The sequence below is a fragment of the Modestobacter sp. SYSU DS0904 genome (assembly GCF_054051115.1).
Genome location: NZ_JBJHAQ010000020.1, coordinates 1 through 57,671 on the forward strand (window position 1 = coordinate 1; position 57,671 = coordinate 57,671).

50 protein-coding genes and 3 tRNA genes (1 of these 53 running past the window's edge) are annotated in these 57,671 nt (G+C 74.6%); 21 read left to right on the forward strand and 32 right to left on the reverse strand.

Features of this window, described 5'->3' with window-relative positions; all coding sequences use genetic code 11:
• Positions 1 to 279: 279 nt before the first annotated feature.
• Both ACI79U_RS13600 and ACI79U_RS13605 read right to left on the reverse strand, forming a co-directional pair.
• Positions 280 to 1,533 carry a metallophosphoesterase gene (locus tag ACI79U_RS13600; protein WP_457068810.1) on the reverse strand — a complete coding sequence of 418 codons (1,254 nt, stop codon included), beginning with the start codon at positions 1,531 to 1,533 and terminating at the stop codon, positions 280 to 282.
• A 67-nt stretch (positions 1,534 to 1,600) separates the two neighbouring features.
• On the reverse strand, positions 1,601 to 3,196 hold the full coding sequence (locus tag ACI79U_RS13605) for a CYTH and CHAD domain-containing protein (protein WP_457068812.1): 1,596 nt from the start codon (positions 3,194 to 3,196) through the stop codon (positions 1,601 to 1,603).
• 129 nt (positions 3,197 to 3,325) lie between these two features.
• On the opposite strand from ACI79U_RS13605, the gene ACI79U_RS13610 reads away from it, so the two are divergent.
• Positions 3,326 to 4,300, forward strand: a complete 975-nt coding sequence (locus ACI79U_RS13610; protein ID WP_457068814.1) for an endonuclease/exonuclease/phosphatase family protein — start codon at positions 3,326 to 3,328, stop codon at positions 4,298 to 4,300.
• Positions 4,301 to 4,491: 191 nt separating this feature from the next.
• On the opposite strand, the gene ACI79U_RS13615 is transcribed toward ACI79U_RS13610, so the two are convergent.
• Together ACI79U_RS13615 and ACI79U_RS13620 are read right to left on the reverse strand one after the other, a co-directional pair.
• Complete coding sequence (locus ACI79U_RS13615; protein WP_457068816.1) at positions 4,492 to 4,707, reverse strand: RNA-binding S4 domain-containing protein; 216 nt, start codon at positions 4,705 to 4,707, stop codon at positions 4,492 to 4,494.
• 67 nt (positions 4,708 to 4,774) lie between these two features.
• The gene (locus ACI79U_RS13620) at positions 4,775 to 5,716 is read right to left on the reverse strand and encodes an aldose epimerase family protein (protein WP_457068818.1); all 942 of its coding nucleotides are present in this window, start codon (positions 5,714 to 5,716) and stop codon (positions 4,775 to 4,777) included.
• 153 nt (positions 5,717 to 5,869) lie between these two features.
• Here ACI79U_RS13620 and ACI79U_RS13625 point away from each other — a divergent pair, with 153 nt between their 5' ends.
• The 3 genes from ACI79U_RS13625 (at position 5,870) to ACI79U_RS13635 (ending at position 7,322) form a co-directional block, all read left to right on the forward strand.
• On the forward strand, positions 5,870 to 6,406 hold the full coding sequence (locus ACI79U_RS13625; protein ID WP_457068820.1) for a DUF1707 SHOCT-like domain-containing protein: 537 nt from the start codon (positions 5,870 to 5,872) through the stop codon (positions 6,404 to 6,406).
• Between the two features lie 95 nt (positions 6,407 to 6,501).
• Positions 6,502 to 6,879 (forward strand): nuclear transport factor 2 family protein, encoded by a 378-nt coding sequence (locus ACI79U_RS13630; protein ID WP_457068822.1) that lies wholly within the window; start codon positions 6,502 to 6,504, stop codon positions 6,877 to 6,879.
• 26 nt (positions 6,880 to 6,905) lie between these two features.
• Entirely contained in the window at positions 6,906 to 7,322 is a 417-nt protein-coding gene (locus ACI79U_RS13635) for a hypothetical protein (RefSeq protein WP_457068824.1), read from the forward strand.
• Between the two features lie 74 nt (positions 7,323 to 7,396).
• Here ACI79U_RS13635 and ACI79U_RS13640 read toward each other — a convergent pair.
• Positions 7,397 to 7,479: transfer RNA gene (locus tag ACI79U_RS13640), tRNA-Leu, on the reverse strand.
• A 246-nt stretch (positions 7,480 to 7,725) separates the two neighbouring features.
• Here ACI79U_RS13640 and ACI79U_RS13645 point away from each other — a divergent pair.
• The 7 genes from ACI79U_RS13645 (at position 7,726) to pknB (ending at position 16,961) form a co-directional block, all read left to right on the forward strand.
• Positions 7,726 to 8,526, forward strand: a complete 801-nt coding sequence (locus ACI79U_RS13645) for an FhaA domain-containing protein (RefSeq protein WP_457068826.1) — start codon at positions 7,726 to 7,728, stop codon at positions 8,524 to 8,526.
• 21 nt (positions 8,527 to 8,547) lie between these two features.
• Positions 8,548 to 9,006, forward strand: a complete 459-nt coding sequence (locus ACI79U_RS13650; protein WP_457068828.1) for an FHA domain-containing protein — start codon at positions 8,548 to 8,550, stop codon at positions 9,004 to 9,006.
• Positions 9,003 to 10,442: a PP2C family protein-serine/threonine phosphatase gene (locus tag ACI79U_RS13655; protein ID WP_457068830.1), complete on the forward strand. Its 1,440-nt coding sequence runs from the start codon at positions 9,003 to 9,005 to the stop codon at positions 10,440 to 10,442. Before ACI79U_RS13650 ends, ACI79U_RS13655 begins: the two co-directional genes overlap by 4 nt.
• Positions 10,442 to 11,860, forward strand: coding sequence for an FtsW/RodA/SpoVE family cell cycle protein (locus tag ACI79U_RS13660; RefSeq protein ID WP_457068832.1), 1,419 nt, complete (start codon positions 10,442 to 10,444; stop codon positions 11,858 to 11,860). The genes ACI79U_RS13655 and ACI79U_RS13660 overlap by 1 nt, the downstream gene beginning before the upstream one ends.
• The gene (locus tag ACI79U_RS13665) at positions 11,857 to 13,305 is read left to right on the forward strand and encodes a peptidoglycan D,D-transpeptidase FtsI family protein (RefSeq protein ID WP_457068834.1); all 1,449 of its coding nucleotides are present in this window, start codon (positions 11,857 to 11,859) and stop codon (positions 13,303 to 13,305) included. The genes ACI79U_RS13660 and ACI79U_RS13665 overlap by 4 nt, the downstream gene beginning before the upstream one ends.
• Positions 13,305 to 15,020 carry a serine/threonine-protein kinase gene (locus ACI79U_RS13670; protein ID WP_457068836.1) on the forward strand — a complete coding sequence of 572 codons (1,716 nt, stop codon included), beginning with the start codon at positions 13,305 to 13,307 and terminating at the stop codon, positions 15,018 to 15,020. Before ACI79U_RS13665 ends, ACI79U_RS13670 begins: the two co-directional genes overlap by 1 nt.
• A gap of 156 nt (positions 15,021 to 15,176) precedes the next feature.
• On the forward strand, positions 15,177 to 16,961 hold the full coding sequence (pknB, locus tag ACI79U_RS13675) for a Stk1 family PASTA domain-containing Ser/Thr kinase (RefSeq protein ID WP_457068838.1): 1,785 nt from the start codon (positions 15,177 to 15,179) through the stop codon (positions 16,959 to 16,961).
• A gap of 82 nt (positions 16,962 to 17,043) precedes the next feature.
• Here pknB and ACI79U_RS13680 read toward each other — a convergent pair whose 3' ends face one another.
• The gene (locus ACI79U_RS13680) at positions 17,044 to 17,715 is read right to left on the reverse strand and encodes an aminodeoxychorismate/anthranilate synthase component II (protein WP_457068840.1); all 672 of its coding nucleotides are present in this window, start codon (positions 17,713 to 17,715) and stop codon (positions 17,044 to 17,046) included.
• 120 nt (positions 17,716 to 17,835) lie between these two features.
• Entirely contained in the window at positions 17,836 to 18,579 is a 744-nt protein-coding gene (locus ACI79U_RS13685) for a DUF881 domain-containing protein (protein WP_457068842.1), read from the reverse strand.
• A 146-nt stretch (positions 18,580 to 18,725) separates the two neighbouring features.
• Between ACI79U_RS13685 and crgA the strand changes: the two genes are divergently transcribed.
• A complete protein-coding gene (crgA, locus tag ACI79U_RS13690; protein WP_457068844.1) occupies positions 18,726 to 18,998 on the forward strand; it encodes a cell division protein CrgA in 273 nt (90 codons plus the stop codon).
• 557 nt (positions 18,999 to 19,555) lie between these two features.
• On the opposite strand, the gene ACI79U_RS13695 is transcribed toward crgA, so the two are convergent.
• Complete coding sequence (locus ACI79U_RS13695) at positions 19,556 to 20,716, reverse strand: thiolase family protein (protein WP_457068846.1); 1,161 nt, start codon at positions 20,714 to 20,716, stop codon at positions 19,556 to 19,558.
• A gap of 103 nt (positions 20,717 to 20,819) precedes the next feature.
• Between ACI79U_RS13695 and ACI79U_RS13700 the strand changes: the two genes are divergently transcribed.
• Positions 20,820 to 21,221: a PH domain-containing protein gene (locus ACI79U_RS13700; RefSeq protein ID WP_457068848.1), complete on the forward strand. Its 402-nt coding sequence runs from the start codon at positions 20,820 to 20,822 to the stop codon at positions 21,219 to 21,221.
• On the opposite strand, the gene ACI79U_RS13705 is transcribed toward ACI79U_RS13700, so the two are convergent.
• The 15 genes from ACI79U_RS13705 to dnaA all read right to left on the reverse strand — a co-directional run bounded on the left by ACI79U_RS13705 (position 21,218) and on the right by dnaA (position 38,806).
• On the reverse strand, positions 21,218 to 22,051 hold the full coding sequence (locus ACI79U_RS13705) for a rhomboid family intramembrane serine protease (protein ID WP_457068850.1): 834 nt from the start codon (positions 22,049 to 22,051) through the stop codon (positions 21,218 to 21,220). The genes ACI79U_RS13700 and ACI79U_RS13705 overlap by 4 nt on opposite strands.
• A 47-nt stretch (positions 22,052 to 22,098) precedes the next feature.
• Positions 22,099 to 22,635 carry a peptidylprolyl isomerase gene (locus ACI79U_RS13710; protein ID WP_457068852.1) on the reverse strand — a complete coding sequence of 179 codons (537 nt, stop codon included), beginning with the start codon at positions 22,633 to 22,635 and terminating at the stop codon, positions 22,099 to 22,101.
• A gap of 91 nt (positions 22,636 to 22,726) precedes the next feature.
• A tRNA-Ala gene (locus ACI79U_RS13715) sits at positions 22,727 to 22,799 on the reverse strand.
• A 28-nt stretch (positions 22,800 to 22,827) separates the two neighbouring features.
• Positions 22,828 to 22,971, reverse strand: coding sequence for a DLW-39 family protein (locus tag ACI79U_RS13720; protein WP_457068854.1), 144 nt, complete (start codon positions 22,969 to 22,971; stop codon positions 22,828 to 22,830).
• 103 nt (positions 22,972 to 23,074) lie between these two features.
• A tRNA-Ile gene (locus tag ACI79U_RS13725) sits at positions 23,075 to 23,148 on the reverse strand.
• Positions 23,149 to 23,265: 117 nt separating this feature from the next.
• Entirely contained in the window at positions 23,266 to 24,153 is an 888-nt protein-coding gene (locus ACI79U_RS13730) for a DUF3566 domain-containing protein (RefSeq protein ID WP_457068856.1), read from the reverse strand.
• A 153-nt stretch (positions 24,154 to 24,306) separates the two neighbouring features.
• On the reverse strand, positions 24,307 to 26,775 hold the full coding sequence (gyrA, locus tag ACI79U_RS13735; protein ID WP_457068858.1) for a DNA gyrase subunit A: 2,469 nt from the start codon (positions 26,773 to 26,775) through the stop codon (positions 24,307 to 24,309).
• Positions 26,776 to 26,907: 132 nt separating this feature from the next.
• Positions 26,908 to 28,941, reverse strand: coding sequence for a DNA topoisomerase (ATP-hydrolyzing) subunit B (gyrB, locus tag ACI79U_RS13740; protein ID WP_457068860.1), 2,034 nt, complete (start codon positions 28,939 to 28,941; stop codon positions 26,908 to 26,910).
• Between the two features lie 278 nt (positions 28,942 to 29,219).
• Positions 29,220 to 30,989, reverse strand: a complete 1,770-nt coding sequence (locus tag ACI79U_RS13745; RefSeq protein ID WP_457068862.1) for an ABC transporter ATP-binding protein — start codon at positions 30,987 to 30,989, stop codon at positions 29,220 to 29,222.
• A 35-nt stretch (positions 30,990 to 31,024) separates the two neighbouring features.
• A complete protein-coding gene (locus ACI79U_RS13750) occupies positions 31,025 to 32,044 on the reverse strand; it encodes a hypothetical protein (RefSeq protein ID WP_457068864.1) in 1,020 nt (339 codons plus the stop codon).
• Positions 32,045 to 32,088: 44 nt separating this feature from the next.
• Entirely contained in the window at positions 32,089 to 32,601 is a 513-nt protein-coding gene (locus ACI79U_RS13755; protein ID WP_457068866.1) for a DUF721 domain-containing protein, read from the reverse strand.
• Positions 32,594 to 33,778: a DNA replication/repair protein RecF gene (gene recF / locus ACI79U_RS13760; protein ID WP_457068868.1), complete on the reverse strand. Its 1,185-nt coding sequence runs from the start codon at positions 33,776 to 33,778 to the stop codon at positions 32,594 to 32,596. The genes ACI79U_RS13755 and recF overlap by 8 nt, the downstream gene beginning before the upstream one ends.
• Positions 33,779 to 33,930: 152 nt before the next feature.
• Positions 33,931 to 34,863, reverse strand: coding sequence for a phosphogluconate dehydrogenase (NAD(+)-dependent, decarboxylating) (gene gnd / locus ACI79U_RS13765; protein WP_457068870.1), 933 nt, complete (start codon positions 34,861 to 34,863; stop codon positions 33,931 to 33,933).
• 199 nt (positions 34,864 to 35,062) lie between these two features.
• Entirely contained in the window at positions 35,063 to 36,223 is a 1,161-nt protein-coding gene (gene dnaN, locus ACI79U_RS13770) for a DNA polymerase III subunit beta (RefSeq protein WP_457068872.1), read from the reverse strand.
• A gap of 726 nt (positions 36,224 to 36,949) precedes the next feature.
• Positions 36,950 to 38,806, reverse strand: a complete 1,857-nt coding sequence (gene dnaA, locus ACI79U_RS13775) for a chromosomal replication initiator protein DnaA (RefSeq protein ID WP_457068874.1) — start codon at positions 38,804 to 38,806, stop codon at positions 36,950 to 36,952.
• 732 nt (positions 38,807 to 39,538) lie between these two features.
• On the opposite strand from dnaA, the gene rpmH reads away from it, so the two are divergent.
• From rpmH to ACI79U_RS13815, 8 genes are all read left to right on the forward strand, one after another.
• Complete coding sequence (gene rpmH, locus ACI79U_RS13780; protein ID WP_056296149.1) at positions 39,539 to 39,676, forward strand: 50S ribosomal protein L34; 138 nt, start codon at positions 39,539 to 39,541, stop codon at positions 39,674 to 39,676.
• 1 nt (position 39,677) lies between these two features.
• Positions 39,678 to 40,055, forward strand: coding sequence for a ribonuclease P protein component (rnpA, locus tag ACI79U_RS13785; RefSeq protein WP_457068877.1), 378 nt, complete (start codon positions 39,678 to 39,680; stop codon positions 40,053 to 40,055).
• Positions 40,052 to 40,453 carry a membrane protein insertion efficiency factor YidD gene (gene yidD, locus ACI79U_RS13790; RefSeq protein ID WP_457068879.1) on the forward strand — a complete coding sequence of 134 codons (402 nt, stop codon included), beginning with the start codon at positions 40,052 to 40,054 and terminating at the stop codon, positions 40,451 to 40,453. The genes rnpA and yidD overlap by 4 nt, the downstream gene beginning before the upstream one ends.
• Positions 40,446 to 41,594, forward strand: a complete 1,149-nt coding sequence (gene yidC, locus ACI79U_RS13795) for a membrane protein insertase YidC (protein ID WP_457068881.1) — start codon at positions 40,446 to 40,448, stop codon at positions 41,592 to 41,594. Before yidD ends, yidC begins: the two co-directional genes overlap by 8 nt.
• Before the next feature lie 94 nt (positions 41,595 to 41,688).
• Positions 41,689 to 42,366, forward strand: a complete 678-nt coding sequence (locus ACI79U_RS13800; protein ID WP_457068883.1) for a Jag family protein — start codon at positions 41,689 to 41,691, stop codon at positions 42,364 to 42,366.
• Positions 42,367 to 42,428: 62 nt separating this feature from the next.
• Positions 42,429 to 43,058 carry a 16S rRNA (guanine(527)-N(7))-methyltransferase RsmG gene (rsmG, locus tag ACI79U_RS13805; protein WP_457068885.1) on the forward strand — a complete coding sequence of 210 codons (630 nt, stop codon included), beginning with the start codon at positions 42,429 to 42,431 and terminating at the stop codon, positions 43,056 to 43,058.
• A 76-nt stretch (positions 43,059 to 43,134) separates the two neighbouring features.
• Positions 43,135 to 44,253 (forward strand): ParA family protein, encoded by a 1,119-nt coding sequence (locus tag ACI79U_RS13810; protein WP_457068887.1) that lies wholly within the window; start codon positions 43,135 to 43,137, stop codon positions 44,251 to 44,253.
• Positions 44,254 to 44,362: 109 nt separating this feature from the next.
• Positions 44,363 to 45,403, forward strand: a complete 1,041-nt coding sequence (locus ACI79U_RS13815) for a ParB/RepB/Spo0J family partition protein (protein ID WP_457068889.1) — start codon at positions 44,363 to 44,365, stop codon at positions 45,401 to 45,403.
• A gap of 92 nt (positions 45,404 to 45,495) precedes the next feature.
• Here the strand turns inward: ACI79U_RS13815 and ACI79U_RS13820 are convergent, their stop codons facing one another.
• From ACI79U_RS13820 to ACI79U_RS13860, 9 genes are all read right to left on the reverse strand, one after another.
• Positions 45,496 to 46,494, reverse strand: a complete 999-nt coding sequence (locus tag ACI79U_RS13820) for an IS481 family transposase (protein WP_457068891.1) — start codon at positions 46,492 to 46,494, stop codon at positions 45,496 to 45,498.
• A gap of 120 nt (positions 46,495 to 46,614) precedes the next feature.
• Positions 46,615 to 47,610 carry a D-alanine--D-alanine ligase family protein gene (locus ACI79U_RS13825; protein WP_457068893.1) on the reverse strand — a complete coding sequence of 332 codons (996 nt, stop codon included), beginning with the start codon at positions 47,608 to 47,610 and terminating at the stop codon, positions 46,615 to 46,617.
• Positions 47,607 to 49,007 carry an aminotransferase-like domain-containing protein gene (locus ACI79U_RS13830; RefSeq protein WP_457068895.1) on the reverse strand — a complete coding sequence of 467 codons (1,401 nt, stop codon included), beginning with the start codon at positions 49,005 to 49,007 and terminating at the stop codon, positions 47,607 to 47,609. Before ACI79U_RS13830 ends, ACI79U_RS13825 begins: the two co-directional genes overlap by 4 nt.
• Before the next feature lie 75 nt (positions 49,008 to 49,082).
• Positions 49,083 to 50,195 (reverse strand): N-acetylmuramoyl-L-alanine amidase, encoded by a 1,113-nt coding sequence (locus tag ACI79U_RS13835; protein ID WP_457068897.1) that lies wholly within the window; start codon positions 50,193 to 50,195, stop codon positions 49,083 to 49,085.
• 266 nt (positions 50,196 to 50,461) lie between these two features.
• Entirely contained in the window at positions 50,462 to 50,788 is a 327-nt protein-coding gene (gene trxA, locus ACI79U_RS13840; RefSeq protein WP_369140189.1) for a thioredoxin, read from the reverse strand.
• Positions 50,789 to 50,921: 133 nt separating this feature from the next.
• Positions 50,922 to 51,941 carry a thioredoxin-disulfide reductase gene (gene trxB, locus ACI79U_RS13845; protein WP_457068900.1) on the reverse strand — a complete coding sequence of 340 codons (1,020 nt, stop codon included), beginning with the start codon at positions 51,939 to 51,941 and terminating at the stop codon, positions 50,922 to 50,924.
• 75 nt (positions 51,942 to 52,016) lie between these two features.
• Positions 52,017 to 53,681, reverse strand: a complete 1,665-nt coding sequence (locus tag ACI79U_RS13850) for a hypothetical protein (protein WP_457068902.1) — start codon at positions 53,679 to 53,681, stop codon at positions 52,017 to 52,019.
• A gap of 51 nt (positions 53,682 to 53,732) precedes the next feature.
• Positions 53,733 to 55,841: a murein biosynthesis integral membrane protein MurJ gene (gene murJ / locus ACI79U_RS13855; RefSeq protein WP_457068904.1), complete on the reverse strand. Its 2,109-nt coding sequence runs from the start codon at positions 55,839 to 55,841 to the stop codon at positions 53,733 to 53,735.
• Positions 55,838 to 57,671, reverse strand: the 3' portion of a protein-coding gene (locus ACI79U_RS13860; RefSeq protein WP_457068906.1) for a DUF6049 family protein. Its footprint extends 542 nt past the window's final position; only the last 1,834 of its 2,376 coding nucleotides appear in the window; its start codon lies beyond the right edge, outside the window; the stop codon is at positions 55,838 to 55,840. The genes murJ and ACI79U_RS13860 overlap by 4 nt, the downstream gene beginning before the upstream one ends.

Consider the following 57,671-nt stretch of genomic DNA (forward strand, 5'->3'; position numbering starts at 1 on the left):
GTTAGGCTCACCCCCCCCCCCCCGACGCCGCCCTCCCCGCCCCCCAGAACACAAAAGTGTCGGCCGCGGGGGGGGGGGGGGGGCGGGGGGGGCCCCCCCCCCCCCCCCAACGCACCGGCCATTCGCAACGCACCGGAGCGGGTCGGGCACCGCCTTGACCCCGTGGTGCCCGGCCTCCCTCCGATCGCGAGCGACGTCAGAGTCCGCGCATCCGGGCAGCGCGCCGCTCGCTCACCCGCGCACCCCGCCGCTCCGTCACCCGCCCTCCCTGCCGCTCCGTCACCCGCCCACCCCGCCGGGCTGCAGCTCGATGACGGTGACCTCCGGCCGGGCGCCCACCCGCATCGGCGGCCCCCAGTAGCCGGCGCCGGCGGTGACGTAGAGCTGGGTGTCCCCCTGCCGCGACAGGCCCTCCACCGCCGGCTGGTCCAGCAGCACGGCGTAGTCGAAGGGCCACAGCTGGCCGCCGTGGGTGTGCCCGGACAGCTGGAGGTCCACCCCGGCCGCCCGGGCCTGCTCGACCTGCACCGGCTGGTGGGCCAGCAGCACGACCGGGCGGTCGTCGTCCCGGCCGTCCAGCGCCGCGTCCAGGTCCGCCCCGTGGCCGGGCACCCCGGAGGCGGCCGCGGTGCGGTCGTCGATCCCGGCGAGGTCCAGCGCCGCGCCGCCGCGGCGCAGCTCCACCCGCTCGTTGCGCAGCACCTCCACGCCCAGGGTGGGCAGGTGGCGCAGCCAGGCGGTGGTGTCGACGAAGTACTCGTGGTTGCCGGTGACGAAGAAGACGCCCTGGTCGCTGACCAGGTCGGCCAGCGGGGCGACGTCCTCGCGCAGCTCGGTGACCTCGCCGTCGACCAGGTCCCCGACGATCGCCACGACGTCGGGCCGCTGGGCGTTGACCGTCTCGACCACCCGCTCGAACCGGCGTCCGCCGTAGGTCGAGGACAGGTGCCCGTCGGAGAAGGTGACGATCCGCAGCCCGGCCAGCGCCGGGTCCAGCCCCGGGATCCGGACGGGCACCCGCCGGACGACGGGTGCGGAGTTCGCCACCACCACCCCGGTGCCCGCCGTGCCCAGCGCGACCGCGCCGGCCCCGACGGCCAGCGTGCGGGCCAGGAACAGCCGTCGGCTCACCGGGTCCGGCGCGCCGACCGGCACCGGCTCCTCGGCGGCCACCGGCGCATCGGCCACCGGGGCCGTGACCTCCGCCGGCTGGTCGGTGGCCTGATCCCGCAGCCGGTCCCGCCGGCGGCCCAGCAGCCGGGCTGCCAGCCGGATCGGCTCGGTCGCCAGCACCGCCAGGAAGCCGTAGAAGGCCAGGCCCAGCCAGGTGTAGCCGACCCAGTCCAGCGGGGTGGCCACCGCCTGCGGCAACGGCGAGCGGCGCAGCAGCACCGCCGCGAGCGGCAGCACCGCCAGCACGACCGTGAGCAGGGTCAGCCACCGACGCACCCGGCCCGGGCGCGTCGTGCCCCGCACCAGCCGCACCCACAGGTAGCCGTGCAGCAGCACCACGGCCAGCAGGACGACCGACACGAAGCCCAGGACCGAGATCAGGGACAGCGGAGGGCTCCTCGCCGGGGACCGGCCGCGGCCGGGGAGTTCACCGGGTGGCGCTCTTGAGCACCGGACGCAGCGCCGGCCAGCGGAGCCAGAACTCCCGCTCGGCCTGGTCCGAACGGGCCTGCTCCAGCCCGTGCAGCCGTCCCCAGGTCCAGGCGTTCTCCCCCGCAGCGGCCGCCTGCAGCCCCAGCTGGTGGCACAGCGGCCGGGTGACGAAGGTGTCCTGCCGGTCGCCGAGCACCGTCTGCACGCCCTTGAGCACGCTCACCAGGTCCGCCACCGGGCGCCCGAGCACCGGCACGGCCGCGTCGGCGGTGTAGCGCAGCCGCTTGGCGGCCTTGCGGACGTCGTGCAGCGCCTCGTCGTCGTCGGAGTCCTGCGCCGCCTCCACGGTCCGCCGCAGCCGGCGGGCGGTGCGGGCCAGCACCTCGCGCAGCACCTCGTCGGCGGGCCGGGCGGCGTCCTCGGTCAGCGGCGGCTCGGCGACCAGGGCCGCGAGGTCGTCCCGCAGCTGCAGGTAGGCCGGGCTGCGCAGCACCTTGCGGGCGCCCGCGTCGCCGGCCTGCTCGTCCTTGATCGCCGCCTGCTGCAGCCGGGCGGACACCGGGCCGATCACCAGCTCCTCCGGCTGCTCGTCGACCAGCGCCCGCAGGTGGGCCAGGGCCACCTCGGCGTCCCGGGCCGGGGAGAGTGCCGAGCCGACCTCGGCCAGCTCCTGGCGCAGCGGGTCCGTCTGGGTCCGGTCGAGCACCGGGCGGAAGGCCGCCAGCGTGCTGCGCAGCCGCCGGCAGGCCACCCGCACCTGGTGGACGCCGTCGGGCTGCCCGGTGCGCACCATCAGGTCGGCGTCCTGCAGCGCCTGCACCTGCAGGTCCAGCGAGGCCCGGACCACCTCGCCGGCCGGCGCGGAGGAGGTCTGACCGATCTCCTTCGCCTTCTTCGCCTTCTTGCCCTTCTTCTGCTTCTTCCCGGTGGCCGGCTCGGCGGCGGGCAGCGCGGGCGAGGGCCCGGTCAGCGCCGTCAGCCGGTCGCCCAGCACCCGGTGGAGCTTCGCCGGGGACGTCGCCGGGCGGGCGCCGGCGGCGATCAGCGCCTCGGCGACCTCGGCGAGCACCGACTCGTCGCCGTCGACCAGCTCGACCTCGACCTCGCGCCAGGTGGTGACGACCGCGGCCGCGCCGGGCTCGGCCGGCAGCGCGGTGCCGGTCACGTGGTCGTCGGCGACCTCGGCGAGCACCCGGCCCTCGGCGTCCTGCAGGGCGGTGACCACCCGGCGGGTGCGCAGCACCGCGACCTGGCCGACCGGGGCGCGGCGGACGATGCCCAGCACCGGCTCGAGCACGGCCTTCGGCGGGGTCTTCGCCGCACGGCCGAGCGGGGAGTGCAGTTCGCGGCGGGCGCCGGCCACGGCGGGCAGCTTGACGTGCCAGCCGGCGTCGGTGCCACCGGTGCGACGGCGCAGCGTCACCCGGCTGCGGGCCAGCCGCAGGTCCGCCGTGTCGTGGTAGGCGGCCTCGAGGTCGTGCTCGACCGGATCGGCGACCGCGGCGATCCCGGGGACGCCGCCCAGGTCGGGCAGGACGAACGTCTCCGCGACGTCGAACTTGCGCTCGATCTCCAGGTGCTCGACAGCCACGCTCCGCCTCTCCGCCCCGGCAGCCGTCCTCGTCCCGGACGGCGCCATGAGCCCCCCGTCCTACCGCACCGAGGTGAACTGCGCACCCGGCGCTGATCACCGTGGCCCGCGCTGGGCACCATGGACGCCGTGTCCCGACGACCCCCGACCCGCCGCCGCTGGGCTCCCACCGTGTTCGCCGTCCCCTGGGCCGCGGCGGCCGTGCTCCGGCTGACCGGCAGCGAACGGGGCTTCCCCCTGGTGCCGGCGCTGGCCTTCACGCCCTACGCGGCCGCCACCAGCGCGCTGCCGCTGACCGCGGCGCTGGCGGCCCGTTCGCGCGGTGCCGCGGTGGTGGCGGCCGCCTCGGCCGCGGTGCTGACGGCCGCGGTGCTCCGGCGGACGGCGCCCACCGGCCCCGCGGTGCGACCGCAGGGGCCGCCGCTGCGGGTCGTCTCGGCGAACATGCTGCACGGGCGCGCCGACCCGGCCGCCCTGGTCGCCCTCGCGGCCGACCGGGACGCCGACGTGCTGGCGCTGATGGAGGTCACCGCCGAGGCGGTGACCGGACTGCTCGCGGCCGGGGTGGCCGACCTGCTGCCGACGGGCCACGTGGTGCCCGCCGGGGAGGGTCAGCCCCCCGGCGCCGGTGGGGCGATCTGGACCCGGCTGGAGGTCCGGGCGCGCACCGTGGCTCCCGGGCGCTTCGGGCAGCCCACGGCCCTGCTGGCCGTGCCGGGTGCTCCCGACGTCGAGCTGACCGCGGTGCACACGGATCCGCCGGCCAGCTCTCCCGCGCAGGTCGCCAGCTGGCTGGCGGACCTGCGGCTGCTGCCCGACCCGACGTCGGAGGTGCTCCGGGTGCTGGCCGGTGACTTCAACGCGACACCGGACCACGCCGCCTTCCGCCGGCTGCTGCGCCGGGGCTGGGTGGACGCCGCGGCGGCGACCGGCCAGGCCTGGCGGGCCACCTGGTGGCCGATGCGGCTCCCGCACCCGCGGCTCACCCTGGACCACGTCCTGGTCGATCCGCGGATCGCGGTGGAGGCCCTGCGCGTGGTGCACGTGCCCGGGACCGACCACCGGGCACTCGTCGCCGACCTGCGGCTCCCCGCGGCCGGCTGACCGGCGGCGGTCCGGGGGCAGGGCCCCGGGCGGCGGGTCCGCGCCACCGCCGCCCGGGCGGGGACCTCATGCCCGCGGATCGCTCGCCTGCACCCGGGTTGTGTGACATCTGGGTTAACTCGTGGTGCTCCCCGCGCGGGAGGACGCTCCGGAGGGGGCCGCACACGGGCGAGACACCCGCGGCGGGCGGCTCAGCCGATCCGGACGTCCTCCTGGCCGGCCACCGAGACGACGTCCCCGGTGTGCAACTGCCGTCCCCGCCGCTCCTCGAGCTCACCGTTGACCCGGACGTCCCCGCTGGTCAGCACGTCCTTGACCTGGGCGCCCGAAGGGACGGCGTCGACCAGCTTCAGCAGCTGGCCCAGCCGGATGGACTCCTCGCCGGAGCGGAGTTCGATGGTGCGCACGCCCTCGATCCTCCCCCGCGCAATGCCGGCCGGTCAGGCCGGGCGCACCCCGGAGGAGCCGGAGGGGTCACGCGGGGGCCCAGCGCAGCGTCCAGGTGCCCGACCACGCCCCGCCCGGGGGCAGCACGACCAGGTCGACGCCGTCGGCGAGCGCGTTGGGCGGGCAGGTCATCGGCTCCACCGCCAGGCTCCGGCGGCGCTGGCCAGGCGGCAGCGTGTCGCCGGAGAAGACCTGCAGCCAGGGCCACGCGCCGTCGACGGCGAGCTCGACCGCGCCGGCCGGCCCGCGCAGCGACACCCGGGCCCAGCCGTCGTCGTCCCGGACCAGGTCGGTCACCGGGTCGTCGAGCTGCCGGTCGCCGATCCGGCCGACGTCGCCGTCGAACGGTCGCCGGGCACCGGTGGGCAACCCGCCGTCGACCTCCAGCGCGGTGCGCGCCGGCACCGACAGCTCGGCGTCGGCCAGGCCGCCCTCCTCGACGGCGCCGACGTGCAGGTAGGGGTGCATGCCCACGCCGAGGGGTGCGTCGTCGTCGCCGGCGTTGCGCACCCGGACCACCACGGTGAGCCCGTCCGCGGTCAGCCGGTAGTCGATCGCGACCGCGAGCCGGAACGGGTACCCGGGGCGCGGCTCCAGCAGGGTGCCGACGGTCACGGCGTCGGCGTCGTGCCCGAGCACCGTCCACGGCTGGGCGGTGACCAGCCCGTGCACCGCGTTGGGCGAGGCGCCGCTGACCACGTCGAGCTGGAGATCCCGGCCGCGCCAGGACCACTGCCCGTCCCGCAGCCGGTTCGGCCACGGCACCAGCACGCCACCCCGCCGGCCGGCCGGGACGGTGCCGGCCGGGTAGCCGTCGAGCACCTCCCAGTCGCCGACGGCGAGCCGCCGGGGCCCACCTCCGCGCAGGTCGACGACGAGCGCGGCCGCACCGGCGGCGATGGCGACCTCGCGGGGCTCGGTGGCCGGCCAGGGCAGGGCGTCGGCGGGAGCGGCGGTGTGCTGGGTCATCCGGTCCTCCTCGTGGGCGGTCGCCGCACAGCTCACCACAGCGCACGGGCCACCCGGGTGGCTGTTCCACGTGGAACTGGTGACAGACGTCAGTGGCCTCCGGGGCCCTCCGGACACCACACTGGAACGGCACCGACCCCTGAGGAGCGACCGATGCCCGAGCCCCACCTCCGTGCCGCCGACACCGACCGGGCCGCGGTCGCCGAGACGCTGGGCCGGAACCTGTCCGCGGGCCGGCTGACCGTCGAGGAGTACGACGAGCGGTTGGCCCAGGCCTGGGCCGCGAAGACCTACGGCGACCTGGCCCCGCTCACCGCCGACCTGCCCGACGAGCCCGCCGGCACCGAGCCGGTCGCCCCGGCGGCCGGGCCGGCCGGCACCGGTGGGCCGGCCTCGGCGCACGCCGGCGGCGCCTTCCCGTGGGTGGGCACCTGGGGACCGTTCGGCGGCGCGCAGGCCTGGGCCGGCGGCTCGTCGCTGCGCGCCGCGTGGAGCAGCTGGGCGGCCACCGCGCTCATCGTGCTCACCGTCTGGGCGATGAGCTCCTGGGGCTCCGGTGAGCTCCTCTACTTCTGGCCGGTCTGGGTGATCGGCCCGTGGGGCCTGGTGCTCGCCTTCCAGACGATCAGCGCCGGGCGGGGCTCGGAGCCCGACGGGCAGCACCGGCTCCCGCACGGCCACCGCGACTGAACCCGGGCGTGTCCCGGGTCAGCCGGTCTCCGGGCGGGTAGCGGGCGGGTCCGAGCCCAGCAGAGGCCCAGCCCCCGGAGGACTTCGTGCACACCATGACCGACCGCTTCGCCGACGCGCTGCACCGCCTGGACGCCGAGCGCGACCCCGGCCCGCTCGTCGAGCTCGCCGGTGACGACACCCAGCTGGTCAAGCTCGACGAGCACCACGAGACCCGGGGCCGGGAGGGCGCGCAGACGTTCTGGACCGACTACCGCGACGTCTTCGGCGACATCGAGACGACGTTCACGCACACCGTGGTCGGCGAGTCGAGCGCGGCGCTGGAGTGGACCTCCACCGGCACCCTGCGCGACGGGAAGCCGTTCACCTACCGCGGGGTGACCGTGATCGAGGGCGACGAGGACCAGCTGTCCGGCGTGCGCACGTACTACGACTCGGCCGCGTTCCTCCAGGGGCGCAGCGGCGCCGCCTGACCCGATCCGGAGGGAGGCGGTTCGCGATGCGGACCGCGTGTGCCGCGGCGGCGGTGACGACCACGGCCCTGCTGGCGGCGTGCGGCGACCCGGCGGCCGGGGGCCCGTCCGCCGGCCGGCAACTGACCGCCGGCGAGGTGGTGGTGCTCGTGTCCGCGCCGCAGGAGGTCGGGATGGACGCACTGGGCGGCGGAACGGTCGAGGTGGTCGGGACCTGCCTCGGCGCGAGCGGCACGGTGGTGATCTGGCCGCACGGCACCGAGGTGGTGCAGGAGGACCCGCTGGTCATCGGCGTCCCCGAGATCGGCCGGGTGGCGCTCGGGGACGTGGTGGAGCTGAGCGGCGGCTTCGTCTTCGAGCCCTCGTCCGGCCCGGCGGACGCCGACCTGGACCCGCCGGTGCCGCCGGAGTGCACCGGCCACCCGGTCTTCCTCGCGCACTGACCACCCGCCGAGGAGCCGCCCCGGAACGCCGAAGGCCCCCTCCCGGACGGGGAGGGGGCCTTCGGCTGGGTGGGTGGGCAAGGGGGGAGTTGAACCCCCACGTCCTTTCGGACACACGGACCTGAACCGTGCGCGTCTGCCATTCCGCCACTTGCCCTGGCGAGGAAGAACACTAGCAGCCCGCCGGAGGCGCCCGACGCCACCCCCTGGGGGACCGTTCGGTGCCGGTCCCCCGGCGCGGCGGCCACCCCGCCGGGGGAACGCTGGTAGACAGGGCTCCTGCACTCCGGGCAGACGAGATCGTCCGGAGCGTCTGCGGCGTGCGACCGGACCGGGCGGCTCCCCCCGGTTACGATCGGCGTCCAGGGCAGCGGGAGGTCGGCGGAGGGGCGGAGGAGCGACTGTGGGTGTGCTGCAGCGCTTCGAGCGGCGTCTCGAGGGCATGGTCGGGCTCGCCTTCGCCCGGGTCTTCAAGGGCAAGGTGCACCCCGCCGAGATCGCCCACGCCCTGCAGCGCGAGGCCGACGAGCAGCGCTCGGTGATGGGCGGTGGCCGCGTCCTCGCGCCGAACGTCTTCACCGTGACCCTCGGCCCCTCCGACCACGACAACCTCGCCGAGTGGTCCGAGCAGCTGGCGGCCGAGCTGGCCGACATGGTCGCCGAGCACGTGGAGTCCGAGGGCTACCAGACCTTCGGTGACATCGAGGTCCACCTGGAGCGCGACGAGGAGCTGCGCACCGGCGTCTTCGAGGTCTCCTCGCACGTGGGTGACGGCGGCACGCCGAACCGCGCCCAGCCCGCGGCGGCGGCACCCCCCGGCCTGCCACCGCTCCCCCCGCTGGCCGGGCTCCACGGCGCCAGCGCCACCGACACCGGCACCCCGGACGCGGGCGCGGTCGGACGCGCGGGCCAGCGCACCTCCCACCTGCTCGTCGTCGACGGCCCGGGCACCAAGCACGTCCTCGAGCAGGGCAGCAACGTGCTCGGCCGCGGCACCGACGCCGACGTCCGGTTGCCCGACACCGGGGTGAGCCGCAAGCACGCCGACGTCCAGCTGACCGGCAGCCGGGTCGCCGTCGAGGACCTGGGCTCCACGAACGGCACGCTGGTCAACGGCCGCCGGGTGAGCCGGCAGGAGCTCGCCGACGGCGACGTGATCCGGATCGGCCACTCGGTGCTGGTCTACCGGCAGGACGGCGCGTGAGCGCGGTCCCGGGGGGTCACGGTGCCCGCTGAGATCGTGCTGCAGGCCTTCCGCTTCGGGTTCCTGCTGCTGCTCTGGCTGTTCATCTTCGCCGCGTTCCGGGTGGTCCGCGCCGACCTGTTCGGTGGCCGCGCGGGCCGGGTCGCGTCGGTGCCCCCGCGCGCGAAGGCCGGCCGCAAGCGCTCCCGCGGCCCCCGCCACCTGGTGGTCACCGCGGGTCCGCTGTCCGGCACCCGGATCACCCTCGGCGACCAGGCCATCCTGATCGGCCGGGCCGACGACTCCACCCTCGTGCTGACCGACGACTTCGCGTCCTCCCGGCACGCCCGGCTGACCAACCGCGGCGGCCAGTGGTACGTCGAGGACCTCGGGTCGACCAACGGCACCTACCTCGACCAGCAGCGGGTGCAGGGGCCGCTGCTGGTGTCCCCCGGCCAGCCGATCAGGATCGGGCAGACCGTGCTGGAGCTCCGTTCATGAGCCTCGTCCTGCGCTACGCCGCGCGTTCCGACCGCGGACTCATCCGCGGCACCAACCAGGACTCGGTCTACGCCGGGCCCCGGTTGCTCGCCGTCGCCGACGGCATGGGCGGCCACGCCGCCGGTGACGTCGCCAGCAAGGTGGTGATCGCCGCGCTGGAACACCTCGACGACGACGCCCCCTCCGGCGACATGCTGCAGGCGCTGCGGTCGGCGGTGTTCGACGGCAGCGAGCACCTGCGCGAGGTGATCCGGGAGTCCCCCCAGCTGGAGGGCATGGGCACCACGCTCACCGCGATCCTGTTCGCCGGTTCCCGGGTGGCGCTGTGCCACGTCGGCGACTCCCGCGCGTACCTGCTGCGCGACGGTCAGCTGCACCAGATCACCCACGACGACACGTTCGTGCAGACGCTCATCGACGAGGGCCGGATCACCGAGGAGGAGGCGAACAGCCACCCGCAGCGCTCGCTGCTGATCCGCGCCCTCAACGGCCAGGACGTCGAGCCCGACCTGTCGATCCGGGACACCCGCGCCGGCGACCGCTACCTGCTCTGCTCCGACGGCCTCTCCGGCGTGGTCAGCCAGGAGACGCTGGCCCAGGCGCTGACCGACCCCGACCCGCAGACGACCGCCGACCGGCTGATCGAGCTGGCGCTGCGCAGCGGCGGACCGGACAACATCACCTGCATCGTCGCCGACGTCATCGAGGACGACGGCCGCGGTGCGCTGATCGAGCCGGTGGTCGACGGCGCCGCCGGTGACCACGCCGGTCAGCGTGCGGTCGACCCGCGCTCGGCGGCGGGCCGGGCCGCCCTGGCACACAACGCGACCGGTCCACCGGCCGCCGGCGCCACCGCCGGCCCGTCCCCCGGCCGGTCCCGCCGCCCGCTGCGCACCGCGCTGATCGGCGGGACGGCGGTGGTGCTGCTGGGCGCGGCCGCGATCGGCGGCTGGCTGTTCGTGATGAGCAACTGGTTCATCGGCGTCGCCTCGGCGGACGACGGGGGCGAGGTCGCCGTCTTCCGCGGCGTGGACGCCTCGATCGTCGGGCTCGACCTCTACCGGCTCGACCACACCACCGGGCTGACCACCAGTGACCTGACCCAGGCCGCCCGCAGCCGGGTGTCCGACGGGATCCCCGCAGCCGACCGGGACGACGCCGAGCGGATCCTCGCCAACCTGCGCGGACAGCGCCTGCCGCCCTGCCGGGCCACGTCGAGCACCGCGGCCCCCACCGCCGAGCCCGAGCCCACCGAGCCCGCGCCCACCGATCCCGCCGCCAACGCGCCCACCACCACCGCGCCCACCACCACCGCGCCCACCGAGCTGCCCTCCCCGGCCACCACCTCTGCCACCGCCACGGCGAGCCCGACCGGCACGGCCGTGCGGCCCTCCAGCTCGGGTGAGCCGGGGGTGGACTGCCGGGAGGTCGACTGATGACCGGCCCCGGCACCGACCCCCGCGCGCTCCCCACCGGCGGCGCGCCCGTCCCGACCCGGCGGAACACCGAGCTGGCACTGCTCGGCTTCGCGGTGCTGATCACGATCGCCGCCCAGTGCATCGTCGACCTGACCGTCACCGGGGCGCTCAGCCCCGAGCTGGCCACCTTCGGCACCTGGTTCACCGCGCTCTGGGTGGTCGCCCACGTCGTCGTCCGGCGCTTCGCCCCCTACGCCGACCCGCTGCTGCTGCCCTGCGCCGCGGTGCTGACCGGGCTGGGGCTGGCGATGATCCACCGGCTGGACATCGCCGACGAGCAGATCGGCGCCACCGCCACCCGCGAGGACGCCCCGGTCCAGCTGCTGTGGGCCACCGTCGGGCTGGTGCTGTTCGCCGCCGTCCTGGTCGTCGTGCGTGACCACCGGGTGCTCGCCCGGTTCGCCTACACCCTGGCGCTGGTCGGCCTGGTGCTGATCGCCATCCCCGCGGTGCTGCCCGACTCGATCTCCGAGGTGAACGGCGCCAAGCTGTGGATCCGGGTGGCCGGGTTCTCCATCCAGCCCGGTGAGTTCGCCAAGATCTGCCTGGTCGTCTTCTTCGCCGCCTACCTGGTCGACAAGCGCGACGTGCTCGCGCTGGCCAGCCGGAAGGTGGCCGGCCTGGAGCTGCCGCGCGGCCGGGACCTCGGCCCGGTGCTGCTGGCCTGGGCCGCGTCGATCCTGGTGCTGGTCTTCGCGCGCGACCTGGGCAGCTCGCTGCTGCTGTTCGGCATCTTCGTGGTCATGCTCTACGTCGCCACCGAGCGGGCGAGCTGGCTGGTCATCGGCCTGCTGCTGTTCGCCGGCGGCGCGTTCATCGCCTACCAGCTGTTCGGCCACGTGCGCGTGCGCGTGAACACCTGGCTGGACCCCTTCGGCAACATCGACGAGGGCGGCTACCAGGTCGTGCAGTCCCTCTTCGGGCTCGGCACCGGCGGCATGTTCGGCGCGGGCCTCGGCGGCGGGCGCCCGGACCAGGTGCCGGTGGCCAAGAGCGACTTCATCGCCGCGGCCATCGGCGAGGAGCTCGGCCTGTTCGGCCTGGTCGCGGTGATCGTGCTCTACCTCGTGCTGGTGGAGCGCGGCCTGCGCACCTCGCTCATCGTGCGCGACGGGTTCGGCAAGCTGCTCGCGGCCGGGCTCTCCTTCGCCGTCGCCTGGCAGGTGTTCGTCGTCCTCGGCGGCGTGACCGGGCTGCTGCCGCTCACCGGCATCACCACCCCGTTCCTGGCCTACGGCGGCTCCTCGCTGGTGGCCAACTTCGGCCTGGTCGCGCTGCTGGCGCGGATCAGCGACGCCGCGCGCCGCCCCGCCAGCCCGCCGCCGGCCACCCCGCAGAAGTTGACCGACGCCCCCACCGAGGTCGTGCGCCCGTGAACGCACCGCTGCGCAAGGTGGCCATCAGCGTGCTGGTGCTGTTCACCCTGCTGATCGTCAACGTCAACGTCATCCAGGTGATCCGTGCCGACTCCCTGCGGGGGAACGAGCGCAACACCCGCACCCTGGTCCAGGAGTACGACCAGGAGCGCGGTTCGATCGTCGTCGCCGGCAACGAGGTCGCGACCTCGGTGCCCAGCGAGGGCAGCCGGTTGGGCTACCTGCGGCAGTACCCGCAGGGCCCGCTGTACGCACCGGTCACCGGCTACTACTCGCTCATCTTCGGCCGCACCGGCATCGAGGACGCGGCGAACGGCGTCCTCGCCGGCACCGACTCGAGCCTGGCCTTCCGCCGGCTCGCCGACATCTTCACCGGCCGTGACCCGTCCGGCGGCAACGTGGAGCTGACCATCGACCCGGCCGTGCAGCAGGCGGCGATGGAGGGGCTGGCGGACCTCGGCGACCTCGCCGGCGCCGTGGTCGCCCTCGACCCCTCGACCGGCGCCGTCCTGGGGCTGGCCAGCACCCCGACCTTCGACCCGAACCTGCTGTCCTCGCACGACCCGGCCGCGATCCGCGAGTACCGGGAGTCGCTGACCGACGACCAGGTGACCAACTTCGCGATCGACGAGCGCTACCAGGCCGGGTCGATCTTCAAGGTGATCGTCTCCGCCGCCGCGCTGAGCACCGGTGACTTCACGCCCGAGACGGTGATCCCGGCCCCGCAGGACTACACGCTGCCCGGTACGGCGCAGCCGCTGCGGAACTTCGGCGACTCCGCCTGCAGCCCCAGCGGCGAACAGTCGCTGATCGACGCGCTCACCATCTCGTGCAACACCGCCTTCGCCCAGCTCGGCATCGACCTCGGCGAGGACGCCATCCGCGACATGGCCGAGGCGTTCGGCATCGACGGCGAGAGCTTCGAGATCCCGCTGGAGGTCGAGGGCAGCACGATCGGCGACATCATCGACGACGCCGCCCTGGGCCAGACCTCCATCGGTCAGCGCGACGTACAGCTCACCCCGATGCAGGCGGCGATGATCGCCGCGGCGGTCGCCAACGACGGTGTGCTGATGGAGCCCTACCTGGTCGAGTCCGTGCAGGCCCCCGACCTCACCGTCATCGACCAGACCGAGCCGGAGGTGCGCTCCGAGCCGATCTCCGAGGAGGTCGCCGAACAGCTCACCGAGATGATGACCAGCGTCGTCGACAACGGTTCGGGCCGGCGGGCGCGGATCAGCGGGGTCGAGGTCGCCGGCAAGACCGGCACGGCGGAGACCGGTGCCGAGACCGACGACCACAACTGGTTCATCGGCTTCGCCCCCGCCGACGACCCGCAGATCGCCGTCGCCGTGTTCGCCCGCAACAGCGGCGGCACCGGCGGGGACACCTCGGCGCCCATCGCCCGTCAGGTCATCGAGGCCCGGCTGGGGGCCGGCGGCTGATGGCCGTCCGCGTGGGCACGGTGCTGGCCGGCCGCTACGAGGTGACCGCTCCCATCGCCACCGGTGGCATGGGCGAGGTGTGGCAGGCCCGCGACCGGACGCTGGGCCGCACCGTCGCGGTCAAGATCCTCAAGAGCGAGTACACCGGCGACTCCAGCTTCCTCATCCGGTTCCGGAACGAGGCCCGGCACACCGCCGCCCTCTCGCACTCCAACATCGCCTCCGTCTACGACTACGGGGAGACCACCGAGGACGGCCAGCGCCTGGCGTACCTGGTGATGGAGTTCGTCGAGGGCAAGCCGCTGGTGACCATCCTGGCCGAGCGCGGCCGGCTCACCCCCCAGCAGACCCTCGACGTCCTCGGCCAGGCCGGCGAGGGGCTCTCCGCCGCCCACGCCGCCGGGATGGTGCACCGCGACATCAAGCCGGGGAACCTGCTGGTGCGCCCGGACGGCATGGTCAAGCTGACCGACTTCGGCATCGCCTACGCCCGGGACGCCGCCCCGCTGACCCGCACCGGCATGGTCGTGGGCACCGCGCAGTACCTCTCCCCGGAGCAGGCGCAGGGGCACGTGGTGACCGCCGCCTCCGACGTCTACTCCCTCGGCGTGCTGGGCTACGAGTGCATCGCCGGGGTGCGGCCCTTCGACGGGGAGTCCCAGGTCGCCATCGCGCTGGCCCACGTCAGCCAGGCGCCGCCGCCGCTCCCCGCGGAGGTCCCGGCGCCGCTGCGGGCGCTGATCGAGCGGGCGCTGTCCAAGGACCCCGAGGCGAGGTTCCCCGACGGCGGCGCGTTCGCCGCGGCCGCCCGGCAGGTGGCCGCCGGTGGCGCCCTGCCGGCGACCCAGGCCGGTCTCACCGCCGTCGACGACCAGAGCGCCACGACCGTGTTCCCGATGACCGGTGTCCGGCCCGCGGGCGGACCCCGGACCGCGCCGCGGACGATGCCGCCGCTGCACGGCCCCGCGGTCGACGACGACGGCTACGGCGAGGGCGACGACTGGGCGGCCGCGCCGCCCGACCGGACCGACGACCGCCGGCGCCGGGTGCTCTGGGCGCTGGCCGGTCTGCTGCTGCTCGCCCTGGTCGCCGTGGGCGCCGTCGCACTGTGGCCGGAGGGCGCCCAGGAGCGGGTGGCGGACACCCCGCCGACGCCGTCCGTCAGCACCTCGGCGCCGGCCGCGGAGACGACCGACGCCCCGGCCGGCATCAGCTTCGACGGCAACCAGTACGTCGGGGAGAACGTCGAGGACGTCCAGGCGGCGCTGGCGGAGCGGAACCTGCGCTCCACGGTCCGGGACGCGGACGACGAGCAGCTCCAGGGCGCCGGTGAACCGCTCGAGGCCGGCGACGTCGCCGCGCTCACGCCGTCCTCGGGCCCCCTCGAGCCGGACCAGTCGGTGACCCTCTTCGTGGCCCGCGCGGCCTACCCGCCCGCGGAGGAGACCCCCGACCCCGAGCCGACCGAGACCGGGCAGCAGACCCCCACGTCGACCCCGCCCTCCGCCAGCCCGACGCGCACGTCGGCCAGCACCACGCCGCCGGCCACGTCGGCCAGCCCGACGTCCACCACGCCGTCCACGCCGTCGTCGCCGCCCTCGACGTCGAGCCCTCCCCCGGTCGACGAGACCCCGTCCCCGGCCCCCGCCCCCGGGCCGGGGGCCGGGGATGCCGCGCCCCCGCCGGTGGTCGGGGTCGTCCGGGCGACCCCGTGAGCCCGTTGGGACACCCGTGACACGGCTGCCCCGCCTACCTCCGCGTCGCGCCGGCCACCGGCCGGTCAGCCATTACGCTCGCGACGGCGTGCGGGGACCGGGTCCGGCCGAACCGGCGTCCGCCCCGCTGTACGCCCCCGCGCGAGAGGAAGCCCGATGACCAGCCCCCAGGTGCTCGGTGAGCGCTACGAGATCGGCGGGGTGCTCGGCCGCGGTGGCATGGCGGAGGTGCACCGCGGGCGTGACCTGCGGCTCGGCCGCGAGGTCGCCGTGAAGGTGCTGCGCCAGGACCTCGCCCGTGACCCGTCGTCCCAGGTCCGCTTCCGCCGCGAGGCGCAGGCCGCGGCGTCGCTGAACCACCCGGCGATCGTGGCCGTCTACGACACCGGCGAGGACCGCACGACCACCGGCGCCACCCCCTACATCGTGATGGAGTACGTCGAGGGCGAGACGCTGCGCGACGTGCTCCAGCACGAGCGCCGGCTGTCCCCGGAGCGGGCGATGTCGCTGACCGCCGACATCTGCGCGGCCCTGGACTTCAGCCACCGGAACGGCATCGTGCACCGGGACGTCAAGCCCGGCAACGTCATGATCACGCCGCAGGGCACGGTCAAGGTGATGGACTTCGGCATCGCCCGCGCGGTGTCGGACTCGGCCGCGACGATGACCTCCACCGCCGCGGTGATCGGCACGGCGCAGTACCTCTCGCCCGAGCAGGCCCGCGGCGAGGGCGTCGACGCCCGCTCCGACGTCTACTCCGCCGGCTGCCTGCTCTACGAGCTGGTCACCGGCACCCCGCCGTTCACCGGTGACTCCCCCGTGGCGGTCGCCTACCAGCACGTGCGCGAGGACCCCCGGACCCCGTCGTCGATCAACCCGGAGATCTCGCCGGAGCTCGACGCCATCGTGCTCAAGGCGATGAGCAAGAACCCGGCCAACCGGTACCAGTCGGCCGCCGAGATGCGGGCGGACCTGCTGCGCGCCGTCGCCGGCCAGCGGGTCGAGGCCACACCGGTGATGAGCGACGCCGAGAAGACCACGATCATGAGCGGCGCCGCCGCCCCGCAGGCCTACGACGACCGTTCCTGGGACGGCGGGGACGACGAGGCCGACCGGAAGCGGAAGCGGAACCGGGTCATCGCCGCCGTCGTCGCCGCCCTCGTGCTGATCGGCGTGGTCACCGGCGTGGCCATCGCGCTCGGCAACCAGGACGACCCGACGACGCCCGTGGCGGAGACGGTGTCCGTCCCCACCCTGGAGGGGCTGACCCGCGCGGAGGCGCTCGCCGCCCTCGTGGACGAGGGCCTCACCGAGGGCACGATCACCACGGCGCCGAGCACCGAGGAGCAGCGGGACCGGGTGCTCTCCTCGGACCCGCCGGTCGGCACCGAGGTGCCGCCGCAGACCCCGGTGGACCTGGTCATCGGCGCCGGCCCGGAGACGCTGACCGTGCCCGAGGTGATCGGCCTGACCGAGTCCGGCGCGCGGAGCAGCCTGAACACCGCCGGGTTCACCGGCAACGTGAACGCCACCCCGGTCGACTCCCTGGAGCCCGAGGGGCGGGTCGTCGCCATCGACCCGGGCGAGGGCACCCAGGCCCCACCGGACCAGACGTTCACCCTGGGCATCTCCACCGGCAGCATCGAGCTGCGCGACGTGGCCGGCCTGACCGAGGAGGCGGCCCGGCAGGCCCTGACCGCCGACGGCATCCCGGCGAGCGCGATCACCGCGCAGAACGTCGAGCGCAACGACGTCGCACCGGGCACCGTCGTCGGCACCGATCCCGGCGCGCGCACCCAGGTCAGCGCGGGCGACACGGTCACCCTGCTGCTCGCCGTGCCCGAGCCGGCCGACGCCACCGACCCGGCCCCCACGGCGACCCCGACCACCACCCCGCCGGCGACCCCGACCACGACCCCGCCGCCGGTCCCGGGCGGCTGAGCCGGCCGGGCACCGATGCCGAGGGCCCCTCCCCCGGGTGACCGGGGAGGGGCCCTCGTCGTCCAGCGGGGCGCTGAGCGGGTCAGACGGTCGCGGTGGTCAGCCGGCGGACGGTCGCGGCAGCGGAGGCGACGACGTCGGGGTCCGGGGCGAGCCCGCACCGGGTCAGCCAGTTGGCCAGCAGCTGGTGCCCGCCCTCGGTCAGCACCGACTCGGGGTGGAACTGCACGCCCTCGATCGGCAGCTCCCGGTGGCGCAGCGCCATCACGATCCCCGACGGTGTCCGCCCGGTGATCTCCAGCTCGGCCGGCACGGTGTCGGCCGCCACGGCCAGCGAGTGGTAGCGGGTGGCGGTGAACGGTGAGGGGAGCCCGGCGAGCACGCCCACCCCGTCGTGGACCACCTCGCTGGTCTTGCCGTGCAGCAGCTCCGGTGCCCGGCCCACCACGCCGCCGAAGGCCTCCGCGATCGCCTGGTGCCCCAGGCACACGCCCAGCACGGGCAGGTCGGCCTCGGCGGCGGCCCGCACCATCGGGACGGTCACGCCGGCGTCCACCGGGGTGCCGGGCCCGGGCGAGAGGAGCACCCCGGCGACGTCGAGGTCGGCGAGCTCGGCGATCGTCACCGCGTCGTTGCGCCGGACGATGCTGGGCACGCCCAGCTGGCCCAGGTACTGGACGAGGTTGTAGACGAAGCTGTCGAAGTTGTCGACGACCAGCACCGGCCGCCGCACCACGGGGGCGGGGGCGGTCACTGGTCCACCGGCACGTCGGTGAGAGGCAAGGCGGGCTCGATCCACGGGGAGACGGCGAACAGGATCCAGGTGTACACGCCCGGGCTCCCCCGCGTCACCTGCGGGTCCCCCGAGCGGGCGTCAGCCGGCCTCGACCCGGGCGTAGCGCATGTCCAGCGGGCCCTCGTAGGCCGGCAGCGACACCTGCCGCTCGTCGGACACCCGGTAGGTCAGTCCGTAGGCCTCCGCGGCCTGGCGCAGCACCGTCACCTCCCGGGAGGCCGCCAGCTCGCTGCGCATCTCGTCGGAGTCACCGACGGCGGTGATGACGAACGGCGGGGAGTAGGTGCGGCCCTGCAGCAGCAGGGTGTTGCCGACGCAGCGAACGGCGCTGGTGGCGATCAGCCGCTGGCCCATGATGGCCACCCCGTCGGCGCCGGCGGCCCAGAGCGCGTTGACCACGCCCTGGACGTCGGACTGGTGGATGACGACGTCGTCCGGGGTGGCCCCGGTGGGCAGCCCACCGCCGGCCGGGCGCGGGGCGTCGTCGAGCACGATCTGCACGCCGGACCCGCGCACCGGGGTGAGCCCCGCGGGAGCCAGGCCGACCTCGGAGCCGGCCTGCGCGGCGGCCACCTCGCCGTCCCGGGTGGCCGCCTGGTCGGTGAGCGCCTGGACCTGGGCCTGCAGCCGGAGGAGCTCGTCCTGCTGCCGGGCGGCGATGGCGTCCCGCTGACGGATCAGCTCGGAGAGCTCGGTGATCTCCCCGGCCCGCAGGTCGGTGCCGAGCGCGGTCTGCCCGGAGGTGGCGAACAGCAGCCCGGCCGCCAGGGCGACCACGGGGACCAGTGCCGTCCAGACCGAAGAACGTGACCAGCGGGCCACCGGCACACCTCCTCCGGGTCGGTCCGGGTACCCGGACAGGGGGACCTGACCCGCCGTGCGGGCGGTCAGCTCTCCCGAGCAGCTTAGGCTGGGAGGAGGTCACGCCGGGGCGACAGTGCTCCGGCCCGGGAGGGGAGTCCGCTCAGGTGCCGAAGTCCAAGGTGCGCAAGAAGTCGGTCTACACACCGCCCGATGGCGTCCTCCCGTCCTCGGCGGCACGGGCGCAGGCGGCCCAGCCGAGTCCCCGCTGGTACGCGCCGGTGATGATCGCGCTGATGCTGTTCGGGCTGCTGTGGATCGTCGTCTACTACGTCGCCGGCGAGGACCTGGGCTTCATGGCCACCCTGGGCGCGTGGAACTTCGCGATCGGGTTCGGCGCGATGGTCGCCGGCCTGGTGATGTCGATGCGCTGGCGCTGACCGGTCGGTCGCCCACAGGCCCTCGTCCCCCTCGGGGGGCGGGGGCCTGTGTGTTCTCCGGGGCACGACGACCCGCGGTGGCCCCCGGTGACCGCCCGGGACGGTCGACTTGACGCCTCTGCGCAGGTCAGCGGCGTGACCGGGCGATGACGCAGTGTTCGACTGTGCACAGCGGCCGACTCCGTCCACAGGTGGCCGGTGCCGATGTCCACCGGGTTGTCCACCACATGTGGAGTTCGACGGCCCGCTGACCGGGCGCTGACCTGCGCGGACGTCCAGCGTGTGACTGGTGGGGCAGAAACGGCAGCAGGGTAACTACAGCCGTGGAACTCCGTCCCCAGCTGTGTACACACCTGTGGGAATCCCGCACTCCGCCGACGTCCCGATGGCGGCCGTCATCCGCCTACTACCCGGCTGCCGGGATGGCAAACCCAGAGCGTGACGGGCCGTTCCCGGGCGTGTTGTCGACTTCCCGGCCCTGTGGACGACCCCCGGGACGGCGTCGACCCCCACCCCGGTGGACACGGACTGTGGACGACGCCGGGGAACGGGAGCGGTCAGTCCGTCACGAGCTCCAGCAGGGTCGCGTTGGCCAGGCCGCCGCCCTCGCACATCGTCTGCAGCCCGAACCGGGTGCCGGTGGCCCGCATCGCGTGCACCAGCGTGGTCATGATCCGGACACCGGAGGCGCCGAGCGGGTGGCCGAGGGCGATCGCCCCGCCGCGGACGTTCACCCGGGCCGGGTCGGCACCGGTCTCGGCCAGCCAGGCCAGCGGCACCGACGCGAACGCCTCGTTCACCTCGAACAGGCCGATCTCCGCCAGACCGACGCCGGCGCGGTCCAGCAGCTTGCGGGTGGCCGGGATCGGCGCGGTCAGCATGATGACCGGATCGGCGCCGGCCACGACCGTGGTGTGCACCCGCACGATCGGCGTCAGCCCGAGCTCGGCGGCGCGGTCGGATGTGGTGACCAGCAGGGCCGCCGCGCCGTCGGAGATCTGGCTGGCGTTGCCCGCGCTGACCACCCCGTCGGCCTGGAACGGCGTCGGCAGCGCGGCCAGCCGTTCCAGGGTGCCGCCGCTGCGGATGCCCTCGTCGGCGGTGACCGACGTGCCCTCGGGGGTGGGGACGGCGACCAGCTCCTCGTCGAACGCGCCGTCGGCCTGGGCCTTGCCGGCCCGCTCGTGCGAGCGCAGGGCGTACTCGTCGAGCGCGGTCCGGCTGAGCCCCCACCGGGCCGCGATCATCTCCGCGCCCACCCCCTGGTGCGGGGCCACGCCGCCGTAGCGGGCCAGGAACGCCGGGCCCAGCGGGCTCCCGGCGGTGCCGTCGCCGGTCGAGGAGCCCATCGGCACCCGGCTCATCGACTCCACGCCCCCGGCGACCACCAGGTCGGCCTGGCCGCTGACCACCGCTGCGGCGGCGAAGGCGACGGCCTGCTGCGAGGAGCCGCACTGCCGGTCGACGGTGGTGCCCGGCACCGACTCCGGCCAACCCGCGGCCAGCACCGCGACCCGGCCGATGTTGCCGGTCTGCTCCCCCACCTGCGTGACGCAGCCCCAGATCACGTCGTCGACCACCGCCGGGTCGATGCCGGTGCGTTCGGCGAGCGCGGTGAGCACGGCCGCCGACAGGTCGACCGCGTGCACCCCGGCGAGCCCTCCCCGGCGCCGGCCCACCGGCGTGCGGACGGCGGCGCAGATGACGGCATCGCGCATGACCCCTCCTCGTGTCGACGCTGACCCGGCCGGACGGGGACCCGGTGCCGTGACGCAGGTCTCCCGGACGGAGTAGACCACGGGCGGCTGACAAGCTGGCCGGGTGCAGTGGTCACCCCGGGTCGGCGAGACGGTCGTCGTGGCGGCCCTCGGCGTCGTCCTGGCGGTGGGCGCCGTGTTCTCCGACCCGGCGGGCCGGGTGCTGCTCGGCGCCGCCGCCCTGCTGCTGGGCGTGCTCGCGGTCCGCGACGCACTGCTGCGCCCGAGGCTGCACGCCGGGCCGGCGGGCGTTACGGTCCGCGGGGTCGCGCGGGCCACCACGATCGCCTGGCCGTCGCTGCGGGTGCGGCTGCGCGAGCAGCGCCGCTTCGGGCTGCGGGGGCGCACGCTGGAGTTGGAGGACGCCGGCGACGACGGGGTGCTGGTGGTGCTGGGCCGGCGGGACCTCGGCACCGACCCGGCGGTGGTGGCCGAGGCGCTGCTCGCCCCCGGTGACTCGCGCTAGCGCAGCCCGCCGAACACCAGCACCAGCAGGACGACGACGACCGCCGCGATCCCGGCGGCCTGCAGGGCACGGCGGCGCCGGGCGCCCACGAGGACGGCGGCGGTGACCGCACCGGTGACCAGCCCACCGAGGTGGCCCAGCAGGGACACCCCGGGCAGGAAGCTGATGAACAGGTTGATCGCCAGCAGGGTGAGCAGACCGCGCAGGTCCTGCTTCTGGTGCAGCCAGACCACGCCCAGGGCGCCGAGCAGGCCGTAGATGGCGGCCGAGGCGCCCACCACCCCGCCGTAGTACGACCCGAGCAGCTGCAGCGCGGCGGAGCCGCCCAGCGCGGAGACCAGGTAGACGGTGAGGAACCGCCAGCGGCCCAGCAGCCGCTCGAGCTCGGAGCCGAACAGCAGCAGGGCGAGCATGTTCAGCGCCAGGTGCACCGGACCGACGTGGGTGAAGGCACTGGTGACCACCCGCCACCACTCGCCGGCGTCGACGGCGAAGGGGCTGGTGGCGAAGGCGTTCTGCAGCGGGGAGGAGAAGCTGCTGAACGGGTTGACGCCCACGGTGGCGGCGGACACCGCGGTGGCGATGGCCACGGCGACGTTGAGCGCGATCAGCGCGAGGGTGACCACGCCCCAGCGCCGGCCGGCCAGCCGGACACCGGTGGTCCGGCGGGGCTGCCGGACCTCGGCTGCACCGGCCCGCACGTCGTCGGGGCACTGGAAGCCGACGGAGGCCGGGATCATGCACTCCGGGCAGATCGGCCGGCCGCAGCGGGTGCAGCGGACGCCGGTGGGCCGGTCCGGGTGCCGGTAGCAGGTCGCGGGCGGGGGCACCGGCTGCGGGTCGGCCCCGCCGGTGCCCCCGGTCCCGTCAGGGGTGGTCAGCTGCGCTGCACCTCGACCGACTCGATCACCACGTCCTCCACGGGGCGGTCGTTGCGGCCGGTGCGCACGGCGGCGATCCGGTCGACGACGTCGCGGCCGCCCTGGTCGGCGACCTCACCGAAGATGGTGTGCTTCCGGTTCAGGTGCGGGGTGGGGCCGACGGTGATGAAGAACTGCGAGCCGTTGGTGCCCGGGCCCGCGTTGGCCATCGCCAGCAGGTAGGGGCGGTCGAACGACAGGTCCGGGTGGAACTCGTCGCCGAACTGGTAGCCGGGGCCACCGATGCCCTGACCCAGGGGGTCGCCACCCTGGATCATGAAGCCGCTGATGACACGGTGGAAGATCGTGCCGTCGTAGAGCTTGTCGGTGGTCTTCTCCCGGGTGGCCGGGTGCGTCCACTCGCGACTGCCCTCGGCCAGGTCGGCGAAGTTCGCGACCGTCTTGGGGGCGTGGTCGGGGAACAGGTCGACGGTGATGTCGCCGTGGTTGGTGTGCAGGACGGCGCGCCGTGCGGCGGGGGTCTGTTCGGTCACGACCACACTCTCCCACTGCTGACCGCGGGTCCGCCCGGGCACCCGGGTCGTGCGCCCGCACGGGCGGCCGACGGAGTGGAGACGACCGGAGTGGAGACGAGGGGAATCGAACCCCTAACCCCCGCCTTGCAAAGGCGGTGCTCTGCCAATTGAGCTACGTCCCCGGGAGCACGGCCGGAGCCGCGCGGTGGTTCAGGAGGAGCGGGGGGTGCTGACCGATCCCGGTCCGCGGGTGGCCTCAGCCCAGAGGTCGGCCTCACCCTTGCCGGCGGCGCGCTTGCGGACGGCGACGACGGCACTGGCAGCGATCGCTGCGACCGCCAGCTTCTTCAGCACGCGGTGACCTCCTCGGACGGTGCAGCCACCGCGACCCGGTGACCGCTGTGGGTGACCGGGTCCGGCCGGCTCGTTGCGAGCCGGCCGGATCCTGGTGCACGGGTGGGCCTGGGAGGACTTGAACCTCCGGCCTCATCCTTATCAGGGATGCGCTCTAACCGCCTGAGCTACAGGCCCGTGGACCGGAGAGAAGTTTACCCGGCCCCCGGAGCGCCCCCACGAGGGGGGTGCCCCGAGGGCGCGGTGACGTCAGCGGCAGCCGGCCGCGGTGCGGGCCGGGGGAGCCACAGCGGGTCACTCCCGCTCGGCGAGGGTGACCTCGAGGCCACCGACGAGGTCGGAGCAGAGGTTGTAGACGAACGCCGCGACGGTGCACAGCGCGGTGAGGAGCACGATGTTGATCGCCCCGATCACCGCCGCGCCGCCGAAGACGATGCCGGCGGTGATGACGTCGCCGCCACCCTCGTCCGTGGTGCGCAGCTGGCTGAACACGTCGTTGAGCGTGTCGAACACGTCCAGGCTGCCGAGCACGCCGTAGAGGATGCCGACCGCGACCATCCAGACGAAGAACAGCGCGATGGAGACGACCAGGGAGATCTTCAGCGCCGACCACGTGTCGATGTGCCGCAGCTGCAGGCGGGCCCGCCGGGGGCCGCGACCGCGGGCCCTGCCGGTCGCCTGGCCGTTGGCACCGCCGGACGTGGTGTCGCCGGCGTCGGCCGGGCGAGCGGCCCGCGGCGGCGTGGCGCCGGCCGGGGGCAGGGTGACCGCCTGGGTGGCGTCGACCGGCGGCGGAGCGGTGGGGGCAGCGGCGCGTCCGGTGGCCGGGCGAGCCCCGTCGGACCGGGCGGCCTCGGCGCGGGGAGCCTCGGCGCGGGGAGCCTCGGGCCGGGCGGTCTCGGCGCGAGCCGCACCCGCCTGGGGCGCCTTCGCCTCGGGGGCCTCTGCGCGAGAGGCCTCCGCGCGGGGCGCCTCCGCGCGGTCGGTGTCGGGCCGGGACGCCCGATGACGGGGGGCGTCGTCGAACCCGGGCCGGTCGTCGCGGGCGCCGCTCGCGCCCGACGTCGGGGAGGTGCTGCCGCCGGGAGACCCGGAGCCGGCGGTGGGCGGCGTCCCCGCGTCCGGCGTGCCGGTCTCCTCACGGGAGTCGGTACGCACCGAACTGCGGGTCCGGTCGCTCATCCCAGTCTCCTGTCCACCAGCGGCAGTCACCGCGTCGAGGCACCTCCCGGTGGTGCGGCCCCCAGGGGTGCCGCCCACCGGTCGCTGCCGGTTCGTCGTTCAGCCCGGGGAGGGACCTGGTCGTCCCGTCCCCGGGCTGGCATCCGTTCCAGCCTAGGCTTCGGGCTCGTCGTTGTCCGTCGTACGCGCGATCGCCACGATCTGCACGTCCTCCGGCAAGTTCATGAGCTTGACGCCCATGGTGGCCCGGTCCCGGGTGTGCCGCACGCCGTTGACCGGCGTCCGGATCACACCGCCGCCGGAGGTGATGGCGTAGAGCTCGTCGCCGAGCACCACCGCCAGCGCACCGATCAGCGGACCCTTGCGCGCCTTCGGGTCGGCGGTGAGCACGCCCTTGCCGCCGCGCCCCTGCTCCGGGTAGTGCTCGATCCCGGTGCGCTTGGCGTACCCGCCCTCGGTGGCGACCAGGACGTCGACGCCCTCCTGGACGACGATCATCGACAGCAGCGTGTCGTCGTCGGCCAGCGAGATGCCCCGCACGCCCTCGGTCGCCCGCCCCATCGGCCGCAGCTGGGCGTCGTCGGCCTTGAAGCAGATCGACATCGCCTTGCGGGTGACCAGCAGCAGGTTCTGGTCGGGGCTGATCATCGCGGCACCCACCAGCTCGTCGCCCTCGCGCAGGTTGATGGCGATGACGCCACCGCTGCGGGGGGAGTCGAAGTCGGTCAGCCGGGTCTTCTTGACCTGGCCCCGCGCGGTGGCCAGCACCAGGTACGGGGCGACCGTGTAGTCCTTGATCTGGATGACCTGGGCGATCTTCTCGTCCGGCTGGAAGGCCAGGATGTTGGCCACGTGGGCCCCGCGTGCGGTGCGCGCGGCCTCGGGCAGCTCGTAGGCCTTCGCCCGGTAGACCCGGCCCTTGTTGGTGAAGAACAGGATCCAGTCGTGGGTGGAGCCCACGAAGAACTGCTGCACCAGGTCGTCCTGCTTGAGCTGCGCGCCCATCACGCCCTTGCCGCCGCGCCGCTGCGAGCGGTACAGGTCGGCCTTGGTGCGCTTGGCGTAGCCGGTGCGGGTGATCGTGACGACCACCTGCTCCTCGGCGATGAGGTCCTCCATCGAGACGTCACCGTCGTTGGCCACGAACTGGGTGCGCCGGTCGTCGCCGAACTTCTCCACGATCTCGCGGAGCTCGTCGCGGACGATCTGCCGCTGCAGCTCGGGGGAGTCGAGGATGGCCTGCAGCTCGGCGATCCGGGCCTCGATCTCGGCCAGCTCGTCGAGGATCCGCTGCCGCTCCAGGGCCGCCAGCCGGCGCAGCTGCAGGTCCAGGATCGCGACGGCCTGGATCTCGTCGACGTCCAGCAGCTCCATCAGGCCGGTCCGGGCGGCGTCGGCCGACGCGCTGCTGCGGATCAGCGCGATGACCGCGTCGAGCTGGTCGAGCGCCTTGGCGTACCCGCGCAGGATGTGCGCGCGCTCCTCGGCCTTGCGCAGCCGGTAGCGGGTGCGCCGGACGATGACCTCGATCTGGTGCGTGACCCAGTGCTTGACCAGCTCGTCCAGCCGCAGCGTGCGGGGCACGCCGTCGACGATCGAGAGCATGTTGCAGCCGAAGGTGGTCTGCAGCTGGGTGTGCTTGTAGAGGTTGTTCAGCACGACCTTGGCGACGGCGTCGCGGCGCAGCGTGATGACCAGCCGGCGGCCGACCCGGTCGCTGGACTCGTCGGCGATCTCGCTGATGCCCTGCAGCCGGCCTTCCTTGACCGCCTCGGCGATCGACTCGGCCAGGTTGTCCGGGTTGACCTGGTAGGGCAGCTCGGTGACCACCAGCTGCACCCGGCCCCGGCTGTCCTCCTCGACGGTGACCACGGCGCGCATGCGCACCGAGCCGCGGCCGGTGCGGTAGGCGTCCTCGATCCCCTCGCGGCCGACGATCAGGCCGTGCGTCGGGAAGTCCGGGCCCTTGATCCGCTCCATGCAGGCGGTGAGCATCTCCTCGGCCTCGGCGTCGGGGTGGTCGAGCACCCAGTACGCCGCCTCGGCGACCTCGCGCAGGTTGTGCGGCGGCATGTTCGTCGCCATGCCGACCGCGATGCCGGCCGAGCCGTTGATGAGCAGGTTGGGGATCCGCGCGGGGAGGACCACCGGCTCCTGCGTGCGGCCGTCGTAGTTGGCCTGGAAGTCGACGGTCTCCTCGTCGATCCCGGACAGCATCTCCATGGCCAGCGGGGTCAGCCGGCACTCGGTGTACCGCATGGCGGCCGGCGGGTCGTTGCCCGGGGAGCCGAAGTTGCCCTGGCCGTCGATCAGCGGGTACCGCATCGACCAGGGCTGGGCCAGCCGCACCAGGGCGTCGTAGATCGCCGAGTCGCCGTGGGGGTGGTAGTTGCCCATCACCTCCGCGACCGGGCGGGCGCACTTGACGTACCCGCGGTCGGGGCGGAAGGCCTGGTCGTACATCGCGAAGAGCACGCGGCGGTGCACCGGCTTGAGACCGTCGCGGACCTCGGGCAGCGCACGGCCCACGATCACGCTCATCGCGTAGTCGATGTAGCTGCGCTGCATCTCCTGCTGGAGGTCGACCGACTCGATGCGGTCGCGGCTGGGTGTCTCTGTCACTTCTGGTTCTCCACAAGTCGATACACAGCGGTGGATGAATGCGCAGTTCAGCGGCGCCCGGGTCGCCGAGGGCCGGCCCCGTCCAGAGGCTCACCCCGAGCGTGCGAGGGGTGAGGAGGACGGGGTCCTTCCTCAGACGTCGAGGAAGCGGACGTCCCTGGCGTTGCGGGTGATGAAGCTGCGGCGGGCGACGACGTCCTCGCCCATCAGGATGCTGAACAGCTCGTCGGCGGCCGCGGCGTCCTCCAGGGTGACCTGGCCGAGCAGCCGGGTCTCGGGGTTCATCGTGGTCTCCCACAGCTCGCTGGCGTTCATCTCGCCCAGGCCCTTGTACCGCTGGATGCCGTCGTCCTTGGGGACCTTCCGGCCGGCGTCGGCGCCCGCCTTGATCAGCGCGTCGCGCTCGCGGTCGGAGTAGGCGTACTCGTCGCCGGTCTTCCCACCCCACTTGATCTTGTACAGCGGCGGGCGGGCCAGGTAGACGTGCCCGGCCTCGACCAGCGGCCGCATGAAGCGGAAGAGCAGGGTCAGCAGCAGGGTGCAGATGTGCTGGCCGTCGACGTCGGCGTCGGCCATCAGCACGACCTTGTGGTAGCGGAGCTTCCCCAGGTCGAACTCGTCGTGGATGCCGGTGCCGAAGGCGGTGATCATCGACTGGACCTCGGTGTTCTTCAGCACCCGGTCGATGCGCGCCTTCTCGACGTTGATGATCTTGCCGCGGATGGGCAGGATCGCCTGGAACATCGAGTCCCGGCCCGACTTCGCCGACCCACCGGCGGAGTCACCCTCGACGATGTAGATCTCGGAGTTCCGCGGGTCGGTGGACCGGCAGTCCGAGAGCTTGCCCGGCAGCCCGCTCACGCTGAGCAGGTTCTTGCGGGCCAGCTTGCGGGCGTCCTGCGCGGCCCGGCGGGCCCGCGCGGCGGAGGCCGCCTTGGTGATGATGGTCTTCGCCTCGGCCGGGTTGGCCTCGAACCAGTGGCCGATCTGCTCGTTGCAGACCCGCTGCACGAAGCCCTTGACCTCGGTGTTGCCGAGCTTGGTCTTCGTCTGACCCTCGAACTGCGGGTCGCCGAGCTTGACCGAGACGATCGCCGCGAGGCCCTCGCGGATGTCGTCGCCGGTGAGCTTGTCGTCCTTGCCCTTGAGGAGCTTCTTCTCCTCCGCGTAGCGGTTGACGATGGAGGTCAGCGCCGCGCGGAAGCCCTCCTCGTGGGTGCCGCCCTCGTGGGTGTTGATGATGTTGGCGAAGGTGTGCACCGACTCGGAGTAGGCGTCGGACCACTGCATCGCGACGTCGACCGACATGGCGGTGTCGTTCTTGCCGGTGCCGTCGGCGGAGAAGCCGATGACCGACCGGTGGATGGGCGACTTGCGCCGGTTCAGGTGGGAGACGTAGTCGACCAGGCCGCCGTCGTAGCGGTAGGTGACCTCGGTCGGCTCGAACGCCTCGTTGGCGGCCTCGACCGGGACGGCCGCCTCGGCCAGCGAGTCCTCGCCGATGCCGGTCTCGGCCTTGCCGTGCCCGGGCCGCTCGTCGCGCAGCACCATGGTCAGGCCCTTGTTGAGGAAGGCCATCTCCTGCAGCCGGCGGTTGATCGTGTCGTAGGAGTAGGTCGTCGTCTCGAAGATCGAGCCGTCGGCCCAGAAGGTGATCGCGGTGCCCTTCTTGTCGGTCGGGCCGACCTCGGTCAGCGCCCCCGGCTTGGCCAGGTCGTAGTGCTGGGTGTACTCGGTGCCGTTGCGCCAGATGCGCACGTCCAGCGCCGTGGACAGCGCGTTCACCACCGTCACGCCGACGCCGTGCAGACCGCCGGAGACGCCGTAGCTCTTGCCGTCGAACTTGCCGCCCGCGTGCAGGATGGTCATGACGACCTCGACCGTCGGCCGCTTCTCCACCGGGTGCATGTCGACCGGGATGCCACGGCCGTTGTCCTCGACCCGGACGCCGCCGTCGGCCAGCAGCGTCACCTTGACGGTGTCGCAGTACCCGGCCAGCGCCTCGTCGACGGCGTTGTCCACGACCTCCCACACCATGTGGTGCAGGCCGCGCTCGCCGGTCGAGCCGATGTACATGCCGGGACGCTTGCGGACCGCCTCGAGTCCCTCGAGGACGGTGATGGAGCTGCCGGAGTAGGCGGTCTCGTTCTGGGGCGCAGCGACCACGGGGGGCCCTTCTCTCGCGCAGCTCCGCGACCGTCCGCGCGCACGCGACGACGGTGTCGAGGGGCGCAGGATGGCGCACAGCGGGCTGCTGGCGGTGTGTCTCCTCCAGAGTACCGGGTCCGTACAGCCCAGTGCCGCCATGCACGCCCCCACGTCGCGTCAGAGCGACTCCCGCGACGCGCACCACCACCCGTCTTGGCCCCCGTGTCGACACGCCGTCTGGCGGCAGCTGGGGGCGGACCGCGGCGGCAGCACCGTTCCACGTGGAACGGCGGCGCTCAGACCAGCAGCTGCGCGGTGGCGAGCTCGCGGTAGAGCGGGCTGAGGTCCAGCAGCTCGTCGTGGGTGCCGGCGGCGACCACCCGGCCGGCCTCCAGCACGACGATCCGGTCGCTGTCCAGCACGGTGGACAGCCGGTGGGCGACCACCAGCAGCGCACGGTCCGCACCGGCCGCCGCCAGGGTCTCCCGCAGCAGGCCCTCGTTGCGGGCGTCCAGGCTGGCGGTCGGCTCGTCGAGCAGCAGCAGGGCCGGGCGGGACAGCAGGGACCGGGCGATCGCCAGCCGCTGCCGCTCGCCACCGGAGAGCAGCACGCCGTCGTCACCGACCGGCACGTCCAGTCCAAGCGGGGAGCGCTGCACCACCCCGGTGAGGCCGACGTCGGCCAGGGCCCGCCACAGCTCGGCCTCGGCGGTGTCCGGCGCGGCGAGCAGCAGGTTCTCCCGGACCGTGCCGGCCAGCACCGGCGCCTCCTGCTCCACGTAGCCGATCCGGGAGCGCAGCGCCGCCCGCGGCAGCTCCCGGACGTCGGTGCCGGCCCAGCGGACCGCTCCGCCGGTCAGCGGGTAGAAGCCCTCCACCAGCGCCAGCACCGTCGACTTGCCCGCTCCCGACGGGCCCACCAGCGCGGTCCGGGTGCCCGCGGGGACGGTGAGGGAGACCCCGCGCAGCACCGGCTCACCCCCGCCCGGGTAGGCGAAGTCGACGCCGTCGAGCTCCAGCAGCGGGACCGGGTCACCGGCGGCCGGCACCCGCAGCACCGCCGCGGCACCACCGGCGGGACGGCGCTCGGGCACCTCGTCGCGCTCGGGGTCGAGCGCCAGCACCTCCTGCACCCGGGCCAGCGCGCCGAGGCCGGCCTGCAGCTGGGTCCAGGAGCCGATCAGCTGGCCCAGCGGCATGACCAGCAGGAACAGGTAGAGGATGAACGCGACCAGGTCGGCGACGGCGATCGAACCCGTGGCCACCCGCCAGCCGCCCAGCCCGAGCACCGCGAGGAACGCCCCCTGGACGGCGATCGATCCCGCCGGGGAGACCAGCGCCTCCAACCGGGCCACCGCGACGCCGGCGCGGAAGGCCCGCTCCGCGCTCTCCGACACCCCGTCGACCTCGCGGGTGGTGGCCCCGCTGGCCCGGATGGTGCGCACCGCGGAGAGCACCCGCTCGACGGCGGCGCTCATCGCCCCGACCTGCTCCTGCGCCTCGCGGGAGAGCGCCCGCACCCGGCGGGCGGCGAGCACCGCGGTGGTCACGCCCACCGAGACGGCGGCCACGGTGACCAGCAGCAGCCACACGTCGACCAGGGCCATCGCGATCAGGGCGCCGACCCCGACCACCAGCGACCCGGCGAGCTCGACGACCCCGCTGGTGACCGCCGCCCGGAGCATGGTGGTGTCCGAGCCGACCCGGGACATCAGGTCACCGGTGCGTCGCCGGTCGTACTCGGCGATCGGCAGCCGCAGCAGCCGGTCGACCAGCCGGCGCCGGGTGGTGAGCACGACGCCCTCGGCGGTGCGCTGGAGCAGGTACTGCTGGCCGGCACCGAGGAACGCCGCGGCCACCAGGACCACGACCAGGGTGAGCACGAGCGGCAGCACCGGGTCGCCCGCGCCGACCGCGGCGATCACCCGGCCGACCAGCGCCGGCTGGGCCAGCGCCGCCGCCGCCGCGACCAGCGACAGCACGGAGGCCGCGGCGAGCGCCCGGCGGTGCGGGCGCAGCAGCGGCAGCAGCTCGCGGAACCCGGCGGCGGGCGCGGGCGGCGGCATCCCGCCGCCGGTCTCCTCGCTCAGCGGGCTGCCGCTCAGGCGCCCGCGGCCAGGGCGCCGACGACCGCCGCCAGCAGCCGGGCGTGGTGCTCGATCAGCTGCGGGCGCTGCCCGTCCGGGCGGATCGCCGCCACGTACCCGACCGCGGACCACAGCTCGTCGCCGTCGTCGCTGCCCAGCAGCAGCTGGCGCACCATCGGGTCCTCGACCAGCCGGCGCAGCTGGGGTCCGTCCTCGGCGCCGAGCAGCACCCACCGGCGCTCGAACTCCGGGTCGGGGCTCGGGATGTGCAGCAGGCCGCCGGTGCCGTGCCGCCAGAACCGGGCCGGGGAGAGCCGGAACGTCGGGACCGTGCCCAGCACGGGTGCGGCGGTGATGGCGTGGGTGCTGGTCCACCGGTCGCGCCCGAGCGGCGACAGGATGTCGCAGGCGACCAGGTCCAGGCCGTTGCCCCGCCCGCGCACCACGTTGCCCGGGCGGTCCTCCTTGCCCGGGCGGACCGGCGCGGTGGCCACCAGCTGGGCCAGGGCGGCGTCCTCCGGTCCGGTGCCGTCCGAGGACGTCCAGCCGACCGTCGCGGCCCACGCCTGGGTGCCCCACGGGTCGCCCTGCGGCGCGAAGGCCTCCTCGTAGGCACCGGGCCGGCGCTCCCGGCGGCCGCCGCCGAAGAGCCCACCGCCGCCGAACAGGCCGCCACCGCGCGGCTCGGCGGGTGGGGCGCTGGCCCCGGACTCCCGCGGATCGGCCGGCGGCTGCCCGGGCTCACCCGACGATGCGCCGGGCCGCGGAGGGGCGGGCTGCTGAGGGTCGGGGTACTGGACGGCGGGCGGCCGGACGCCGGGGCGCTCGGGCTCGGCCGCCGGCAGGTCCCAGCCCGGCGGCTGCCAGCCGGCCGGGCCGTCGTCCGTGCGGTCATCCGACCGCGGGGGCTCGGCGGGGGGCTGGGGGGTGTCGGCCGGCTGGCCGGCATCGGACTCGCCGCCCAGGTGCGCCGGCTCCCGCCAGCCCTCCGGCCCGCCCTCGTCGAAGGCGTCGCGGTCGCGCGGGCTGCTCATCTGCGTGTCCTCCTCGTGGGTGCTGGGGTGGGTCGGGCCGGCGCTCAGCCGTAGGTGTCGCGCGGGCCGCGGCCCCGGACGGTGCGCGGGCCCTTCTTCCAGTTCGGCGCCGTCGGACCGACAACGCGCAACTTCGTCACGACGTCCCCGCCGACCCCGGCGCGCAGCCGGCCGAGGATGGAGGGGGCCAGCAGGCGCAGCTGGGTGGCCCACGCGGTGGACTCCGCGACCACCAGCAGCTCGCCCTCGTTGAGCGACTCCGGCCGGCAGTGCGCGGCGATGTCCGGGCCGACCAGGGTGTCCCACCGGCCGAACACCGCGCCGACCTTCGTGCGCGCGGTCCAGTCCTGCTGGCTGACCAGCGAGTCGACCAGCGAGCCCAGCGGCTGCGGGTCGTCCGCACCCGGGCCGGGCCCGGTCCAGGAGCGGCGAGGACCGGCGACGCGACGCCGGGTGGGCCGGGGCCGGGACGCCGAGGCCGCCCGGGCCGCGTCCAGGGCGGCCCGGGCGATGTCCGAGGGGCGCGCCGGGCGGTCGGCGGACGGCTGGTCAGGCACCGGAGACCTCCTCCAGCGGCAGCCCCGGCTCGGGCCGGACGACGCGGGCCTGCCCGTCGGCGATCTCCACCCGGGTGCCGCGCAGCGCCGCCGGCACGTCCTCGGCGACCGCGGCGGTGATCAGGGTCTGCTCGGCGGTGAGCGCCACCTCGGCCAACGCGGACCGGCGGTCGGTGTCCAGCTCGGCGAAGACGTCGTCGAGCACCAGCACCGGGTCGTCGCCGTCGTCGCGCAGCAGCGCGAAGCAGGCCAGCTTGACCGCCAGCGCGAAGGACCAGGACTCCCCGTGGCTGGCGTAGCCCTTGGCCGGGGCCGGGCCCAGGTGCAGCACCAGGTCGTCGCGGTGCGGGCCGACCAGGGTGACCCCGCGGTCGACCTCCTCCTGGCGCCGCTCGGCCACCCGGTCGCGCAGGGCGACGGCCAGCTCCTCGGCCCCGGGGAGCACCCGGTCCGGGTCGACCGGGGCACCGTCCCCGGCCAGCGGCACGGTGCTGCTGTAGCCGAGCGCGGCCCGGTCCGCCGCGGGCCCGGCGACGCCGGCGTAGGCGGCGGCCACGTGCGGCGCGAGGTCGGCGACCAGCCGCAGCCGGGCGGCCAGCAGCTGACCGCCGAGCTCGGTGAGGTGGCCGTCCCAGACGTCGAGGGTGGCCAGGGCGTTGCCGCGCGCCAGCTTCGCCGTCTTCAGCAGGGCGTTGCGCTGCTTGAGCACCCGGTCGTAGTCACTGCGCACGCCGGCCAGCCGGGGTGTGCGGCTGACCAGCAGGTCGTCGAGGAAGCGACGGCGCTCGGCCGGGTCGCCACGGACCAGCGACAGGTCCTCGGGGGCGAACAGCACCGTCCGGACCAGGCCGAGCAGCTCCCGCGGGCGGGGCAGCGGGGCCCGGTTGACCCGGACCCGGTTGGCCCGCCCGGGGTTGATCTCCACCTCGACCAGCAGCTCCCGGTCCTCGCGCCGCAGCGCCGCCCGGACGATCGCCTGCTCGGCACCGTGCCGGACCAGCGGTGCGTCGGCGGAGACCCGGTGGCTGCCCAGGGTGGCCAGGTAGCCGACCGCCTCGACCAGGTTGGTCTTGCCCTGCCCGTTGCGCCCGACCAGGACCGTCGGCCCGGGGGTCAGCGGCAGGTCGGCCGCCGCCCAGCTGCGGAACTGGGCCACCTGCAGGTGCCGGACGTACACGGCTCAGGTCCTCCGTGACGTGCTGGAACGGCCCCCGTCCGGTCCCCCGCGCCGGGTGCGCCCGGCGCGGGGGAGGTGAGGTGCTGGAACGGCCTCGTTGCAAGGGCCCTCGCCGAGCGCCAGCGAGGCGTGGGGGGCAACGAGGTCCTCCTTCACGCGGGCTTCTCGACCTCCTGCTGCTGCACGGCCTGGACCGCGTGGCCACCGAACTGGTTGCGCAGCGCGGCGACCGCCTTCATGGTCGGCGAGTCGTCCTGCCGGGAGGCGAACCGGGCGAACAGCGAGGCGGAGATGGCCGGCATGGGTACGGCGTGCTCGATCGCCTGCTCGACGGTCCACCGGCCCTCGCCGGAGTCCTCCGCGTAGCCGCTGATCTTGTCCAGCGCCGGGTCCTCCTGCAGGGCGCGGACCAGCAGGTCCAGCAGCCAGGAGCGGATGACGGTGCCCTGGGTCCACGAGGCGACGACGCCGGGGACGTCCTCGATCAGGTCGACGGCGGCCAGCAGCTCGTAGCCCTCGCCGTAGGCCTGCATCATCGCGTACTCGATACCGTTGTGGACCATCTTGGCGAAGTGGCCGGCACCGCACGGGCCGGCGTGCACGAAGCCGGCCCCGGGGATGGCGTCACCGGACTCGTCGTGCGGCGCCGGCGGCCGGAGCGCGTCGAAGACCGGCTGGGCCTTCGCGACGTCCTCGACGCTGCCGCCGACCATCAGGGCGTAGCCGTTCTCCAGGCCCCACACACCGCCGGAGACCCCGGCGTCGATGTAGCCGATGCCCTTGGGGCCCAGCTCCTCGGCGTGCATCTGGTCGTCGGTGAACTTCGAGTTGCCGCCGTCGATGATCACGTCACCGGGGCTGAGGAGGTCGCCCAGCTCCCGGATCGTGGCCCGGGTGGGCTCCCCGGAGGGGACCATCACCCACACGATGCGTGGCGCCTCGAGCGCGCCGACCAGCCCCTCCAGGCTGTCCACGTCCCGCTTCTCCGGGCTGCGGTCGTACCCGACCACCTCGATGTCGGCGCGGCGTACCCGCTCCGCCATGTTGGCGCCCATCTTGCCCAACCCGACCAGGCCCAGCTGCACGTCCGGTCCTCCTCCACGCTCGTCTCCCGCGGCGATCGCGGGTGGTCTCGGTGGGCGCACGCCACGCTGCGGGCCCAGCTCCCGGTTCCGGCCCGGGATCTTCCCTGCCCATCGTGCTCGCCCTGCTCAGAGCCCGCACGGTGGCCCTCCTGCCGGCCCCGCCGCGAGCTCGCGGGCGGTTTGGGCAGGAGGGAATTCCTCAGCCGGGCAGGCGCACCGGCATGATCAGGTACCGGTAGCTGCCCGGGCGCTCGGCCGGCCGGGACCCCTCGCTGTCCTCGGCTGCGGGCTCGGGAACCCCGGAGAGCACCGCGGGCTTGAGCGCGGTGGTGAAGTCCATCCGCGCCCGCTCGGTGTGCACCGCGGCCAGCCCGTCGAGCAGGAACGTCGGGTTGAAGCCGATGGTCAGCGGGTCGCCGTCGAACTCCACGTCGCAGCGTTCCTCGGCCTGGCCCTCGTCGTCGGTACCGCCGGCCCGGAGGGTGACCTGCCCCGGGGTGAACTCGCACCGCAACGGCGTGCCCCGGTCGGCGACCAGCGCCACCCGCTTGGCCGCGTCGGTGAACAACCCCACCGGCAGCGTGGCGAACGAGGCGGACTCGGTCGGCATGATCGCCCGGTACTTCACGAACTCGGCGTCCAGCAGCCGGGTGGTGGTCTGGCGGTCCTTGCCGGACAACCCCAGGATGCCCTCGCCGGACCCGCCGGAGCTCAGCGACAGCACCACCTCGGGCCCGCTGGTCAGGGTCTTGGCGGCATCGGCCAGGGTGCGCGCGGGCACCAGGACGGCGGCGGACAACCCGGGGGTCTCCGGGCGCCAGGCGAACTCCCGCACCGCGAGCCGGTACCGGTCGGTGGCGGCCAGGGTGACCAGGTCGTCCTCGATCTCCAGCCGGACCCCGGTGAGCATCGGCAGGGTGTCGTCCCGGCCGGCGGCGACCGCGACCTGGCTGACGGCCTCGGCGAAGGCGTCGCTGTCCACGGTGCCGGCGGTGGAGGGCAGCGAGGGGAGCGACGGGTAGTCCTCCACCGGCAGGGTCGGCAGGCTGAACTTGGCGTTGCCGCAGCTGATCGCCAGCCGCGCGCCCTCGGCGACGACGTCGACCGGGTGCGGCGGCAGGGCGCGGGTGATCTCGGCGAGCAGTCGGCCGGGGACCAGGGTGCGGCCGCCCTCGGTGGACTGGACGTCGACCTCCGAGCGCGCGGAGACCTCGTAGTCGAAGCCGGAGACCGCCAGCTGGTTGCCCTCGACCTCCAGCAGGATCCCGGCGAGGACCGGCACCGACGGCCGAGGCGGCAGGCTGCGCGCGGTCCAGGCGACGGCCTCGGCGAGCACCTCACGTGCCACCCGGAACTTCATGTGGAAACCCATCCCTGCTGTCGTCCGCCCGCTCGTGCGGCGGGGTGTGCGGCGCCATCCTCTCCTGCCCGGCCCCCCGTCTGGCCAGTCCCCCGTGCGATCGACCCTCCAGCGGCTCCTGTCGCTGCGGCCGGAGGCCTCCCGGAGCGCGGGCCGACCGGCCCCGATCCGGGCCGTCCCCACCCAGAGTGTGGTTCGAGAACTCCTCGGGATAGATAACTCATCCTCGTCATCACGGGTGTGGATGCTGGGGACTCGGCCTGTTCGTGCACGTCAGCCCGGAAGTGGCCCTGTTGGCCCGCTGTGGGCCGGCGACCCCCGTCCTGTGTCGACACGTGGACAACTCGACCGTTGTGCACCGTCGCCGTCCCCGGTCCACCCCGTGTCCCCGGTCCACCCGCAGGGTCGTCCCCAGGCCGTGCCCGGACCGCTGCTGGGCACCCCGCCGTCCACCGTTCCCGGTTGACGACTTGTGGACAGGACGGGGACGACGACCGGACCGGGCCCGCCGGGACGGTTCCCCGGCGCCGGTGGCGTCCGCCCATCGGCCCCTCCACCTGCGGTGGAGTGCTGGGGAACGGAAGTCCCCAGCCTGTGCACAGATCTGGGGACAAGGCGACAAACGGGGGTGGTCGGTGCACATGCACACCGTCGCGGGGCGGCCACCGGGAGCAGCACCGTGCCCCGGACCGGTCGGGGTGCCTGGTCCGGGGCCGGGTCGTCCGACTACTGCCGGGCGCGGCTCTTGATCCGTGCGGTGAGCTCGGTGACCTGCGTGTAGGTGGCCCGGCGCTCGCTCATCAGGCCGGTGATCTTCTTGACCGCGTGCATGACCGTGGTGTGGTCCTTGCCGCCGAAGGAGGCGCCGATCCGCGGCAGGGACAGCTCGGTGAGCTCGCGGCACAGGTACATGGCGATCTGCCGGGCGTTGACCAGCGTGCGGCTGCGGTTGGCCCCCTGCAGCTCCTCCATCGTCACGCTGAAGTACTCCGCGGTCGCGGCCATGATGATCGCCGCGGTGATCTGCGGGCCCTGCTCGTCGCTGATCAGGTCCTTGAGCACCAGCTCGGCCAGCGCCAGGTCGACCGGCTGCTTGTTCAGGCTGGCGAAGGCGGTGACCCGGATCAGCGCGCCCTCGAGCTCGCGGATGTTGGTCTGCACCTTGCTGGCGATGAACTCCAGCACCGCGTCGGGGGCCTGCAGCCGCTCACCCCACGCCTTCTTCCGCAGGATCGCGATGCGGGTCTCCAGGTCCGGCGCCTGGACGTCGGTGATGAGCCCCCACTCGAACCGGGTGCGCAGCCGGTCCTCCAGCGTCGTGAGCTTCTTCGGCGCGCGGTCGGAGGTGATGACGATCTGCTTGCTGGCGTTGTGCAGCGTGTTGAAGGTGTGGAAGAACTCCTCCTGGGTGCGCTCGGCGCGCTCCAGGAACTGGATGTCGTCGATCAGCAGGAAGTCGATGTCCCGGTAGCGACGGCGGAAGTCCTCGGCCCGGCCGGAGTGCACCAGGTTGATGAACTCGTTGGTGAACTCCTCGGTGCTCACGTACCGCACCCGGACGTTGGGGAACATCCGTGCCGCGTAGTGGCCGATGGCGTGCAGCAGGTGGGTCTTGCCCAGCCCGGAGTCGCCGTAGATGAACAGCGGGTTGTAGGCCCTGGCCGGCGCCTCGGCGACCGCGACGGCGGCCGCGTGGGCGAACCGGTTGCTGTTGCCGATGACGAAGCTGTCGAAGACGTACTTGGCGTTCAGGCCCGGGTCCAGCCCGGCCGGACGCCGCTCGGCGAACAGCGGGACGGCGCCCTGGCCGCGCCCCGTGCGCTCGGCCGGACGGCGGTCGTCGTCGGGTCCGCGACCGGTCGACGGGTCGCCGGGGCCGGCGGACTCCCGGTCCCACGGGGCCAGCCGGGTCTGGACGCCGACGCCGGGGCCGCTGTCGCCGGCCGGCCACTCCCCCGGGCCCTCCGGCGCCGCCTGGCCACGGGACCAGTCGCGCCCGTCGCCGGACTCCGGCAGCCAGGCCTCGGCGCGGGCGGCGTCGGCGCGGACCCCGAAGGCGCTGCGCCCGTCGTCGACCCGGTCGCGGTCGGCCCGGTCCTCGGCGGCCCGGTCGTGCGCGGCGCGCTCGCGGGCGGCGAGCTCCTGGGAGGCCCGGTCGTGGTCGATGCGGTCCTGGGCCAGCCGGTCCTGGGCGACGCGCTCGTCGGCCGACCAGTCCGGGGACTGGCCCACCGCGCCGGTGCGCTCCCGGTCGGCGGGGGTCCAGCGGCGGTCGCCGGCCTCGTCGGCCCGGCGTGCCGGTGCGGCGGGCTCCGGCTCGGCCGGCATGTCCTCGAGCTGCACCGCGACGCGGATCGGCCGGCCGAACTCGGCGGAGAGCGCCTCGGCCAGCTGCATCCGCATCCGCGACTCGAGGACGGTCTGGGTGAACTCGTTCGGCGCGGCCAGCACGGCGGTGTCCTCGACCAGACCCAGCGGGCGGGTCAGTTCGAGCATGGCCTTCTGCTGGGGGGACAGGCTGCCGGAGAGCCGCTCGCGGATCTGGTCCCAGACCGTGGCCAGGTCGACCGGAGAGTCGGCCATCGTCTGTGTCCCTTCCCGTTCCTTCGGTCCTCGCTCCGCACCCGTCGTCCACAGGTCCGTCCGTGCTCGAGGTGCCGGTCTGGTCCCCCGCACGGTCCCCAGGTGTGGACGTGGGACGGTGGCGTTCCACATGAGTGTCCACAGTCTGTGCACGCCCGGCGACGCGTGGTCCGGCAGCCAGCCGGGGCCTGCGGTCGGACGCGGCGTCCTCGCTGGTCGGCGCCCGGACGAGGGGTCCCGGGGAGAGCTGGCGAGCGGCTGGCCGGCAGGGCGGGGTGGTCGACCCGGGACCCAGTCGTCCAACGCGGAGCGACGGCGACGCTAACAGCCCCGTCCACAGCCGGGCAACGACGGCGACCCGGACCCGGGGCAGCGGACCGGCTCCGCGGCGGCGTGTCCGTCCCCGCTCTCCCGATCACCGGTGCACCATGACGGGTCGGGCCAGCGCCGCAGACCCTCCGGGCTCTCGGCTATGCTGGTCGGAGTCCGTGGGCGACGTCCGTCCTGGCCGCAGTCAGCTCGAGGTGGGTCATCCACCCCGGGATGCGCTGGGCGGGTGACGGTCGCCGGTCACGGAGGCAGCACAGCAGGAGCATCACCAGCAGCACACCAGCCCGCGAGTGTGGGGTGCCGGTCGCCGGGTCCCGTCGGGACGAGGCGGTCCGCCCAGCTCGCGCGTGCGCGGCCCACCCGGTCCGCACGCATCGACGCCGTCAGCAGTGGGAGTACCTCGTGAGCAAGCGCACGTTCCAGCCGAACAACCGCCGCCGGTCCAAGACCCACGGCTTCCGGCTGCGGATGCGCACCCGGGCCGGTCGCGCGATCCTCGCCGGCCGTCGCCGCAAGGGTCGCGACAAGCTCTCCGCCTGAGGTGCTGCCCGCGCAGGCACGCCTGCGCCGGCGGCCGGAGTTCACCGTGGTCATGCGGTCCGGCCGGCGTGCCGGCCGCCCGACCCTGGTGCTGCACTACCTCTCCGAACGGCCCGTCGCCCGGGTCGGGGGCCCCGCTGCCCCGGACTCCGGGCCACGGGCCGGTTTCGTGGTCGGCAAGACCGTCGGCAACTCGGTCTGCCGGCACCGGGTGACCCGCCAGCTGCGGCACCTGGTCGCCGAGCGGCTGGACCGCCTGCCGGCGACCGCCGACCTCGTGGTGCGCGCCCGGCCGGAGGCGGCCGGAGCCGACTCCACCGCGCTCGGCCGCGACCTGGACAAGGGCCTGGACCGGCTGCTCGAGGTGCGCTCGAGATGAGCGGCTCCCCCGCCCGGGCGCTGCTGGCCGCGGTCCGCTTCTACCAGCGGGCGATCAGCCCGGTGTTCCCGCCGCGCTGCCGCTTCCACCCCAGCTGCAGCGCCTACGCGGTCGAGGCCCTCGAGGTGCACGGCGCCGGGCGCGGCACCTGGCTGGCGCTGCGCCGGCTGGCCCGCTGCGCCTCCTGGCACCCCGGCGGGGCCGACTTCGTCCCCGAGCGCGCCGGATCGCAGCAGGGCGGAACCGCAGAGACCACCCACTCGTCGTGCACTGCGGTGCAGTCGTCCGAGCAGTCCCTGGAGCCCGAGGCCCCAGGCATCGCCGAGGCGCGCCGACCCGACAGTGCACCCCCGCCGGCTCCGCGCCGGTCTGCGCAGCAGGAGGCTGGCGTTGCTTGACTGGCTGTACACCGCGATCGCGTGGGTGATGAAGCAGTGGCACGCGCTGTTCTCCACCTTCCTGCCCCCGGCGGGCGGCATCACCTGGGCGCTGTCGATCGTCTTCCTGGTCATCACCATCCGGCTGCTGCTGTTCCGCCTGTTCGTGAAGCAGGTGAAGTCGCAGCGCGCGATGCAGGAGATCCAGCCGGAGATCCAGAAGCTGCGGAAGCAGTACGGCAGTGACAAGCAGGGCTTCAGCCAGGCGATGATGGCGCTGCAGAAGGAGCGCGGGGTCAACCCGCTGGCCAGCTGCCTGCCGATCCTGCCGCAGATCCCGGTCTTCATCTCACTGTTCCACGTGCTGCGCCGGCTCGCCCCGGACAAGCCGGGTCTGTACAGCTGGGACGACGAACTCACCGACCAGGCCGCGCGGGCGGACCTCTTCGGCGCGCCGATCTCCTCCTCGTTCAACATGACGGGGGAGAAGGAGCAGCTGATCCTCGGCCTCGAGGGCGTCACCTACACGAGCATCCGGATCGTCGCGTTCGTGCTGATCGTCGTCATGTGCCTGACGACCTTCTTCACCCAGAAGCAGATCATGAAGCGCTCGGGCCCGGTCGAGGGTCAGGCCGCGATGATCCAGAAGCTGCTGCTCTACGGCATGCCCATCAGCCTCTTCGTGACCGGCTTCTTCTTCCCGGTCGGCGTGCTCCTCTACTGGTTCACCAACAACCTGTGGACCATGGGGCAGCAGTTCTACATCCTCAAGAAGCTCCCCCCGCCCGGGTCGCCGGCCGCGCTGGCGAAGGCCGCCGCCGACAAGCCGAAGGTCGACCCGAAGGCGCTGGCCCCCAAGCCGGGTGCCAAGCCGGTCCGCCCCAAGCCGGGTCGCCCGGCCACCGCCGCACCGGACACCACGGTGGACGGGGACAGCAACCGGGACGGCAGCCGTGACGGCAAGGCGCCGCAGACGCCGCCGGCCTCGGGCAACGGCAACGGCACCGGTCCCGGCACCCCGGGTGCCGACGGGAGCACCGGCAGCTCGGCGGCCGGGAGCAACGGCAACGGTCGCCCCGCCGGCGGCAACCGGCCCCGCCCGGCCTCCGGTGGGGGCCGCGGCAGCGGCCCGGCCAACCGCGGCAAGCGCAAGCGACGCTGATGCCGACGGCGCACCCGGGCTGCGGTCCGCGCGGTGCCCGTCCCCTCGACCACCGGGTACGCCCGGCCGCCTGCACGACACCGGAGGACCGAACGTGACTGCACCCGACAGCGACACCGCCGCGACCGCCGAGGCCACCTCGGACGCAGTGCTCCCCCAGCTCGGGGGCAGCGGTGATCCCGCCCTGCCCGACGCCGACCCCGCGTCGGCGGACGCCGTCGTCGAGCCGGTCGACACGGTCGACGACGACGAGAGCTCCGACGACGACGCCGAGGACGAGGACGAGGACGAGGACGAGGACGACGACGCCGACAGCCTGCTGGTCCGCGAGGGTGACGTCGCCGGCGACTACCTGGAGCGACTGCTCGACATCCTCGACGTGGACGGCGACATCGACCTCGACGTCGAAGGTGACCGCGCCTCGGTCGCCGTGGTCGGTGGGCAGCTCAAGACCCTGATCGGCCCGGACGGCGCCACGCTGGAGGCGCTGCAGGAGCTGACCCGGCTGGCCGTGGCCCAGTCCACCGGCGTGCGCAGCCGGCTGATGCTGGACGTGGGCGGCTTCCGCGCCAAGCGGCGTGCCGACCTGACCAGCCTGGCGAGCGCGGCGGCGGAGCGGGTCGCGCAGAGCCGGCAGCCCGAGCGCCTCGACCCGATGAACCCGTTCGAGCGCAAGGTGGTGCACGACGTCGTCGCCGCGGCCGCCGGGGTGCGCAGCGAGTCGGAGGGCGAGGAGCCGAACCGCCGCGTCGTGGTCCTGCCCGACGCGTGAGCACGGTCGACCCGGCCGGCGAGCCCGAGAACCGAGACCGACCGGTTCCGCCACCTCCGCCGGTGGCCGAGCAGGTCTTCGGTCCCGCGCTCGACGCGGCCGCCGCATACGTGGCCAAGCTGGCTGGTGACGGGGTGACCCGGGGGCTGATCGGACCCCGGGAGGTCGAGCGGCTCTGGGACCGGCACGTGCTCAACAGCGTCGCGCTGGCGGAGGTCGTCCCGGAGGGGTCCCGGGTGGTCGACGTCGGCAGTGGCGCCGGGCTGCCCGGGGTGCCCCTGGGGTTGGCCCGGCCGGACCTCCAGCTGGCGCTGGTCGAGCCGATGGCCCGGCGGGTGGAGTTCCTCGCCGAGGTGGTCGCCGAGCTGGACCGCCCCTGGCAGGTGGTCCGCGGACGCGCGGAGGAGCGGGCCGTCGTCCGCGCCGTGGGGCCGGTCGACGTCGTCACCGCCCGGGCGGTCGCGCCGCTGCCCCGGCTGGTCGGCTGGTGTCGTGGCCTGCTGCGGCCCGGCGCCCAGCTGATCGCGCTGGTGGGCACGCGCGCCGCGGCGGAGGTGCCTGCCCTGGTCCCCGAACTGGAGGCCGCGGGGATGCGGGACATCTCCACGCGGGCCGTCGGTGTCGGGCTCGGTGCCGCAGCCACTACCGTGGTGCTGATGACGCGGGCCGGCGTTCCCCGCCCACCGCGCTGAGCAGCTCAACCGCGTTCCACGTGGAACACGACCTCGTCGTTCCACGTGGAACGCAGTCCGTGAGGAGGACGCACCGATGACGGACCCGGGCGAGCGGCTGCGCACCAGCCTCGCCGCCGACCAGGCAGTCGGTGCCGAGTTCGACAGCCCGATCGCCGCCGAGGCGATGCGGGCCACCCGCGTGCTGCACGCGGCCGACCAGGACCCGTTCCCCCGACCGGGGCGGATCCGGGTGATCACCATCGCCAACCAGAAGGGCGGCGTCGGGAAGACCACCTCGACGGTCAACCTGGGCGTCGCGCTGGCGATGTACGGGCTGAAGACCCTGGTGATCGACCTCGACCCGCAGGGGAACACGAGCACCGCCCTCGGGGTCGAGCACAGCGTCGGCACCCCCTCGATCTACGACGCGCTGGTCAGCGACGCCACCCTGGCCGAGGTGACCCACCCGACGACGGCCAGCCCGAACCTGCTCTGCGTCCCGGCGACCATCGACCTGGCCGGGGCGGAGATCGAGCTGGTCTCCGTGGTCGCCCGTGAGCACCGGCTGCGGCGCTCGATCGAGGCCTACCTCGACGGGCTCCCCGCGGAGGAGCGGCCGCACTACGTGCTGATCGACTGCCCGCCGTCGCTGGGCCTGCTCACCCTCAACGCCCTGGTGGCCGGGGACGAGGTGCTCATCCCCATCCAGTGCGAGTACTACGCGCTGGAGGGGCTGGGCCAGCTGCTCTCCAACATCGACCTGGTGCGCGCCCACCTCAACCCGGGGATCTCGGTGAGCACCATCCTGCTCACCATGTACGACGGTCGCACCAAGCTCGCCGACCAGGTGGCTGACGAGGTGCGCAACCACTTCGGGGAGCTGGTGCTCACCGCCGTCATCCCCCGCAACGTCCGGGTGAGCGAGGCGCCCGGGTACGGGCAGTCGGTGCTCACCTACGACCCGGGGTCGCGCGGCTCGACGAGCTACGTGGAGGCCGCGCGCGAGCTCGCCGCCCGTGGCGCGCGGCTCGCCCCGGCCCAGTCGCCGCCGGCCGCCCAGCCGTCTCCGCAGCCCCGGACGGCGGCCCAGCCGGCCGTGCGGCCCGCGGTCCGGCCGGTCCCGTCCCCTCCCCCGCCGCCACCCGCGGTCGCCGCCCTGGTGCTCGGCGAGCCGGTCGCCCGCCCTGCTGCGGGGGGACGGCATGCCACATGAGCACCGTCCACCCCACCAGCCCCAGCTGGGCGCCGCCGCGGCGTCGCTCCGGCATCGGTTGTTCCACCCCCGCGCCGCACCGGCGGCCGGGCAGCAGCGAGGAGAACCAGTGACCAAGCGCGGCGGACTCGGCCGGGGCCTCGCGGCCCTGATCCCCACCAGCGCCCCGGCGCCCACGGCGACCCCCGCGGCCCGCGCCGCGGAGGCGGCCGAGGCCGAGGCGTCAGGTGTCGGGGTCCCCGATCAGGCGACGCCTCCCCCGCCCACCTCGCTGATGGAGCGCGCTGCCGCCCGGGACGCCGCCACGCTCGCCGAGCCGGTGGGCGGCGTACCCGGTGCCCAGATGCGCGAGGTTCCGGTCGGCGACGTCGTCCCCAACCCCAAGCAGCCGCGCCAGGTCTTCGACGACGAGGCGCTGGAGGAGCTCACCCACTCCGTCCGCGAGTTCGGGCTGCTCCAGCCGATCGTCGTGCGCGAGGCCGGTGCTGGCCGGTACGAGCTCATCATGGGCGAGCGCCGGCTGCGCGCCGCCCGCGCGGCCGGGCTGGAGACGGTGCCGGCGATCGTCCGGGACACCACCGACGACGCGATGCTGCGCGACGCCCTGCTGGAGAACATCCACCGGGTGCAGCTCAACCCGCTGGAGGAGGCGGCCGCCTACCAGCAGCTGCTGGAGGAGTTCGGCGCCACCCACGAGGAGCTGGCGTCCCGGATCGGCCGCAGCCGCTCGCAGGTCACCAACACCATCCGGTTGCTCAAGCTGCCGGTGAAGGTGCAGACCCGGGTCGCCGCGGGGGTCATCTCCGCCGGCCACGCCCGGGCGCTGCTCGGGTTGCCGGAGGCCGAGGCGCAGGACGCGCTCGCCACCCGGATCGTCGCCGAGGGCATGTCCGTTCGGGCCACCGAGGAGGCGGTCGCGCTGGCGGTCGCCGAGAACCCCACCGCCGCCCGGCGGTCACAGCGCAAGATCAGCGCACCCGGCGTCGAGGACCTCGCGGGTCGGCTGTCCGACGTGTTCGAGACCAAGGTGAAGGTGCAGATCGGCCGGGCCAAGGGGCGCATCGTCGTCGAGTTCGGCTCCGTCGACGACCTGCAGCGGATCGTCGGCATGATGGCGCCGGACATCACCGGGCGCAGCAACCAGGACTGACCAGGCTGGTTGTGTCACAGCGCAATTGAGGGGGCCCCGCTGCCGGGGCCGCGGCGAGCGTGCGCGCCGTGGGGGCAGCGGGGCCCCCTCGGCTAGTTGTACTGCCCGGAGACGTTGGTGCACCGGGTGATCGGTGGGAGGTTGCCCAGGGCGGTGTGCGGCCGGTGGTGGTTGTAGTGGTGCAGCCAGCCTGAGAGGGCTGCTCGGCGGTTGGTCTCGGAGGTGTAGAGCCGCCGGTAGGCCCACTCCTCCAGCAGCGTCCGGTTGAGCCGTTCGACCTTGCCGTTGGTCTGCGGCCGGCGAACCCGGGTGCGGGAGTGCTTGATGCCGAGGGCTGCGTGTTCTTCGCGCCAGGCGTGGCTCCTGTAGGCGCTGCCGTTGTCGGTGAGCACCCGCTCGACGACGATGTCGTGGCCGGCGAAGAACGCCCGGGCCCGGGCCCAGAAGGCCAGTGCGGTGGCAGCGGTCTCGTCGTCGAGAGGCTCGGAGTAGGCCAGCCGGCTGTAGGCATCCACGGCCGAGTGGACGTAGCAGTAGCCCAAGTTCGGGCGGCCGTGGACCGTACGCGGCCGTGCGGTGTCTCGTTGAGCTTGGCTGTTCCGCTTGCCCTGGTCGTGGCCGTGCGCCCGCCAGCCACCGCCGTCGGGAATGTTGCCCAGCTTCTTGATGTCGACGTGGACCAGCTCGCCGGGGTGGGTCATCTCGTAGCGGCGGATCGGTTCCCCGGTGACCCGGTCGACGTGCCAGAGCCGGTTGATGCGGCAGCTGGTCAGCACCCGGTGCACCGTCGAGGGCGCCAGGCCGACCTTCCCGGCGATCGCGACCGGGCCCAACCGCTGCTTCCACCGCAGATGCACGATCTTGCGCACCACCGGCTGCGGGGTCCGCCGCAGCGAGCGCGTAGGCCGGCTGGACCGGTCGACCATTCCGGCAGCCCCGGCCTCCCGGTAGCGGGTCGACCAGCGGGTCGCCGTCGGCCGAGACACCTGGAACCGCTCAGCAGCGCGGGCAATCGGCCAGCCGTCATCAACGATGCAGCGGGCCAGTCGAAGACGACCGGTCTCGGTCAGCGGCGCATTACGGTGGACCACGAGGGACCTCCTGGGTCGGAGCGGGTGCTTGGCGGCTCCCACACCCAACCCGGAGGTCCCTCCTCACATCAAGATCAGCTGCTCATCGCAGCACTGCACCAACCTGTCCGGGCAGTACAGCTAGTGGCCGGTGCCGGCGCGGCGGGCGAGCAGGCGGCCCAGCACGTCGCCCAGCCGGTACCCGGCGGCCTCGAGGGCCATCGGGAACATCGAGGTCTCGGTCAGGCCCGGCGAGACGTTCACCTCGAGGAAGTGGACCTCGCCGTCGGGCGTGACGATCGCGTCGGTGCGGGACAGGTCGGCCAGCCCGAGCACCCGGTGCACCTGCAGCGCCACCTCGGCCGCCCGGGCGGCGACGGCGTCGTCGACCCGAGCCGGCGCGTGGTACTCGGTGAGGCCGGGGGTGTAGCGCGAGGTGTAGTCGAAGACGCCCGACTCCGGGGCGATCTCCACCGCCGGCAGGGCCTGCGGGCCGTCACCCAGGTCGACGACGGACAGCGCCAGCTCGACCCCATCGACGAACCGCTCGACCATCACCGTGTCGCCGTAGGCGAAGCAGCTGACCATCGCCGCCGGCAGGTCCTCCACCCGGCTGACCTTCTGCACGCCCAGCGACGAGCCACCGGTGGCGGGCTTGACCATCAGCGGCAGGCCCAGACGGGCCACGATGAGGTCGAGCACCGCGCCGGCGCCGAGCTCGCGGAAGGTGCTGTGCGGCAGGGCCACCCAGTCCGGGGTCGCCACGCCGGCCGACCCCACCACGGACTTGGCGGCGGGCTTGTCCCAGGCGAGCCGGCACGCCGCCGCCGGCGAGCCGACGTAGGGCACCCCGGCCAGGTCCAGCACGGCACGCAGGGCACCGTCCTCCCCGGTGGCACCGTGCAGCGCGATGAAGACCGCGTCGGCCGGCGACGCGGCGAGGCCGGGCAGCAGCTCGGCGTCGGCGTCGTGCATCTCGGCGTCCACGCCGGCGCGGGTCAGGGCCTCCACGACCTGGCTGCCGGAGGAGAGGCTGACCTCGCGCTCGAAGGTCAACCCGCCCGCGAGCACCAGGGCACGCAGGGGGTGCGGGTCGGCGCCGGTGGCCTCCACCGGTGCGGCGGCCGGCTCGGTCATGGCTGGCGGTCTCCACTCTGGTCGCTGTTGGACGGACCGATGACAGGGGGTGCGCCGGGCCGCACCGCGCGGAAGGTGCCGGTGTCGACGGCGTCGAAGGTCGAGTGCAGGTCCAGCTCGGCCTCGATCACCCGGGCCAGGCGGCGCACGCCCTCCCGGATCTGGTCGGGCTCGGGGTAGCAGTAGGACAGCCGCATGTACTCCCGGCCCTGCCCGTCGGCGTAGAAGCCGATGCCCGGCACGTACGCGACGTGCGCGCCGACCGCGCGCGGTTGCATCAGCTTGGCGTCCAGGCCGTGCGGCAGCTTCAGCCACACGTAGAAACCGCCCTCGGGGCGGGTCCAGGTCGTGCCCGGCGGCATCAGGGCGGTCAGCGACTCCAGGGTCGCGTCACGGCGCTCGCGGTAGAGCTCGGTGAAGACCTTGATCTGCTCGCGCCACGGCTGGGTGTCCAGGTAGCGGGCGACGGCGTACTGGGTCAGCGACGGCGGGCAGAGCACCTGCGCCTCGGTGGCCAGCACCAGCTTCTCGCGCACCGCCAGCGGGGCCAGCACCCAGCCCACGCGCAGACCGGGCGAGAAGGTCTTGGAGAACGACCCGAGGTAGATGACCCGCTCGTCGTTGCGGGCCCGCAACGCGCGCATCGGCTCCCGCTCGAAGCCCAGCAGGCCGTAGGGGTTGTCCTCGATGACCAGCAGGTCGTACTGATCGGCGATGGCGATGATCGCCTCGCGCCGGGGCTCGGAGAGCGTGACGCCGGCCGGGTTGTGGAAGTTGGGCACCGTGTAGAGGAACTTGACCCGGTCACCGCGGGCCCGGCACTCCAGCAGCGCCTGCTCCAGCGCCTCCGGGATCAGCCCGTCGTCGTCCATCGCGACGTGGCGCACCTGGGCCTGGGCGGCCTGGAACACCCCGAGCGCGCCGACGTAGGAGGGCGCCTCGGCGATGATGACGTCGCCCGGGTCGATGAAGACCCGGGTGACCAGGTCCAGGCCCTGCTGCGAGCCGACGGTGACCACGACCTCGCTGGCCGAGGCGTCGGTGATCCCCTCCAGGGCCATGACGTCGCAGATCCGCTCGCGCAGCCGCGGGTCGCCCTGCCCGGAGCCGTACTGCAGCGTCTGCGCGCCCATGCCCGAGACCAGCTCGCCGATCATCGAACCGACGGCGTCCAGCGGGAGGGCGCTCACCGCGGGCATGCCACCGGCCAGCGAGATGACCTCCGGGCGGCTGACCACGGAGAACAGCGCCCGGATCTCCGAGCTCTTCATCCCGTGGGTGCGTGCTGCGTACCGGTCTGCCAGGGGGTCCAGCCGCGGGTGGCGGGGGTGGACGTGCGGGGGCCCGCCGGTGGAGGGCGCCCCGGCCTGACCGGATCCGGGCACGGGAGGGGTCACCCGTCGCAGTGTATGCCCGTGCGGTGACGGGCTGGCACGGCCCTGCTGCAGCGGGGGCAGCGGGGTCCTCCGTCGTCAGCCGCGGGCGGGCAACAGGAAGGTGCCGGTCGGCGGGTCCGCCTCGGCGGGCAGGAACAGCCGCTGGACGGCGGCGACGACGGCCTGGGCCACGGTGCTGCGCAGCCGGGCGTCGAGCAGCAGCAACCGGTCGACCGGGTGGGACAGGTAGCCGCAGTCGACCCGGACGGCGGGCATCCGGGTCATCCGCAGGATGTCCCAGGTCTTGGGGTGCGAGCCGCAGTCGAGCATCCCGGTGCGGGCGATGACCTCCCGGCGCACCAGGTTCGCGAACTGCTCGCCCACGGTGGAGCTGGCCCCCGAGCCGGTGCCGTAGTAGTAGCTGGCGACACCGCGGGCGTGCGCGGAGCCGTGCGCCTCCATGTGCAGGGAGAGGAACAGGTCGGCGCGGGCGTCGTTGGCGAAGGCGGTCCGCTCGGCGGCGGTGGGGTCGCCGGTGCGGCCGTGGGTCAGGTAGACCGTCGCGCCGGCCGCGGCCAGCCGCCCCTCGATCCGGGAGGCCAGGTCGAACACCAGGTCGGCCTCGGTGGTCTCCCCGGCGGTGAAGCCGGGGTCTGCACCGCCGTGGCCGGGGTCGATGACGATGACGCGGCCGATCAGGTGCGGCCCGGACTCGACCAGCGAGGCGCTCTGCCGCAGCAGCTGCGGCCGGCCGCCGGTGACCCGGCGGCCCAGCTGCCGGAGGGCACGCAGGGTGGCCGGTCCGCAGGTGCCGTCAGCGGTGAGCCCGTAGTCGCGCTGGAAGGACCGCAGCCCCGTCTCGGTGTCCGCGCCGAGGATGCCGTCGGCCCGGCCCGCGTCGTACCCGAGCTCGAGCAGCAGTTCCTGCAGGCGGCGCACGTCGTCGCCACGGGCGGGGTGCTCGGGGTCGTGCCGGAGGAGCCGGTCACCCAGGGACCAGCGCGCCTCGGTCAGCGCGCGGTAGGTCTCCTCGCCGACCCGCCCGTCGACGGACAGGCCGCGGACCTGCTGGAAGTGCCGTACCGCCAGTTCCGTGACGTCGTCGTACTCCCCGGAGGCCGGCTCGGTGGCCAGCAGGTCGAGCGTGCCGAGCACCGCCTGCACCTCGGCCACGGCGGGGCCGGAGCTGCCGGCTCGCAGGACGTCCATGCGGGGGTCGTCACTCCTGTTCGCGGGGAAGGCCGGTCGCCGGGTGTGTGGCGAGCACCGTCGATTGTCGCTGGTGTCGCTCTGCGGCGCGCGCACCGGGTGGACCGGGGACCGCGAACCGGTGACGCAGAGCCACCGAACGGGTGACCGGTCGGAGCGGGGTCGGGAACGACGAAGCCCGCCCGTCCAGATCGGACGGGCGGGCTTCGGCCCGCCTGCAGGTCCCGCCGCGGCGTCGTGCGCGGCGGGACCGGGCGGGGCGTTCGTCAGAGGTAGTCGGACAGGTCCGACAGGATGGCGCCCTTGGGCTTGGCGCCGATGATGCTCTTCACCGGCTTGCCGCCCTGGAAGACGGTCATCGTGGGGATCGACATGACCTGGTAGTCACGCGCGATCTGCGGGTTCTCGTCGATGTTGAGCTTGGCGATCGTCAGCTTGTCGGCGTGCTCGGCGGCGATCTCCTCGAGCACCGGGGCGACCATCTTGCACGGTCCGCACCACTCGGCCCAGAAGTCGACCAGCACGGGCTTGTCGCTGCCCAGGACGTCGCTGGCGAAGCTGGCGTCGGTGACGGTCACGGTGTTGCCTGCCATGGTGCTGCTCCCTGTGGTCGCTCGGGTGTCTGCTGGGGTCAACCGATCGCCCGGCGCTTCTATGCCCGGCTACGGCCCCCTCGCAGGGGCCCGCGCCTAGCCTGCGAGGCGTGGGGGGCGAGGGGGTCCTTTGTCAGCGCTCGTCGAAGGTGTCGGCGAGCCAGCGCTCGGCGTCGATGGCCGCCTTCGCGCCGGTGCCGGCCGAGGTGATGGCCTGCCGGTAGATGTGGTCCACGACGTCACCGCAGGCGAAGACGCCGTCGATGTTCGTCTTGGTGGTCGGGTGCTCGGCGACGATGTAGCCCTCGTCGTCCAGCTTGAGCTGGCCGGCGAAGAGCTCGGTGCGCGGGTCGTGGCCGATCGCCACGAACAGGCCGGAGACCGGCACCTGCTCGGTGGCCCCGGTCTCCACGTCGGTGAGCTCGACCGCGGAGACGGCGTTCTCGCCGTGCACGTCGGTGACCTGCTTGCCCAGCGCCCAGCGGATCTTCTCGTTGTCCTGGGCGCGCTTCTGCATGATCTTCGAGGCGCGCAGCTCGGTGCGGCGGTGCACCACGGTGACCGACTTGGCGAAGCGGGTGAGGAAGGTGGCCTCCTCCATCGCGGAGTCGCCGCCGCCGACCACGATGATGTCCTGGTCGCGGAAGAAGAACCCGTCGCAGGTGGCACAGGCCGAGACGCCGCGGCCGAGCAGCCGCTGCTCGTTGTCCAGGCCCAGGTAGCGGTACTTCGACCCGGTGGCCACGATCACCGCGTGCGCGCGGTGCACCTCGTCGCCGACCTTGACGATCTTCGGGTCGACGGTGAGGTCGACCTCGGTGACGTCGGCAGGCTTCAGCTCGGCGCCGAAGCGCTCGGCCTGGGTGCGCATGTCGTCCATCAGCTGGGGGCCCTGGATGCCCTCCGGGAACCCGGGGTAGTTCTCCACCTCGGTGGTGGTCATCAGGGCGCCGCCGAACTGCGACCCCTCGAACACCAGCGGGTGCAGGTTCGCCCGGGCCGCGTAGGTGGCGGCGGTGTACCCGGCCGGGCCGGACCCGATGATGATCAGGTCGCGGACCCCGTCGTGCTCCGCCGGGGGGATGGCGGGGTGGGCCGGGTCCGTGGAGACGGCCGGGCCGGGGGTGGGCTGGTCACTCGTCACAGGGCTCACAACGGACAGCCTAGGGCCGCCATTCCATGGTCCAAGGCCTGCACCCATGAGACGGAAAAGCCGTTGTGGCCGATCTCAGGCTGCGGCGGAGACGGTGACCTCGGCCAGGTCGGCGGCGAAGCCCTCGCCGGCGGGCACCAGCGAGGTGATCCAGACCAGCACGTACCGGGTGCTGACCGGCGCCTCGAGGGTGAGCTGGTCCTCGCCGGTGAGCTGCGCGGTGGCGGCGACGTCGAAGGAGTCCAGGTCGCCCTGCGGCGTGCCGCCGGTGCGGATCTCCACCGTGGCACCGGGGGTGGTGGTGACCAGCTGGACGGCGGCGATGGGCTGCTCGCTGCCCAGGTCGTGGACGACGCCGACGCCGGGCTTGAGGTTGCCGAAGTCGGCGGTGCCGCGGTAGGTCAGCGTGGACCACGCGGTACTCGGGTCGCCGTCGGTGGTCAGCGGGACGTCGTCGTCGTTCTCCGGCTCCCCGTCGCCGAACGGGTCGAAGACGGCGGCGTCGGTGATCGGCAGGGCGGCGCCGGGCTCGGGGGCCGGCTCCTCCTGCTCGGCGCCCGGGTCGGCAGCGGCCGGCGCACTGGGCACCGGGCTCGTCGACCCCCCGGTGTCGACGTTGCCGGCGACGGAGAGCACGTTCGAGCCGAACCACCAGCCGATCGCCACGACCAGCGCCAGCGCGAGCAGGGGCAGGCCGACCATGGCCAGCCGGCGGCGGGCCGCCGGCGCCTCGTCCCGGGCGTCGTCGTCGGGGAGGGAGTCGGGCCAGTCCAGCTCCTCCTCCGCGTCGTCCTGCGCCGGGGCGGCGGTGGCACCCAGCGGGCGGGCCGGCCGGGCGCCGGGCACCGGAGGCAGACCGGCGGGGGCCATCCGGACCGGAGCCCGGTCGTCCCGGTCCCCGGTGTCGTCCCGGTCCCCGGCCCTGGCCCCGTCCCGGGCCTCGGACTCCGCCAGGTCGCGGCGGTCGCGCAGCCGGCGCATCCACCCGCTGTCGCTGCCGACGTCGGGGCGGGCGGCCTCCTGCGGGCCGGTGTTGGTCCGGCCGCGGTCGGCCAGCAGCGCGGCCATCGCCGCCGCGCTGGACAGCCCGGTGCCGGCGTCCGTCGAGCGGGCGCGCCGCACCAGCGCGGCGAGGTCGGGGGCGGCGATCGGCGCGGGCCGGTCGCCGCTCGGGTCGGAGCTGCGGCCGGTCAGGCACAGCTCGAGCAGCGCGCCCAGGGCGGCGATGTCACCGCGCACCGACCCGGTCGCCGCGGGTACCGAGAGCAGGCCCACCAGGCCGCCGGGGCGCAGCACCACGTGCTCGGCGGTCAGCCCGCCGACGGCCAGGCCGACCCGGTGCGCCTCGGCGACCCCCTCGGCCAGGCGGCGGACGACCGCGCGGGCCTCCCGCTCGGGCAGCGGGCCGTCGGTGGCCAGCCGGTCGGCCAGCCGGACGCCGTCGATCCACTCGTTGACCACGTACGCGGCGCCGCCGGGCTCGGTGCCCCCGGAGCCCTCGGCGGCGTCGTAGACCATCGCCAGGGCCGGGGTGGCCAGCCCGCCGGCGGTCAGCGCCCGGGTGATCCACTCGCGGGCGGCCGGGCCGCCGGGGCTGTGCACGCGCAGCGCGACGTCGCGGTTGAGCACCCGGTCACGGGCGCGCCAGGAGCGGATGACGCCGGTGGGCGTCTGCTCGTCGGGGGCGACCTGGTCCAGTGGGCGGTAGCGGTCGGGCAGACCGGTGATCGTCGACGTCACGGACGGTGCCGACCCCCTGGACAACTCCCCCGCCGGGGACGGCGTCCCCGGTCAGGCATCCGGCCGGCCGGACCGCCGTGGTCTGCCGAGCCGGGCTCGGACGCCGGCCCACGCCTCCCTGAGCTCGGGGACGCCGACCACCACGGCACCCGCGACGACCGCGATGCCGATGACCACGGTACCGAGCGCGACGGTCGCGAGCGAGCCCGGCACCGACGTCCCGAGGCCCCGTCCGGCGAGGGAGACGACGGCCCAGCCCAGGGCGCCGCCGACGACGGAGACCAGGGTCATCCGGGCCACCGTGACCCCCGCCTCGCGGCCGGCCCGGACACCGAGCTTGCGCTGCAGCGCGACGCTGCCGGCCACCCAGCCGGCGAGGTAGGTGGCGCTGGTGGCGACCATCAGCCCGGCCACCACGTTCTCCGGCTCGACCAGCACCGGCACCAGCAGCAGCAGCGGGACCCGGACGGCGACCATGGCGAGCTGGATGAAGGTGGGGGTGCGGGCGTCCTTCATGGCGTAGAAGACCCGCAGCTGCAGCAGGGTGATCGCCATGGGGAGCAGGCCGAACGCGCCGTAGGCGAGGGCGACGCCGATGGCCCGCGCCTCGTCGGTGCCGGTGTTGCCGTAGCTGAAGACCACAGTGGCGACCGCGGGGCCCAGCACCACCAGCAGCGCGGTGACCGGCAGCAGGCCGGTCGCCGACAGCCGGGTGCCCAGCGTCAGGTCGGCCACCACGCCGTCCAGGTCGTGCCGGGCGGCCGCGCGGCTCATCCGGGGCAGCAGCGCGGTGAGCAGGGCCACGCCGATGATCCCGTAGGGCATCTGGAACAGCAGGCTGGCGATGGCGAACGCCGCGGAGCCCAGACCGTCCTCGGTGCGCCCGGCGGCGTTGGCCACCCGGATCGCCACGATGACGCCGACCTGGCTGATCGCGGCGTAGGCGACCACCCACAGGCCCAGCGAGCCGACCTCGGCCAGCCCGGTGCCGCGCAGGCCGAACTGCGGGCGCAGCGGCACGCCGACCTTGCGCAGCAGCGGCAGCAGCACGGCGGCCTGCAGGGCGATGCCGGCCGTCGTGCCGATGCCCAGCAGCCACACCTGCAGGTCGGTGATGGTGGCCGGGGTCAGGTCACCCGGGCCGCTGGCGGCGATGAACAGGACGCCGGTGAGGATGACGACCACGTTGTTCAGCACCGGCGCCCACGCGGGTGGACCGAAGACGTTGCGCGAGTTCAGCACCGCGGTGGCCAGCGCCCCGAGCCCGTAGAACACGATCTCCACCAGCAGCAGCCGGGCCAGCCAGTTGGCCAGCTCCACCTGTGCCTCGTTGCCGGAGATCCCCGACAGCCGGGTCAGCAGCGGGGCGGCGAGCACCGCGACGACGGTCATCCCGAGCAGCCCGACGGTCGCCATGGTGATCAGGCGCTGGGCGTACCGGGTGCCGCCGTCGCGGTCCCGCTCCTGGGCCTGCACCAGCAGCGGCACGATCACCGAGGTCAGCACCCCGCCGAGCAGCAGCTCGTAGACGAGGTTGGGCAGGGTGTTCGCGGTGTTGTAGGCGTCGTTGACCAGGCCGACGCCGAGCGCCGCGGCGATGACCACGGTGCGCAGCAGCCCGGTGAGTCGGCTGACCAGGGTGGCCACGGCCATGGTGCCCGCGGCGCGCAGGATGCTGCTGCTGCCGCCGGGCGCACCTTCGCGGCCCTCGCTCTCCTCGTCGGTCTCGTCGAGGGGGCGCATCGCCGGGAAGGCCGGGATCAGCTGCGTGTCGTCGGGGCCGGGGACGAATCGGCGGACCCGGGGCGGCGGCACCGGGGGCAGCACGGTGCGCCGCAACGGGACGACCTCGGTCACCTGCTCCTGGGCGTGTCCGGTGACGCGCCCGGTGACCTGATCGGTGCGCCGCCGCGGCGGGGCCGGCGGTGGCACCGGTGGCAGGTGGCCGGCCGGCGTGGGGCGGGCACCCGGAGGCGGGGGCAGCTTCCGCGGCGGCACCGCGGGCAGCGGCGGGCGGGCGCCGTCGGCCATGCCGTCGGACGCCCCGGCGGTCGAGGGCGGCGTGGGCACGTGGCGGTAGGGCGGTGGCGGCAGCGGCGGACGGGCGGCGTCCGGTTGCTGGTCCTGCTGCGGGGTGTCGGCGGGGTTCCGGCCGGTCACACCGGGCTCCGGGCCGGCGCCGGGGCGGCCGGGTCACCTGTGCCGGGGGCGTCCTCGGCCGGTCCGCGGCGCCGGGCCAGCAGGAAGCGCACCAGGCGGCGCAGGAAGAGCAGCGCCAGCAGCGCCGCCGCGCCCACCGTGATCGCCAGGGTCACCGGCCCGTAGGCGGTGCTCTTCACCTGCATCCGGACGGCTTCGCCCAGCGGTGCGCCGCTGGGGGTGGTCAGCTGGGCGGTCACCTGGAACCCGCCGGACTGCTGCACCTCCGCCGGCACCTCCAGGGTGGTGCGGGAGAGCGGCTCGAGGACCTGCACCCCGATGTCGTCGGTGGTCAGGCCGACGTTGCCCCGGGCGCGCAGCTCCAGCCGCACGGCGACGGCGAAGGGCAGGTCGTTCTGCACGGTGAGCACCAGCGGCGCGTTGCTGGAGGCGAGGCTGTAGGTGCCCTCGGCCGGCGAGAGCAGGGTGACCTCGTGCTGCAGCCGCAGGATGGCCTCGCGCACCCGGGAGGCGTTGCGGACGAACGCCTCGGGGTCCTCGCGCCAGGCCGCGGAGCCGGCGCGGGCGATCGCGGCGTCGTAGCCGGCCAGCGCGGTCGCCGGCTCACCGGAGACGGCGGCGGCGATGTCGTCGCGGACGGTCACGGCCCGGGCGAGCTCGGCGACGCCGGCCGGGGCCAGCCGCTCGCCGTCGGTGCCCGCGACGGGCTCACCGACGTCGACCGACGGGCCGGCCGCGAGGGACGTCACCGAGCCCGCGGCCAGCCAGGGCAGCGCCGCGGTGTCGGTCATCATCGCCGTGACCGTGGCCGGGTCGGGGTCGACCCGGCGGGGCGGGACGACCAGGACGCTCTGGCCGCCGGCGCCGCGCAGCTGGGTGGTGAGGGCCCCGAGCTCGGCGAGGAAGCGCTGCTCGGCCAGCCGGCCCCCGGCCGGCTCGGGGTCGGTCGCGGCCCCGGCCACCAGGTCGGCCAGCGCGCCGTCGGCGACCAGCACCGGCAGCGGGCCCTCCGCCGTGGTGGCGGACGCGGTGGCCGAGGCGGCCCGGCCGACGGCGCCGGTGGCCCGGCCGCCCTCGGTGAGCGCCCCGTCGGCGAGCACGACGGTGCCGGCTCCGCCCTGCCGGAGCACGGCCAGGGTGTCCGGGCCGGCGGCGCCGTCGACCGGCCAGGCGAGGTCGGTGCGCGGGGCCACGTCGAGCACCTCGCGGACGATGGCGGCGCCGGCACCGGTGCCCGCCGGGGCCGCGTCGTCGGCCGGGGCGCCGGTCGCGCCGGTCGGGGCGGTCGCCGCGCCGCCGGTGAGGTCACCCGCCCCGTCGTCCAGCGGCTGCCGGGCGGTGCCCGCGGGGGTGCCCGGCAGGGTGCGGACCACCGCGGCCGGCCGGCCGGCCGCCACCAGCGACTGGGCGTCGACGTCGGCGTAGGGCAGGGCGATCACGGGGTGGTCGGCGGCGAGCCGGCGCAGCCGCGCCAGCACGTCAGCGGCGGCGGCGCTGCCGGTGCCGGCGCGTGGCTCGGCGTCCGGCGGGTCGACCGTGTAGTCGCCGGCGGCCATCGTCGCGAGCTCCTCCAGCAGGGCCGGGTCGACGGCGAGGGTGACCGGCACCGCCGGCGCGCTGTCGCCGGGGGCCGCGGCCGGCACGCGCGGGAGCTGCTCGATGGTGGCGAGCGCCCGGTCCAGGCGGCCTCCCGGGGCGACCTGATCGGCGAGCCCGTCGTCGGTGAAGGCGCCGCCGGGGCCCCGGTGGGGGCGGTCGGTGAGCGGCCAGAGCCAGGCGACGGTCGTGCGGGTGACCGGCTCCGCCGGCTGGGCGACCAGCCAGGTCGAG

Bases quoted from the DNA above. Each gene is read 5' to 3' on its own strand.
- ACI79U_RS13635 (WP_457068824.1), top strand. From the start codon at position 6,906: ATGCGGACCGCGTGTGCCGCGGCGGCGGTGACGACCACGGCCCTGCTG.
- yidD (WP_457068879.1), top strand. From the start codon at position 40,052: ATGAGCGGCTCCCCCGCCCGGGCGCTGCTGGCCGCGGTCCGCTTCTAC.
- ACI79U_RS13625 (WP_457068820.1), top strand. From the start codon at position 5,870: ATGCCCGAGCCCCACCTCCGTGCCGCCGACACCGACCGGGCCGCGGTC.
- ACI79U_RS13695 (WP_457068846.1), bottom strand. From the start codon at position 20,716: ATGCGCGATGCCGTCATCTGCGCCGCCGTCCGCACGCCGGTGGGCCGG.
- ACI79U_RS13660 (WP_457068832.1), top strand. From the start codon at position 10,442: ATGACCGGCCCCGGCACCGACCCCCGCGCGCTCCCCACCGGCGGCGCG.
- ACI79U_RS13750 (WP_457068864.1), bottom strand. From the start codon at position 32,044: ATGAGCAGCCCGCGCGACCGCGACGCCTTCGACGAGGGCGGGCCGGAG.
- ACI79U_RS13655 (WP_457068830.1), top strand. From the start codon at position 9,003: ATGAGCCTCGTCCTGCGCTACGCCGCGCGTTCCGACCGCGGACTCATC.
- ACI79U_RS13835 (WP_457068897.1), bottom strand. From the start codon at position 50,195: ATGGACGTCCTGCGAGCCGGCAGCTCCGGCCCCGCCGTGGCCGAGGTG.
- trxA (WP_369140189.1), bottom strand. From the start codon at position 50,788: ATGGCAGGCAACACCGTGACCGTCACCGACGCCAGCTTCGCCAGCGAC.
- ACI79U_RS13810 (WP_457068887.1), top strand. From the start codon at position 43,135: ATGACGGACCCGGGCGAGCGGCTGCGCACCAGCCTCGCCGCCGACCAG.
- ACI79U_RS13745 (WP_457068862.1), bottom strand. From the start codon at position 30,989: ATGCCGCCGCCCGCGCCCGCCGCCGGGTTCCGCGAGCTGCTGCCGCTG.
- pknB (WP_457068838.1), top strand. From the start codon at position 15,177: ATGACCAGCCCCCAGGTGCTCGGTGAGCGCTACGAGATCGGCGGGGTG.
- ACI79U_RS13620 (WP_457068818.1), bottom strand. From the start codon at position 5,716: ATGACCCAGCACACCGCCGCTCCCGCCGACGCCCTGCCCTGGCCGGCC.
- ACI79U_RS13630 (WP_457068822.1), top strand. From the start codon at position 6,502: ATGACCGACCGCTTCGCCGACGCGCTGCACCGCCTGGACGCCGAGCGC.
- dnaA (WP_457068874.1), bottom strand. From the start codon at position 38,806: ATGGCCGACTCTCCGGTCGACCTGGCCACGGTCTGGGACCAGATCCGC.
- ACI79U_RS13730 (WP_457068856.1), bottom strand. From the start codon at position 24,153: ATGAGCGACCGGACCCGCAGTTCGGTGCGTACCGACTCCCGTGAGGAG.
- ACI79U_RS13670 (WP_457068836.1), top strand. From the start codon at position 13,305: ATGGCCGTCCGCGTGGGCACGGTGCTGGCCGGCCGCTACGAGGTGACC.
- dnaN (WP_457068872.1), bottom strand. From the start codon at position 36,223: ATGAAGTTCCGGGTGGCACGTGAGGTGCTCGCCGAGGCCGTCGCCTGG.
- ACI79U_RS13825 (WP_457068893.1), bottom strand. From the start codon at position 47,610: ATGACCGAGCCGGCCGCCGCACCGGTGGAGGCCACCGGCGCCGACCCG.